The sequence below is a fragment of the Streptomyces sp. NPDC014727 genome (assembly GCF_043083485.1).
In the GTDB taxonomy this organism is placed as follows: Bacteria; Actinomycetota; Actinomycetes; order Streptomycetales; family Streptomycetaceae; genus Streptomyces.
In genome coordinates, this window is record NZ_JBIBYR010000018.1 from 1 (window position 1) to 56,362 (window position 56,362).

49 protein-coding genes, 2 pseudogenes and 1 riboswitch (1 of these 52 cut by a window edge) are annotated in these 56,362 nt (G+C 70.0%); of the genes and pseudogenes, 15 read left to right on the forward strand and 36 right to left on the reverse strand.

Going from position 1 to position 56,362, the window contains the following annotated elements:
• From ACF1B9_RS25520 to ACF1B9_RS25550, 7 genes are all read right to left on the reverse strand, one after another.
• Nucleotides 1-164, reverse strand: a 164-nt coding sequence (locus ACF1B9_RS25520; RefSeq protein WP_362209164.1) for a flavodoxin-dependent (E)-4-hydroxy-3-methylbut-2-enyl-diphosphate synthase, incomplete at its 3' end; no start/stop codon positions are given.
• A gap of 180 nt (nt 165-344) precedes the next feature.
• Complete coding sequence (locus ACF1B9_RS25525) at nt 345-1,655, reverse strand: M50 family metallopeptidase (protein WP_391742935.1); 1,311 nt, start codon at nt 1,653-1,655, stop codon at nt 345-347.
• Nucleotides 1,652-2,905 (reverse strand): 1-deoxy-D-xylulose-5-phosphate reductoisomerase, encoded by a 1,254-nt coding sequence (gene dxr / locus ACF1B9_RS25530; RefSeq protein ID WP_391742934.1) that lies wholly within the window; start codon nt 2,903-2,905, stop codon nt 1,652-1,654. Before dxr ends, ACF1B9_RS25525 begins: the two co-directional genes overlap by 4 nt.
• A gap of 153 nt (nt 2,906-3,058) precedes the next feature.
• Nucleotides 3,059-5,005: an acyl-CoA dehydrogenase family protein gene (locus tag ACF1B9_RS25535; RefSeq protein ID WP_391742933.1), complete on the reverse strand. Its 1,947-nt coding sequence runs from the start codon at nt 5,003-5,005 to the stop codon at nt 3,059-3,061.
• Between the two features lie 472 nt (nt 5,006-5,477).
• A complete protein-coding gene (locus ACF1B9_RS25540; protein ID WP_391742931.1) occupies nt 5,478-5,807 on the reverse strand; it encodes a hypothetical protein in 330 nt (109 codons plus the stop codon).
• Nucleotides 5,808-6,137: 330 nt separating this feature from the next.
• Entirely contained in the window at nt 6,138-7,088 is a 951-nt protein-coding gene (locus ACF1B9_RS25545; protein WP_391742929.1) for an N-acetylmuramoyl-L-alanine amidase, read from the reverse strand.
• Nucleotides 7,089-7,346, reverse strand: a complete 258-nt coding sequence (locus tag ACF1B9_RS25550; protein WP_391742927.1) for a hypothetical protein — start codon at nt 7,344-7,346, stop codon at nt 7,089-7,091.
• A 492-nt stretch (nt 7,347-7,838) separates the two neighbouring features.
• Between ACF1B9_RS25550 and ACF1B9_RS25555 the strand changes: the two genes are divergently transcribed.
• The 3 genes from ACF1B9_RS25555 (at nt 7,839) to ACF1B9_RS25565 (ending at nt 9,982) form a co-directional block, all read left to right on the forward strand.
• The gene (locus ACF1B9_RS25555) at nt 7,839-8,012 is read left to right on the forward strand and encodes a hypothetical protein (protein ID WP_391742925.1); all 174 of its coding nucleotides are present in this window, start codon (nt 7,839-7,841) and stop codon (nt 8,010-8,012) included.
• Nucleotides 8,013-8,499: 487 nt separating this feature from the next.
• Nucleotides 8,500-8,583 carry a cittilin family RiPP precursor gene (locus ACF1B9_RS25560; protein WP_358943971.1) on the forward strand — a complete coding sequence of 28 codons (84 nt, stop codon included), beginning with the start codon at nt 8,500-8,502 and terminating at the stop codon, nt 8,581-8,583.
• Nucleotides 8,584-8,665: 82 nt separating this feature from the next.
• Complete coding sequence (locus ACF1B9_RS25565; protein ID WP_391742924.1) at nt 8,666-9,982, forward strand: cytochrome P450; 1,317 nt, start codon at nt 8,666-8,668, stop codon at nt 9,980-9,982.
• A 329-nt stretch (nt 9,983-10,311) separates the two neighbouring features.
• Here the strand turns inward: ACF1B9_RS25565 and ACF1B9_RS25570 are convergent, their stop codons facing one another.
• The 4 genes from ACF1B9_RS25570 to ACF1B9_RS25585 all read right to left on the reverse strand — a co-directional run bounded on the left by ACF1B9_RS25570 (nt 10,312) and on the right by ACF1B9_RS25585 (nt 16,542).
• Nucleotides 10,312-10,617 (reverse strand): hypothetical protein, encoded by a 306-nt coding sequence (locus tag ACF1B9_RS25570; RefSeq protein ID WP_391742923.1) that lies wholly within the window; start codon nt 10,615-10,617, stop codon nt 10,312-10,314.
• 213 nt (nt 10,618-10,830) lie between these two features.
• Nucleotides 10,831-12,276, reverse strand: coding sequence for an aldehyde dehydrogenase family protein (locus ACF1B9_RS25575; RefSeq protein ID WP_391742922.1), 1,446 nt, complete (start codon nt 12,274-12,276; stop codon nt 10,831-10,833).
• A gap of 159 nt (nt 12,277-12,435) precedes the next feature.
• On the reverse strand, nt 12,436-14,025 hold the full coding sequence (locus tag ACF1B9_RS25580; protein ID WP_391742919.1) for a PucR family transcriptional regulator: 1,590 nt from the start codon (nt 14,023-14,025) through the stop codon (nt 12,436-12,438).
• Nucleotides 14,026-14,148: 123 nt separating this feature from the next.
• Nucleotides 14,149-16,542 (reverse strand): ATP/GTP-binding protein, encoded by a 2,394-nt coding sequence (locus ACF1B9_RS25585; RefSeq protein ID WP_391742917.1) that lies wholly within the window; start codon nt 16,540-16,542, stop codon nt 14,149-14,151.
• Nucleotides 16,543-16,841: 299 nt separating this feature from the next.
• Between ACF1B9_RS25585 and gabT the strand changes: the two genes are divergently transcribed.
• Nucleotides 16,842-18,182 carry a 4-aminobutyrate--2-oxoglutarate transaminase gene (gene gabT / locus ACF1B9_RS25590; protein WP_391742916.1) on the forward strand — a complete coding sequence of 447 codons (1,341 nt, stop codon included), beginning with the start codon at nt 16,842-16,844 and terminating at the stop codon, nt 18,180-18,182.
• Nucleotides 18,183-18,330: 148 nt separating this feature from the next.
• Nucleotides 18,331-19,146 (forward strand): phosphatase PAP2 family protein, encoded by an 816-nt coding sequence (locus ACF1B9_RS25595; protein ID WP_391742915.1) that lies wholly within the window; start codon nt 18,331-18,333, stop codon nt 19,144-19,146.
• Here the strand turns inward: ACF1B9_RS25595 and ACF1B9_RS25600 are convergent.
• The 8 genes from ACF1B9_RS25600 to ACF1B9_RS25635 all read right to left on the reverse strand — a co-directional run bounded on the left by ACF1B9_RS25600 (nt 19,097) and on the right by ACF1B9_RS25635 (nt 28,905).
• Nucleotides 19,097-20,926 carry a chitinase gene (locus ACF1B9_RS25600; protein WP_391742913.1) on the reverse strand — a complete coding sequence of 610 codons (1,830 nt, stop codon included), beginning with the start codon at nt 20,924-20,926 and terminating at the stop codon, nt 19,097-19,099. The genes ACF1B9_RS25595 and ACF1B9_RS25600 overlap by 50 nt on opposite strands.
• Before the next feature lie 207 nt (nt 20,927-21,133).
• Complete coding sequence (locus tag ACF1B9_RS25605) at nt 21,134-21,595, reverse strand: hypothetical protein (RefSeq protein WP_391742911.1); 462 nt, start codon at nt 21,593-21,595, stop codon at nt 21,134-21,136.
• A 137-nt stretch (nt 21,596-21,732) separates the two neighbouring features.
• On the reverse strand, nt 21,733-23,148 hold the full coding sequence (locus tag ACF1B9_RS25610) for an NAD(P)/FAD-dependent oxidoreductase (protein WP_391742910.1): 1,416 nt from the start codon (nt 23,146-23,148) through the stop codon (nt 21,733-21,735).
• 24 nt (nt 23,149-23,172) lie between these two features.
• Nucleotides 23,173-23,973: an ABC transporter permease gene (locus tag ACF1B9_RS25615; RefSeq protein WP_093899058.1), complete on the reverse strand. Its 801-nt coding sequence runs from the start codon at nt 23,971-23,973 to the stop codon at nt 23,173-23,175.
• Nucleotides 23,973-24,899 (reverse strand): ABC transporter permease, encoded by a 927-nt coding sequence (locus ACF1B9_RS25620; protein ID WP_391742909.1) that lies wholly within the window; start codon nt 24,897-24,899, stop codon nt 23,973-23,975. Before ACF1B9_RS25620 ends, ACF1B9_RS25615 begins: the two co-directional genes overlap by 1 nt.
• Entirely contained in the window at nt 24,896-26,044 is a 1,149-nt protein-coding gene (locus tag ACF1B9_RS25625) for an ABC transporter ATP-binding protein (protein WP_391742907.1), read from the reverse strand. The genes ACF1B9_RS25620 and ACF1B9_RS25625 overlap by 4 nt, the downstream gene beginning before the upstream one ends.
• Before the next feature lie 52 nt (nt 26,045-26,096).
• Nucleotides 26,097-27,347, reverse strand: a complete 1,251-nt coding sequence (locus tag ACF1B9_RS25630; RefSeq protein WP_391742906.1) for a spermidine/putrescine ABC transporter substrate-binding protein — start codon at nt 27,345-27,347, stop codon at nt 26,097-26,099.
• Between the two features lie 43 nt (nt 27,348-27,390).
• Nucleotides 27,391-28,905 (reverse strand): gamma-aminobutyraldehyde dehydrogenase, encoded by a 1,515-nt coding sequence (locus ACF1B9_RS25635; protein ID WP_391742904.1) that lies wholly within the window; start codon nt 28,903-28,905, stop codon nt 27,391-27,393.
• A gap of 206 nt (nt 28,906-29,111) precedes the next feature.
• Between ACF1B9_RS25635 and ACF1B9_RS25640 the strand changes: the two genes are divergently transcribed.
• Entirely contained in the window at nt 29,112-29,660 is a 549-nt protein-coding gene (locus ACF1B9_RS25640) for an NADAR family protein (protein WP_391742903.1), read from the forward strand.
• 106 nt (nt 29,661-29,766) lie between these two features.
• On the opposite strand, the gene ACF1B9_RS25645 is transcribed toward ACF1B9_RS25640, so the two are convergent.
• Nucleotides 29,767-30,477 (reverse strand): DUF4190 domain-containing protein, encoded by a 711-nt coding sequence (locus ACF1B9_RS25645; protein WP_391742902.1) that lies wholly within the window; start codon nt 30,475-30,477, stop codon nt 29,767-29,769.
• A 133-nt stretch (nt 30,478-30,610) separates the two neighbouring features.
• On the opposite strand from ACF1B9_RS25645, the gene ACF1B9_RS25650 reads away from it, so the two are divergent.
• The 4 genes and pseudogenes from ACF1B9_RS25650 to ACF1B9_RS25665 all read left to right on the forward strand — a co-directional run bounded on the left by ACF1B9_RS25650 (nt 30,611) and on the right by ACF1B9_RS25665 (nt 34,181).
• The gene (locus ACF1B9_RS25650; RefSeq protein ID WP_391742901.1) at nt 30,611-31,645 is read left to right on the forward strand and encodes an adenosine deaminase; all 1,035 of its coding nucleotides are present in this window, start codon (nt 30,611-30,613) and stop codon (nt 31,643-31,645) included.
• A 22-nt stretch (nt 31,646-31,667) separates the two neighbouring features.
• Complete coding sequence (locus tag ACF1B9_RS25655; protein WP_391742900.1) at nt 31,668-32,372, forward strand: glycerophosphodiester phosphodiesterase; 705 nt, start codon at nt 31,668-31,670, stop codon at nt 32,370-32,372.
• A gap of 37 nt (nt 32,373-32,409) precedes the next feature.
• Nucleotides 32,410-33,243 (forward strand): SAM-dependent methyltransferase, encoded by an 834-nt coding sequence (locus ACF1B9_RS25660; RefSeq protein WP_391742956.1) that lies wholly within the window; start codon nt 32,410-32,412, stop codon nt 33,241-33,243.
• Nucleotides 33,244-33,331: 88 nt separating this feature from the next.
• A pseudogene (locus ACF1B9_RS25665) lies at nt 33,332-34,181 on the forward strand (histidine kinase).
• A gap of 1 nt (nt 34,182) precedes the next feature.
• Here the strand turns inward: ACF1B9_RS25665 and ACF1B9_RS25670 are convergent.
• The 3 genes from ACF1B9_RS25670 to ACF1B9_RS25680 all read right to left on the reverse strand — a co-directional run bounded on the left by ACF1B9_RS25670 (nt 34,183) and on the right by ACF1B9_RS25680 (nt 37,565).
• Nucleotides 34,183-34,728 (reverse strand): hypothetical protein, encoded by a 546-nt coding sequence (locus ACF1B9_RS25670; protein ID WP_391742899.1) that lies wholly within the window; start codon nt 34,726-34,728, stop codon nt 34,183-34,185.
• A gap of 51 nt (nt 34,729-34,779) precedes the next feature.
• Nucleotides 34,780-35,943 carry a PotD/PotF family extracellular solute-binding protein gene (locus ACF1B9_RS25675; RefSeq protein WP_391742955.1) on the reverse strand — a complete coding sequence of 388 codons (1,164 nt, stop codon included), beginning with the start codon at nt 35,941-35,943 and terminating at the stop codon, nt 34,780-34,782.
• Between the two features lie 182 nt (nt 35,944-36,125).
• A complete protein-coding gene (locus tag ACF1B9_RS25680; RefSeq protein ID WP_391742897.1) occupies nt 36,126-37,565 on the reverse strand; it encodes a gamma-aminobutyraldehyde dehydrogenase in 1,440 nt (479 codons plus the stop codon).
• Nucleotides 37,566-37,743: 178 nt separating this feature from the next.
• Here ACF1B9_RS25680 and ACF1B9_RS25685 point away from each other — a divergent pair, with 178 nt between their 5' ends.
• The 4 genes from ACF1B9_RS25685 to ACF1B9_RS25700 all read left to right on the forward strand — a co-directional run bounded on the left by ACF1B9_RS25685 (nt 37,744) and on the right by ACF1B9_RS25700 (nt 41,838).
• Nucleotides 37,744-38,235 carry an Lrp/AsnC family transcriptional regulator gene (locus ACF1B9_RS25685; RefSeq protein ID WP_030928325.1) on the forward strand — a complete coding sequence of 164 codons (492 nt, stop codon included), beginning with the start codon at nt 37,744-37,746 and terminating at the stop codon, nt 38,233-38,235.
• Nucleotides 38,220-39,599, forward strand: coding sequence for an aspartate aminotransferase family protein (locus ACF1B9_RS25690; protein WP_391742896.1), 1,380 nt, complete (start codon nt 38,220-38,222; stop codon nt 39,597-39,599). Before ACF1B9_RS25685 ends, ACF1B9_RS25690 begins: the two co-directional genes overlap by 16 nt.
• Nucleotides 39,600-39,931: 332 nt before the next feature.
• Entirely contained in the window at nt 39,932-40,669 is a 738-nt protein-coding gene (locus tag ACF1B9_RS25695) for an ABC transporter ATP-binding protein (RefSeq protein WP_391742894.1), read from the forward strand.
• Nucleotides 40,651-41,838 (forward strand): hypothetical protein, encoded by a 1,188-nt coding sequence (locus tag ACF1B9_RS25700; protein WP_391742892.1) that lies wholly within the window; start codon nt 40,651-40,653, stop codon nt 41,836-41,838. The genes ACF1B9_RS25695 and ACF1B9_RS25700 overlap by 19 nt, the downstream gene beginning before the upstream one ends.
• A gap of 52 nt (nt 41,839-41,890) precedes the next feature.
• On the opposite strand, the gene ACF1B9_RS25705 is transcribed toward ACF1B9_RS25700, so the two are convergent.
• From ACF1B9_RS25705 to rpsB, 10 genes are all read right to left on the reverse strand, one after another.
• Nucleotides 41,891-42,343: an SRPBCC domain-containing protein gene (locus ACF1B9_RS25705; RefSeq protein ID WP_391742890.1), complete on the reverse strand. Its 453-nt coding sequence runs from the start codon at nt 42,341-42,343 to the stop codon at nt 41,891-41,893.
• Between the two features lie 205 nt (nt 42,344-42,548).
• On the reverse strand, nt 42,549-43,574 hold the full coding sequence (locus tag ACF1B9_RS25710) for an ABC transporter ATP-binding protein (protein WP_391742889.1): 1,026 nt from the start codon (nt 43,572-43,574) through the stop codon (nt 42,549-42,551).
• The gene (locus ACF1B9_RS25715; RefSeq protein WP_391742954.1) at nt 43,568-45,190 is read right to left on the reverse strand and encodes an ABC transporter permease; all 1,623 of its coding nucleotides are present in this window, start codon (nt 45,188-45,190) and stop codon (nt 43,568-43,570) included. The genes ACF1B9_RS25710 and ACF1B9_RS25715 overlap by 7 nt, the downstream gene beginning before the upstream one ends.
• A 155-nt stretch (nt 45,191-45,345) precedes the next feature.
• On the reverse strand, nt 45,346-46,458 hold the full coding sequence (locus tag ACF1B9_RS25720; protein ID WP_391742887.1) for a thiamine ABC transporter substrate binding subunit: 1,113 nt from the start codon (nt 46,456-46,458) through the stop codon (nt 45,346-45,348).
• A gap of 73 nt (nt 46,459-46,531) precedes the next feature.
• Nucleotides 46,532-46,648, reverse strand: a riboswitch (TPP riboswitch).
• 41 nt (nt 46,649-46,689) lie between these two features.
• Nucleotides 46,690-47,796: a 23S rRNA (adenine(2503)-C(2))-methyltransferase RlmN gene (gene rlmN / locus ACF1B9_RS25725; protein ID WP_391742885.1), complete on the reverse strand. Its 1,107-nt coding sequence runs from the start codon at nt 47,794-47,796 to the stop codon at nt 46,690-46,692.
• 101 nt (nt 47,797-47,897) lie between these two features.
• Nucleotides 47,898-48,983 carry a phosphatidate cytidylyltransferase gene (locus ACF1B9_RS25730; RefSeq protein ID WP_391742884.1) on the reverse strand — a complete coding sequence of 362 codons (1,086 nt, stop codon included), beginning with the start codon at nt 48,981-48,983 and terminating at the stop codon, nt 47,898-47,900.
• A complete protein-coding gene (gene frr / locus ACF1B9_RS25735; RefSeq protein WP_391742882.1) occupies nt 48,983-49,540 on the reverse strand; it encodes a ribosome recycling factor in 558 nt (185 codons plus the stop codon). Before frr ends, ACF1B9_RS25730 begins: the two co-directional genes overlap by 1 nt.
• A 178-nt stretch (nt 49,541-49,718) precedes the next feature.
• Nucleotides 49,719-50,495 carry a UMP kinase gene (gene pyrH, locus ACF1B9_RS25740; protein ID WP_351083131.1) on the reverse strand — a complete coding sequence of 259 codons (777 nt, stop codon included), beginning with the start codon at nt 50,493-50,495 and terminating at the stop codon, nt 49,719-49,721.
• A 159-nt stretch (nt 50,496-50,654) separates the two neighbouring features.
• On the reverse strand, nt 50,655-51,491 hold the full coding sequence (gene tsf, locus ACF1B9_RS25745; protein ID WP_351083129.1) for a translation elongation factor Ts: 837 nt from the start codon (nt 51,489-51,491) through the stop codon (nt 50,655-50,657).
• A 99-nt stretch (nt 51,492-51,590) separates the two neighbouring features.
• On the reverse strand, nt 51,591-52,493 hold the full coding sequence (rpsB, locus tag ACF1B9_RS25750; protein ID WP_391742881.1) for a 30S ribosomal protein S2: 903 nt from the start codon (nt 52,491-52,493) through the stop codon (nt 51,591-51,593).
• A 277-nt stretch (nt 52,494-52,770) separates the two neighbouring features.
• On the opposite strand from rpsB, the pseudogene ACF1B9_RS25755 reads away from it, so the two are divergent.
• Nucleotides 52,771-53,421, forward strand: a pseudogene (locus ACF1B9_RS25755) (murein hydrolase activator EnvC family protein); the annotation flags it as partial.
• Nucleotides 53,422-53,504: 83 nt separating this feature from the next.
• On the opposite strand, the gene ACF1B9_RS25760 reads toward ACF1B9_RS25755, so the two are convergent.
• The 3 genes from ACF1B9_RS25760 to dprA all read right to left on the reverse strand — a co-directional run.
• A complete protein-coding gene (locus tag ACF1B9_RS25760; RefSeq protein WP_391742953.1) occupies nt 53,505-54,071 on the reverse strand; it encodes a TetR/AcrR family transcriptional regulator in 567 nt (188 codons plus the stop codon).
• Between the two features lie 117 nt (nt 54,072-54,188).
• Nucleotides 54,189-55,025 (reverse strand): RNA polymerase sigma factor WhiG, encoded by an 837-nt coding sequence (whiG, locus tag ACF1B9_RS25765; protein ID WP_351083127.1) that lies wholly within the window; start codon nt 55,023-55,025, stop codon nt 54,189-54,191.
• Nucleotides 55,026-55,267: 242 nt separating this feature from the next.
• On the reverse strand, nt 55,268-56,362 hold the 3' portion of the coding sequence (gene dprA / locus ACF1B9_RS25770) for a DNA-processing protein DprA (RefSeq protein ID WP_391742952.1). It continues 15 nt past the right edge of the window; 1,095 of the gene's 1,110 nt are visible here — the last part of the coding sequence; its start codon lies beyond the right edge, outside the window; its stop codon occupies nt 55,268-55,270.

The following is a 56,362-nucleotide window of genomic DNA, read 5'->3' on the forward strand; positions in this document are numbered from 1 at the left end:
TGCAACGTCGCACCCACGTCCGACGTACGCGTCGTGGTCATCGACTGCACCGACACCGGCGCATCCCCGCCCACCGCCACCGACCCGACCTGGATCTTTCGACTGACCCTCCGGTCGGCGAGCTTGGTCGGAACGGACGGAATTCCGAGAGAAATCGCAGTCATGCGCTGAGCATCCCCAAGGTGTGGATCGAGGTCCCGAGATCGGCGGGCTCCGGGCTTCGAGGTTACGTCACCGGCGGCGGCCCGGCGCACACCGCGTCCGGGAGCACCGCGCGGAGGGCGGGCCCGGACACACGCTGTGTGCCGGGCCGTCACCCTTGGTTCACCGGACCGGTCGGCAGATCAGGAGATCTTGACCGGATTGACGATGTCGGCGACCAGCACGAGCAGCGTGAAGCAGATGAAGACGCCCGCGACGACATAGGCGACCGGCATCAGCTTGGCCACGTCGAAGGGGCCCGGGTCGGGGCGCTTGAAGACCCGTGCCACATTGCGGCGCAGGGCCTCCCAGAGCGCTCCGGCGATGTGCCCGCCGTCGAGCGGCAGCAGGGGCAGCATGTTGAAGAGGAACAGCGAGAGGTTGAAGCCGGCCAGCAGGAACAGCATCATCGCGATCTGGTTCTGCGCCGGTACGTCCAGCGTCATCACCTCGCCGCCGATCCTGGCCGCGCCGACGACGCCCACCGGGGAGTCGGCCGCTCGCGGGGCGTCGCCGAAAGCGGCGTTCCACAGGTCCGGGATCTTGGACGGGAGGGCGATGATCGAGTCGACGCCGTTCTCGATCATGTCTCCCATGCGGACGACCGAGTCGCCGAAGGAGAGCGGGACGATCTCGGTCTGTGCGGCGAAGCCGAGGTAGCCGGCCGGGACGAACTTCCCGGGGACCACCTCGCCCTTGGAGTCCTTCTTGGCCACCGAGTTCTCCTGGAGCACGGCGTGGAGGGTCTTCTCCTGGCCGTCGCGCAGGACGGTGATGGTGGCGGGGCCGATGGTGTCGCGGATCTTGTCGGAGAGCGTGGCCCAGTCGTCGACCTTCCGGCCGTCGAAGGCGACGATCCTGTCGCCCTTCTTCAGTCCCGCGGCCTGTGCGGGCGAGACCGGGTCGGACTTCTTGCAGGTGTCGCGATTCTCGCTCTGGGCGATCACGCACTTCTGGACCCCCGCCACCTCGGTGGTCTGGGTCTGGAACCCGAAGGTCATCGCCACGCCGAGGAAGATCGCGACGGCGAGGACCAAATTCATGAACGGTCCGGCGAACATCACGATGACGCGCTTCCACGGCTTGCGCGTGTAGAAGAGCCGCTTCTCGTCACCGGGTTCGAGTTCTTCGAAGGCGGCCGATCTGGCGTCCTCGATCATGCCGCGCCACGGGGAAGTGGACCGCGCCTCCAGACGCCCGTCCGGTCCCGGCGGGAACATGCCGATCATGCGGATGTAGCCGCCGGCCGGGATGGCCTTGATCCCGTACTCGGTGTCGCCCTTCTTCCGCGACCAGATCGTCGGCCCGAAGCCGACCATGTACTGGGGAACGCGGATGCCGAAGAGCTTCGCGGTCGACAGGTGTCCGAGCTCGTGCCAGGCGATGGAGAACAGCAGGCCGATGACGAAGACGACGATGCCCAGAATCGTCAACAGGACCGTCGTAATACTCATGCGCGCGCCTCCGCTGTCGCTTTCGCCGAGAGTTCACGGGCCCGGGCGCGTGCCCAGGTCTCCGCTTCGAGGACGTCTGCGACCGTGAGCGAAGTTCCCGTGGCGGGGGTGCCGTGTTCGGCGACCACCGCCGTGACCGTATCCATGATTCCGTTGAACGGCAGCAGTCCTGCCAGGAATGCGTCGACACATTCCTCGTTCGCGGCGTTGAACACGGCCGGGGCGGTGGCGCCGAGCGTGCCCACGTGCCTGGCGAGCCCCACGGACGGAAAGGCCTCGCCGTCCAGGGGGAAGAACTCCCAGCTGGACGCCTCCGACCAGTCGAAGGCGGGTGCGGCGTCCGGGACGCGCTGGGGCCAGCCGAGGCCGATGGCGATCGGGCCCCGCATGTCGGGGGGCGTGGCCTGGGCGAGGGTGGAGCCGTCGGTGAATTCCACCATGGAATGGACGTATGACTGGGGGTGGACCACGACCTCGATCCGGTCGAACGGGATGTCGTAGAGGAGATGCGCCTCGATGACCTCCAGTCCCTTGTTGACCAGGGTGGCCGAGTTGATCGTGATGACCGGTCCCATGGCCCAGGTCGGGTGGGCGAGGGCCTGTTCGCGTGTGACGTCCGCCAGCTCGCTCTTCGTCCGTCCCCGGAAGGGGCCGCCGGAGGCGGTGACGACGAGCTTGCGTACGTCGGCGCGGGTGCCGGCGCCCAGTGCCTGGAAGAGCGCGGCGTGCTCGGAGTCGACCGGGATGATCTGGCCGGGCTTCGCCAGCGCCTTGACCAGCGGACCGCCGACGATCAACGACTCCTTGTTGGCCAGGGCGAGCGTGCGGCCCGCCTCCAGCGCGGCGAGCGTGGGGGCGAGTCCGATCGAGCCGGTGATTCCGTTGAGCACGGTGTGGCAGTGGCTCGCCGCCAGCTGCGCGGCGGCGTCCGGCCCGGCCAGGATCTCGGGGAGCGGCTCGCCCGTCCCGTACTGCTCGCGCAGCGCCTCCCTGAGCGCGGGTACGGCGTCCGGTGCGGCGACGGCCACGGTGCGCACCCGCAGTTGCCGCGCCTGCTCGGCGAGGAGGGCGACCCGTCCGCCCGCGGCGGAGAGTCCGGTGACGCGGAAGCGGTCGGGGTTGCGCAGCACCAGGTCGATCGCCTGGGTGCCGATGGAACCGGTGGAGCCGAGGATGACGAGATCCCGGCGGCCTTCCGCGGCGTCGAAGACGAGGTGCGGGTCGGCGAGGGGGGCAGGGCTGTCGCTCATGCCCCCATTGTTGCCGCATCGGCTGTGGGTGTGGACAGTGCGTCCCCGCGCCGGGCCGACGTGGCCCGCCCGCACGCACGTCGGCCGTGCCCCGCCCGGTGGGGCGGGATACGGCCGACGCGGGGGCGCGTGCCCGCCCGGGTGGACAACGGGTCAGTGAATGGGCCGGTGGACATCGTCCCGGGTGGCCGGCCCCGGGGTGGCGTCGGCGATCCATGGTCCTTCGCCGCTCGGGTCGATGATGCCGTCCTCCAGCCAGGTGTACGCGCCGGACAGCACGCCGTCGACCATGCGCCGGTCCAGGTCGTCGGTGTTGGACCACAGGCGGGTGAAGAGCTCTTCGACCCGGACACGGGACTGGTGGCAGAAGACGTCGGCGAGCCGGTACGCCTCGCGGCCGTGGTCGCCGGAGGAGCGCAGCAGTTCGGCGCGGACACAGGCGGCGCTCATCGCGAAGAGTTCCGCGCCGATGTCGACGATCCTGCCGAGGAAGCCCTGCTTGGTCTCCATCCGGCCCTGCCAGCGCGACATGGCGTAGAAGGTGGAGCGCGCGAGCTTGCGGGCGGAACGTTCGACATAGCGCAGGTGGGTGGACAGGTCCGGGTGCCCGGCCGGGTTGAACTCGCCGTAGGTACGCGGGAGTTGTCCCGGCCCCGCGACGAGCTTGGGCAGCCAGCGGGCGTAGAAGCCGGCCGCGTTGGCGCCCGCTCGCGCCTTGGCCGAGAGGGGCTTGTCGGGGTCGATGATGTCTCCGGCGACCTTCAGATGGGCGTCGACGGCCTCACGCGCGATCAGCAGGTGCATGATCTCGGTGGAGCCCTCGAAGATCCGGTTGATCCGCAGGTCGCGCAGGAGTTGTTCGGCGGGTACGGCCCGTTCGCCGCGGGCGGCGAGGGACGCGGCGGTCTCGAAGCCCCGGCCGCCCCGGATCTGGACCAGTTCATCGGCCATCAGACAGCCCATCTCGGAGCCGTACAGCTTGGCGAGAGCGGCCTCGATACGGATGTCGTTGCGGTTCTCGTCCGCCATCTGGGAGGAGAGGTCGACCACCGCTTCCAGCGCGAAGGTGGTCGCGGCGATGAAGGAGATCTTGGCGCCGACGGCCTCGTGCCGGGCGACCGGCCTGCCCCACTGCTCGCGCACCGCCGACCACTCGCGGGCGATCTTCAGGCACCATTTCCCGGCGCCGACGCACATGGCGGGCAGCGAGAGCCGTCCCGTGTTGAGCGTGGTGAGGGCGATCTTGAGCCCCGCACCCTCGGGGCCGATGCGGTTGGCGGCGGGGACCCGGACACGGTGGAAGCGGGTGACGCCGTTCTCGAGGCCGCGCAGGCCCATGAAGGCGTTGCGGTTCTCGACGGTGATGCCCGGGGAGTCCGCCTCGACGACGAAGGCCGTGATGCCGCCCTTGTGACCGTCCGACTTCGGGACACGGGCCATCACGACGAGCAGGTCGGCGACGACGCCGTTGGTCGTCCACAGCTTCACACCGTCGAGGATGTAGTCCGCCCCCGCCGGAACGGCCGAGGTGGCGAGCCGGGCCGGGTCGGATCCGACGTCCGGTTCGGTGAGCAGGAACGCCGAGATGTCGGTACTGGCCAGCCGGGGCAGGAAGGCGTCCTTCTGTTCCTGGCTGCCGAAGAGCTTCAGCGGCTGCGGCACACCGATGGACTGGTGGGCGGAGAGCAGCGCACCGATGGCGGGGCTGGCGGAGCCGACCAGGGCGAGGGCCTTGTTGTAGTAGACCTGGGTCAGGCCCAGCCCGCCGTACTTCGGCTCGATCTTCATCCCGAGCGCGCCGAGCTCCTTGAGGCCGTTGATCACCTCGTCGGGGATCCTGGCCTCACGCTCGATCAGGGCGCTGTCGATGCTGGTCTCGCAGAAGGCGCGCAGCCGGGCGAGGAAGGCCTCGCCGCGCCGGACGTCGTCCGCGGGCGGCAGCGGATGCGGATGGATCAGGTCGAGCCGGAAGCGGCCGAGGAAGAGTTCCTTGGCGAAACTCGGCTTGCGCCAGTCCTGTTCGCGCGCGGCCTCGGCCACTTGGCGCGCTTCACGCTCGGTGACCTTGGGCGTGTTCTTCGGGGCGGATGGTGCGGACATGAGGAGCTCACCTCGCCGCGTCGTGGGATGGGCGGACACGGCCGGAACGCGCGGAGGCATGCGCGCCTGCCGAGCCGTACCAACCGGTGCTACTTGTCCTGATGTACCCGATTCCCGGCACGCCCACCATCCCCGGAACGCCGATCGGGTCGACAGCCACTCCACTGGCCAGCCCCGCGGTGACACGACGGCCGGGCCGTGGTCGGGGCGGAGAAGCGGGAACGACCGGAGCCCCGCACGGTGGGCCCCTCACACCGCCCTGACCTGCAGGTCTCCTCTGGCCTGCACGAAAGCCCGCGTCCTGCGCGATCGCCTCGCCGTGATGTCGGAGAGCAGGGAGCTTCCGGCACGCGCGCGCCGGGAGCCAAAGAGCATCCGGTACGCACTCCGCCTCGCCCAGGCGTGGGAGGAGTCCGGGGTGGCAGACGGCCTGTCCGCGGTGGCGAGATTCCTGTACGAAGGCGCCACGGGCTCAGGGCGTGCCGTTGCCCTGTCGGTTACCGCCCGTGCGCCGGCTCAGCGTCATCAGGACGAGACCGGTCAGCAGAAGCGCGCTGCCCGGCAGGCTCCCCCACCCCCGGATGTCGGGGCCGAGGATGTCGGGGTCGTTGAGCACCAGCAGAAAGACCAGCTGCCAGCACAGAGCGAAGGCAGCCACCAACTGGGCCCAGCCGTAGACGCGCGGGCGGCGGACCAGTCGCCGGTTCACCGGGAGCACCCAGCCACGGGTGACCGCCGCAACGCCGGAGGCGGCAATGAGCAACGCCGACAGAGCAAGAAATATGGCGATGCAGAGCTTCATGGTCCCTCCCTGCGCGCCGGACCCGCGCCGGACGCCCGCATGATCATGGCACCCGCCGTGACGCGCGTCCACGCGCTTCCGGGCGACCTCGTGACCGGTCGGCCGAGCCCTGGTGACCCGGGTCAGAAGTCCCGCGCCGGATCAGGGATCGCCGGAGATCCCCCCTGCGGCTCCCCGACCATCGGACCCGAGGTGGCCCAGGCCCGATGGCCGGGGTCCGGCACACCGGTGGTGCCGGGGGGGCCGGGCCTCGCGTCCAGGGTCTGCGTGGCGTCCGTACAGGGCGCTCCGCCGTAGCAGCCCCGAACGCGGCCGCGAACATCGAGGCCGTCAGGCCTCCTTGGTGTTGATGTTGACGTCGATGACCGCGTTCTTGATGGCCGTCTCGACCGCGGCGACGATGGTCTCGGTGTCGGCGCCGGTGCCGACCTGCCCCGCGAGTGCGGTGATCGCGGCGGACTGGGCGGCCAGGGTCTTGTCCATGCGGCGGATGCGGGCCTGAACGTCCTTCAAGATGGACTGTGCCTGCCAGGTCGGATTCGTGCTGTGGTCCGCGGCGTCCGCCGGGCCGCCGATCGCATCGGTCTTCCACACGGCGTCGAAGATGTCCTTCTTGGTGATTCCTGCCATGGGGTCCTCCTCGTGGTCGGAGCCGGGGTTCCAGCTCGCGGGGTGCTTCAGCCGCTCGGCCACATCGGCGCGGAGCCCGGCCATGGTGAAGCCGCGGGGGTCGATCTTGTCGCTGGACCATTCCAGGTGGCCGATCACGGACTTCGCGGACCAGCCGTGCTTCCGGCAGAGCGCGGCCTGGACACGGACGATCGCGTCGTACTGGGCCTTGGGCCAGGGGTCCTTGCCGTCGCCGAGGTTCTCGCACTCCCACCCGTAGAACCTGCTGTTGCCGTCGACACCGTTGCTGTTGCCGCGGGTCGGTGGGGTCGGGCGGGTGCCGTAGGACTCGGATACGACCTGCTCCAGCACGCGAGGGTCGCCACCGCCCGCGTGATTGGCGCGGCCCCAGCCGACCATGTGCACACGGCCGTCCTTCGCGATCATCCCGTGGCACAGCGGTCCCGGCAGGGCTGCGTAGCCGTCCCGGACCATGGCCACGGTGGACGCGGTGCCCTTGGTGACCGTGTGGTGCACGATCGACCCGTTGACCGGTCCCCATGCCCCCTTCGAATTGCGGTTGTGCGTACGCCAGTTGCCGACCTCCACCACACGAACGCCCTCGGCGCGGAGGGCGGTGAGGACGGCAGCGGCTGTCAACGGAGTGGCCATTTATGCCTCCTGGTCACTGAGGGGAGGCAGGACGGCCCGGAAAGCCGTCCTGCCGGTGCTGATCAGCGCGAGTGCGGCGCAGGAGATGAGACAGGGATGCGTGTGAGCGATCTCGTCCTTCATCGGCTCGCACTTCCCTCCGCCCGCCGTCTTGAAGTCACGCCAGGCGTCGTGCAGTTGCTCGGCAGTCGCGCCTCGCCCCACGGCGGAGACGGACAGGATCTCCTGTGACGGTCTGCCAGGCGCGTTTCGCCTCATGGGCGACACGGGCGATCCCTTCGTTTCTGGCCATGACATTCCCCTCCAGCCTGCGTTGTACACAATGTTACGGAACCTCCCCTCGAAGCCGCTCGGCCCCCGTCGGTCTCCTCCACCAGACATCCTCAGCCCGGTACCAGGAACCGCCGAGCTGCACGTCGGCCTCGGCATGCACGCAACCGCCGGCCGTTCGCGGGCAGAACTGCCCGGTCGGGTCGAGGACGGCGAGCCGACGCGGACGGCGTCGTCGGCATCGACCTCGGTCACGGCGGCGCTCGTGACCCGTTCTCGATGGCCGCGGGCCTGGCCGTCGGCGAAGCCGCTGGTCCAGCAGAGGGTGTCGCAAAGTTCCCCCGACCGGCTCTCCGGACTCGCCGGTCAGGCGATCACAGGGTGGTCTGGGATGGCGCACCGCGACTGGAGCGGGCGCTGGACAAGTGCGGCCCGCGCCAAAAAGCCGGGCCCGGTTCACATCGAGAAGTGGAGAGCTCAATGCCTCACAGCGAGGGTCAGCGCGTCGAGTACCGGAACAACAACAACCAGACGTGCCAGGGCACGGTCCGGAACGTCCAGGGCCGCGGACAGAAAGCGATGTACACCATCGAGAACGAGCAGAACCGCCAGAAGGAAGAAGTCCCGGAAAGCCGGATCGAGCGGGATCTGTAGCAGCGACTCCGTCCCGACCCTACCCGGCCATGGGGCTGAGGCAGGGCACTGATATCGGGACGACGAGGGCTCCCGCGACTGAAGCACGGTCCGGTTGCGGGAGCCCTCGCAGCATTCGGCGACGGGGCCTGCACGGTGACTCCCGAAGCAGTTGACAAACGACTCCCCTCCTCATGCACAAAGCCGACATGGCCTGTGCACAAAGCCGACATGGCCTGATGCGAACGGTTGCCCCTCCGTCCCCCGCATGGGGTCAGAGACGTGGCAGAGCCGGGCGCCCCGCCCGCGCCCCGGCCGCCACCGGCCTTGGGTGGGTGGGTGTTCATTCTCTGTCCCTTCAGATCGAGCGGTGCACGATAGGGCCCAATAAGATTCTTTGTCCCCATATGAGAAAATGCCCTCTTGACGTGCATAAGTCAACGCCCATACCGTTTCGGCCGTTGGTGTCAACAGCGAACTGAGTGTATTCATCGGGAGGTATATCTCTATGCGTAAGCTCGTGCTCACCGGAGCCCTGTTCATGCGACTCACCCGCAAGGACCGACTGACCGCCCCGTATTCGTATTACTGATCGGCGCGGAAATTTGCTGCCGGGGTGTACGAGCGCTGCTCGCACACCCCGGTAATCCCGGAAAGGCGAAAGGCGGGGCGGGGTGGCAGGGAAAACGCTGGTGGACATACCGGGACCGACGGGCGACCGCGTGCTCGGAAATCTTCAAGAATTCAGCACCGATCCGCTCCGGTTTCTCACCGCATGCGCGAGGGAGTACGGGGACATCGTCCGCATCAGTCCGCGGAACGTCCTGCTCGCGAGCCCTGAGCACGTGGAACGCATGCTCGTCGACCGCAACGCCGATTTCGTCAAGCAAGGCCCCGAGACCCGGCGTGCGGGACGCAGGCAGAGCCTGCCGCTGTCCACCATGAGCGCTGACGGGGAGGACTGGAAGGCCAAGCGTCGGCGCATCCAGCCGGCCTTCGGCCGGGAACTGTCCGCGACGGCCGCCGCCGCCATGCGCGGGCAGGGTGAGCGGATGCTGGAGCAGTGGCGTCCGGGCCAGGTGCGGGACCTGCAGCAGGACGTGTCAGTGGTGACCCTGCGTCTGGTCACGGCTCTGATGTTCGGCGAGGAGTACACCGACTCGGAGGTCGCCGAAGTCGCCGGGATGGTAGTTCCGATCATGGAACTCTCCGCCTCACCGGTGGTGCTCCCCGAGTGGCTTCCCACCCGTCGCAAGCTGCAGATCCGCCGCAATCTCCGTCGGGTCGAACGGACTCTCGCCCGAGTCGCCGCCTCGGGCCGCGCAGCGGACCCGAAAGCCGCGCCCGTGCTGCACGCACTGCTCCACGGCACGCCGACGCCCACGTCGGCCGAGGTGAACGACGAACTGGCAACCCTGCTCATGGCCGGATACGAGACCACGAATGACGCCGTGGTGTGGGCCAGTGTCCTGCTCGCCCGAAATCCGGATGCGGCGGAGCGCGTGTACCGCGAAACGGAGAAAGCGCTCGCCGGGAATGCCACCGGGATGGCGCTCCTGGGCGAACTGCCGTACACCGACGCTGTTCTGCGGGAAAGCCTCCGGTTGTACTCACCGGTCTGGATGACCAGCCGGGACGCCCGTATCGATGTGAAGTTCTCGGACTACGTTGTTCCGGCCGGCACCACGGTTACGGTGAGTCAGTGGGTGAACCACCGCGACCCGCGGTACTGGAAGCAAGCCGGAGAATTCCGCCCGGAACGCTGGCTGGGGAAGGAGCCGACGGAAGTTCCACGCGGCTCCTACTTCCCCTTCGGACTCGGCCCGCGCACATGCTTCGGCGCCTCCCTCGCAGCAGTCGAGGCCGTCAGCCTGCTGGCCACTGTCTGGTCGCGCTTCCGCCTCCGCCTCGCGACCCCGGAGTCCGTCCGCCCTCGTCCAGCCCTCGCCCTGCAACCGCTGGACGCACGCTTCACGGTAGAGGCATGGTGATCGACGGGGATCTACAAGGCGAAGCGGGCCGCTCCCACACCAGTCGAATGGTGATCAGTTGATCGGTCGAGGCGGTGAGCCAGCCCGGGACCCGCTTGGCTGCATCAATAGTCATGCCCCACATGCGGTTTGCACCTGATGTGACTGGCCGCCAGGCAAGGGTCGGCCGCGCGGGACCGGCAGCTGATGGAGAACCGGGTCAGCCCCAGGGAGGAACGACGGGTGCGGCCGCGGACGCTGGGTAAGGCAGGCGCCATTGCGTCAGGCACTTCGGCGGCAACAGAAAGGCATCGAGTTTCCCCAGGTCCCCAGTGAGTAGGCGCCGTTGCCTACCTGGGCGATTCTTGAAGGAGGCCGTAGTTGCCGAGCCGCCACTTCGGGACCGCAACCCGTGTGACCTGACCCGGCTCCCGAGCAATGACGATCGGGGCGTCAGCGACGACGAGCCGAGCGACGACATGGAGTTCATGACTCCTGAAGAGGTCGCTGGTCTCGTCGAGTAAGACCTTGGCCGAGTCCTCGTCGTCGAAGCGCTCGGTCTGCCACCTATCGGACCGTGCGCCGCCGTCCTTCCACTTCACTTGGTAGCTGTGGATCTCCCCGGCCTGGTTCTTACGCGGAACGATGCTCGCCATGGCGGGAGACCAGCTCCGTTTTCCCACCGCTTTCCCAACCACCCTTTGAACCAGCCAAGATCCGGCAGTCTTCGCAGGTCGGAGTGCGAATACGCAGGAACGGCCGGTGCCCCCGCACAGTGGGCACCGGCCGTCTCTCTGCCGCCTGCTGTCGTGCTGTCCAAGGCGGATCACAGGCGACGCTGGTGGATCGGTTCGATCCGGTTCGCGGTCCTACAGGGCGAGGCCGGTGAGGACCAGCACGCGCTCGTAGGTGTAGTCGTCCATGGCGTAGCGGACGCCCTCGCGGCCGACGCCGGACTGCTTGGCGCCGCCGTACGGCATCTGGTCCGCGCGGTAGGAGGGGACGTCGCCGATGATCACGCCGCCGACCTCAAGGGCGCGGTGGGCGCGGAAGGCGGTCTGCAGGTCGTGCGTGAACACGCCTGCCTGCAGGCCGTACTTGGAGGAGTTGACCGCCGCGAACGCCTCGGCCTCGCCGTCCACCTTCTGCACGGAGAGCACCGGTCCGAAGACCTCCTCGCAGGAGAGGGTGACGCCGTCCGGGAGCTCGGCGAGCACGGTCGGGGCGTACGTGGCACCGTCCCGCTTGCCGCCGGTGAGGAGCTGGGCGCCGGCCTGCACGGCCTCGTCGACCCAGGACTCGACGCGCTTGGCGGCGTCCTCGCTGACCAGCGGGCCGACATCGGTGGCCGCGTCGGACGGGTCGCCGGTGACCTGGGCCTCGACGGCCGCGACGATCTTCGGGACGAGCCGGTCGTAGACCGAGGCGTCCGCGATGACGCGCTGCACGGAGATGCAGGACTGGCCGCCCTGGTAGTTGGAGAAGGTCGCGATGCGGTTCGCGGCCCAGTCCAGGTCCTGGTCGGAGGCGTAGTCGCCGAGGACGACCGCGGCGCCGTTGCCTCCGAGTTCCAGGGTGCAGTGCTTGCGCGGCACCGACTCCATGATCGAGTAGCCGACCGGGCCGGAACCGGTGAAGGAGATGACCGGCAGGCGCTCGTCCTGGACCAGGGCGGGCATCCGGTCGTTCGGGACCGTCAGCACGGACCACGAACCGGCCGGCAGGTCGGTCTCGGCCAGCAGCTCACCCAGGATCAGCGACGAGATCGGGGTGGCCGGGGCCGGCTTCAGGATGATCGGGGCACCGACGGCGATGGCCGGGGCCACCTTGTGGGCGCTCAGGTTCAGCGGGAAGTTGAACGGCGCGATGCCGAGGACCGTGCCGCGCGGGAAGCGTCGGGTCAGACCGAGACGGCCGGTGCCGCCCGCGTCGGTGTCGAGGCGCTGGGCGTCGCCGCCGTTGAAGCGACGGGCCTCCTCGGAGGCGAACCGGAACACGGAGACGGCACGGCCGACCTCACCACGGGCCCACTTGATGGGCTTGCCGTTCTCCGCGGAGATCAGCTGGGCGATCTCCTCGGTGCGCTCCACCAGACGCCGTACGACGTGGTCGAGTGCGGCGGCCCGGACGTGCGCCGGGGTCGCGGCGAACTCCTCGCGCACGGCGTGCGCGGCCGCGACGGCCTCCTCGATCTGCGCGTCGGTCGGCACGCTGACGGTGCCGACGAGACGGCCGTCCCAGGGGTTGGTGACGTCGAAGCTGTCCTCGCCGGTGGCCTGGCGGCCGGCGAGCCAGAAGGCGTGGGTGGAAGTCATGGCGGTCCGGCCCTTCGAAGTCGTGGGGTGTGCTGCCCCCACCGTAGGGCCGCACGGCCGACCTGGCGTTTGTCCGAGGTGGAGCAGAGCACGACGGGGACACGCCGCTTTGTCGGATGCGCCGACGGGATCGCGGGGGCGGGGCCGTGCGAGCAGCGGTTACGGCTCCGGCGTCGCGGGGGAGCCCGTGGCCTTCAGGGCCAGCCACAGCTCCATCCGGACGTCCGGATCGTCCAGTGAGCGGCCCAGGATCTCCTCCACGCGACGCATCCGGTAGCGCAGGGTGTGGCGGTGGACGCCCAGGTCCGCCGCGGCCGCGTCCCACTGGCCGTGGTGGGCGAGCCAGGCCCGCAGCGAGGCCACCAGGTCGCCGCGGCCCTTGGCGTCGTGCTCGTGCAGGGCGCGGAGCATTCCGTCGGCGAAGGCCCGCACGGCGTCGTCCGCGAGCAGCGGGAGCACCGAACCTGCCGCCAGCTCCTCGTGCTCGACCAGTGCCCTGCCCCGGCGGCGGGCCACCGACAAGGCCTGTTCGGCCTGCTTGTACGCGGCGGAGACGGCGATGGGGCCCACCGGTGCCGACAGGCCCACGACCACCTGTGCCTCCTCCTCCGCCGTCGCCGGTTCGCGCGCGGGCCGTGCCTCCCGGGCCTCCTGCGCCTGCGCGTATGCCACGCAGGCGGCAACCGCCGCTCCGCCGTCCGCGGCCAGGACGACGAGCCGCTCGCCCTCGTCCACGCTCAGCAGGGCCTCTCCGGTCCGGAAGGCCGCCGCTTCCATCGCCTCGCCCAGCGACGCGGTCGCCGAGGGGGCCGACGCCTCCGCGATGAGCAGCCGGAACGGGGCGTCGAGCAGCCCCCCGTACAGATCCCCGGCGACGGCCCGCGCGTGGTCGGGCTGGCCGGCGAGCAGCATGCGCAGCACCGCCGCGCCCAGCCGCTGCTCCGCGCCCTGCAGGGACCGGGAGCGGGCGGTGGTCAGGGTCAACAGGGCGACCGCCGAGTGCACGGCGTACCGCTCGGCGGTACCCAGTGCCGCGCCGGTGCCGACGGCCAGCGCGCCCCGGACGCGGCGGCCGGTGCCCAGGGACTGGAGCTCGACCCGGTCGTCGCTGTCGCCGACGACCACGCTGGCCGGGGCGGGACGTTCCCGCAGCCGCTCCACGTCGGGGGTGAGCCGGGCGGCCCGGCGCGCGGCCCACTCAGGGGCCACGGCGACGACCGCGCCGGAGGCGTCGTACAGCGCGGCCCAGCCGTCGACGTGCGTGGCGAGCCGGCAGAGGAGTTCGCCGGGGCCGTCGCCCGCGAGCGCGGCCTTCGTCAGCTCCCGCTGGGCCTCGAACCCCGCTGTCACCGCCCGGTACTGATCGGCGGCGATCGCCGACGACACGGCCTTGGCGATGGCGAGGAACGGCGTGCGACGCGGCACTTCGAGGAGCGGCAGTCCCTCTTCCTCGGCGGCGTCGATCAGCGCCTGCGGCACGTCCTCGTAGTTGACGCCGACGGCGAACCCCAGCCCGACGACTCCGGCCCCGGCCAGCCGCCGCACGTACCGGCGCATCGCCTCGGGATTCTCGGCGTCGAGGTTGGTGGCGGTGACCAGCAGGAGCTCACCGCCCTCCATGTACGGGACGGGGTCGGTCAGCTCGCTGGCGTGGGCCCAGCGCACGGGCGCGTCGAGCCGGTCCGCCCCCGCACGCACCGTGAGTTTGAGCGCCGAATGCTGGACGAGCGAGGCGAGAGTAGGGGGCATGGGGACCGTGGGACCTCAGAAGTCGATTTTCGCCGTCCCGTATGAACGACTCCTCTCGATTCTGCCAGGGCGGCAGGGTCCGGGGTAACCGCTCGCACGCCGCGGGCCCCGCCCCCGCACCGCTCAGCCGTTCAGGTCCACCAGCAGGGGCGGCGCGTGCTCCCCCCGTACGGTCGTCAGGGACAGCACCGCGTGTCCGGCCGGTACCCGGTGGGCCAGCTCGGAGGCCGACCAGCGTTCCCGTTCGACCTGCCGCACGGTCACCGCGTCGGTGGTGACCGCCTTGCCGGTGACCAGTTTGCGGAAGGCGTGGATGGCCCGCGTCATGGGCTGGTCGGCGAAGACCGTGCGCTGGGTGACATCGCGGGTCTCGACCCACTCCGTCCCCCAGGCCTCGGCGAACTTCTTCCCGTCCCACGTCGTGATCCCGGAGAACGCCATCCGGCAGCCGACCGCGCCGAGCAGCGCCGTGTGCAACTGCTCCGGCACGTCGTCGAGGGTGCGCAGGGTGAGTACGGCCCCGGCGTGGGCGGAGCGCAGCCGCTGGATTCCGCGGACGGTGTCGGGCGTCAGGGTGTGGGTCGCGTCGTCGAGGACCAGACAGGCGAACAGGGAACGGTCGGTACGGACCGCGGCGCTCGCCGTGAACTGGGCGAGGACGAGGCGCGCCAGCACCCGGGACGCCTCGGTGTGGCCGCGTTCGGGCAGATCGATACGGACCCGGAGCGGGTGTTCCAGGGCCCGCGGCGAGAAGGGACGGGTCTTGCCCGTGGTGTCGAAGAACTCCGCGAAGGCCGGCCGGTCGAGCAGTGCCACCCGGTCGGCCAGAGCGGGGCCCGGGTCGCCGGGCGCACCGGACTGGCGTGCGCGGGCATCCAGCTCGCGCAGCATGCCGGGGTGTCCGCTCACGTCGAGCGCCTCCCGCAGAGCGGTGAGGGCCTCGGGCACCCCGTCCAGGAGTTCCCGCAGTTCCGGTACGGAGGGGAAGCGTCCGTGGGCTGCCCGGAACGGGCCGAGGAGCTGGGCGAGGGCCGTGGCGGCGCGCCTGCTGTCCACCTCGGGAAGGTCGCCGACCAGGCCCTCGGCGAGGACGGTCGCGGCCTCGTCGGGGTCGCTGGTGCCGCCGTACAGGTCGAGGTCGTGGACGGAGGACGCGTCGCCGATCTTGATGACGACGTCGAAGCCCTGGTCGCCGCCGAGCCGGGTACCGGCCGCACACACGGCGACGACGGCGGCCTGTCCGGCGAGCGCCTGCAGTGCGAGGGCCTCGACGACGGGCCGGATCAGTGCCCGGCTCTTGCCCGCTCCGGGCGGCCCGACGGCGAGCAGGGAGGTGCCCAGCAGTCCGGGGTCGAGGGCGACGCCGCTGCCGCGGCGGGCGTACGGATTGCGTTCGCCGTCCTCGACGGCGCCGAGCCTGACCTGCTGGACCAGCAGATCGTGCCGGGCGGCGCGGACCGGGAGGTCGCGTGCGCCGGAGGGGTGGGCGCAGGCGGCGGAGCCGTTGCGCAGCACGGTGTCGGCGAAGGCGGAGAGCCGGGAGTGGTCGGCGCGCACGGAGGTCCAGGCGCGGCGGATACGGACGTAGTCGACGTCGTTCATCCGCCCGGACCGGGTCTCCTTGGCGAGCTCGGCGGCGACCCGCTGTTGTCCGGCGGCGCGCAGATCGGGCCATTCGGCCGGGTCGTCCTCGCCGCCCACCTCGACGGCGTCCGTTCCGCCGGGCGCGGTCGGCTTCGACGGGTCATGCTGTTCCCGGCCCGGTGCCGGCCGCGCGGGCCTGCGGGAGCGCCATGCCTCGGCCCAGCGTCCGAGCCTGGCGAACGGCCACACGATCACCAGGGTGAGCAGGACGTACAGTCCGTAGCTGATCACCGGGGACAGCGGCCGGTCGGGTCCCAGCCACGAGCCGGGAACCAGGCCGAAGGCCAGTCCCATCCCGGGCACCGTCCCGTTCCAGACGAGGATCCAGACCAGCAGCGCGCCGATCGCCGCGCCGCCCGCCCGCGCCGCGGCTCCCCTGGCCGCGACGCACCGTTCGAAGGCGGTCGGCCAGTTGCCCAGGCGGCCGAATCCGTAGACGAGGCCCCCGATGATCAGCAGGCGGTAGATGTCGAGCGCGCGGACAGCTCCACGCGTCTGCGGCCGGTCGTCGAACGGCCCCCACCAGTCGCCGGGGGTGAAGAGCTTCAGCGGAACCCGCCAGTACGGGATGTAGTTGTTGCGCAGGAGCGACCAGACGAGGACGCAGGCCAGCAGCGAGATCACCGCGCCGCTCACCAGCGCGCGGTCCGGGGGGCGCTCCTTCTCCTCGGCGGGCCGGGGGGTGTGGCCGAGCCGCCAGACACCGGGTTCCGCGGCGGGCCTCGGGGTGCGGAGCCAGTCCCCCAGGGAGGGGCCGGACGCCGGGGCGTATCCCGGCCTCGGGGGCAGTTCGGGCGGTGGCGGGCCGGCCGGGCGCGGCACCGGTGGACCGGAGCGGGTGCCGCGCGAGTCGTACGTGCCCTCGGTGTCCATGTGCTGTCCCTCGTCCCCTGACCAGCGCCGACCGGTAACTCCGGGCGCCTGCGCCCGAAGTCATCAATCTAGTGCCCCGTGCCACCCCGTCGGACGCGGTCCGGCGGGATGTCTTCGGCGCGCCCGGGGAGCCGTCGTCCCGTCCGCGCACCGCCGCGGCCCGGCCCCGAACCCCCTCGCTATGTCCGTGACGGACAACCGCGTCCGGCCACCACTCCCGAACGGAACATGCCGGACCCCGGGCCCCGCCCATAGCCTGCAGACAGAGAAGCGTCCGAAACACCCCACAGGAGCCCCTCATGACCGCAATTCCGCAGGAGCGCCGCGTCGTCACTGCCATTCCCGGCCCGAAGTCGGTGGAGCTGCAGGCCCGCCGCCTCTCGACGGTGGCCGCAGGTGTGGGCTCCACCCTGCCGGTGTTCACCGCCCGCGCCGGTGGCGGGATCATCGAGGACGTGGACGGCAACCGCCTGATCGACCTCGGTTCCGGCATCGCCGTGACCTCGGTCGGCGCCTCCGCCGAGGCCGTCGTACGCCGTGCGTCCGCGCAGCTCGCCGACTTCACCCACACCTGCTTCATGGTCACGCCGTACGAGGGGTACGTCGAGGTCTGTGAGCAGCTCGCCGAGCTGACGCCGGGCGACCACGCCAAGAAGTCCGCGCTGTTCAACTCGGGCGCCGAGGCCGTCGAGAACGCGGTGAAGATCGCCCGCATCTACACCAAGCGCTCCGCGGTCGTCGTCTTCGACCACGGCTACCACGGCCGCACCAACCTCACGATGGCGCTGACCGCCAAGAACATGCCGTACAAGCAGGGCTTCGGGCCGTTCGCGCCCGAGGTCTACCGGGTGCCGGTGGCGTACGGCTACCGCTGGCCGACCGGTGCCGAGAACGCCGGTGCGGAGGCGTCCGCCCAGGCCATCGACCAGATCACCAAGCAGATCGGCGCGGACAACGTCGCCGCGATCATCATCGAGCCGGTGCTCGGCGAGGGCGGCTTCATCGAGCCGGCCAAGGGCTTCCTCCCGGCGATCGCCCAGTTCGCCAAGGACAACGGCATCGTCTTCGTCGCCGACGAGATCCAGTCCGGCTTCTGCCGTACCGGCCAGTGGTTCGCCTGCGAGGACGAGGGCATCGTCCCGGACCTGATCACCACCGCCAAGGGCATCGCGGGCGGTCTCCCGCTCTCCGCCGTGACGGGCCGCGCCGAGATCATGGACGCCGCGCACTCCGGTGGCCTCGGTGGCACCTACGGCGGGAACCCGGTGGCCTGCGCGGGCGCGCTCGGCGCCATCGAGACGATGCGCGAGCGGAACCTGAACGCGAAGGCGAAGCGCATCGAGGAGGTCATGAAGGGCCGCCTCGCCGAGATGCAGGCGAAGCTGCCGAACGGCGATGTCATCGGTGACATCCGCGGCCGCGGCGCGATGATCGCGATCGAGCTGGTGAAGTCCGGCACGAAGGACCCGAACCCGGAGGCCACCGCCAAGCTCGCCAAGGCCTGCCACGCGGAGGGCGTGCTGGTCCTCACCTGCGGCACGTACGGCAACGTCCTGCGCTTCCTCCCGCCGCTGGTGATCGGCGAGGACCTGCTGAACGAGGCCCTCGACGTCATCGAGCAGGCTTTCGGCCAGATCTGATCTGTACGAACCCCCGGCGGTGGCGAAAGCCGCTCCGTCGGGGTTGCAGGGGGGTCGCGTGAGGGCCTGTGAAGAGTGTGTGGGGGGCCGATGGCGGGATCCGTTTCCGTCTGTCGGTCCCCCATCGGCTGACGTACGGTTTCTGCAGATGAGAGAAACACCCCGCCCGCAGGGGACTGCCGGCGACGCCGGGTCGGAGCTTTCCCAGCACCTTCCTGGCCGTGCCTTCGCGCACACCACTGGGGCCTTCGGCTCCGGAACTCCTCACCGATCGGATGGCCGCTCGCCCCAAACCCCCCGGGGCGCGCGGCAAACCGATCCGACCGGCCGCCCCGGAACCACCCCCCCTGTTCCCGGGCGGCCGGCTCTTCTCGTTTCTCTGGTGACGTCCTTCCTCGCTCTCTTCGCGCTCACCACCTGGCAGGTCGCGTCCGCCGGTCCACTGCGCGGCCTGGACGAGCGGATCGCACGTGCCGTCGTCGGACACGGCCCCGGCCGGCCGGCCGAACTCCTCGCCGATCTCGGCAATATGCAACTCGCGCTCCCGGTGCTGGGCTGCGCGATCGTCTGGGCCCTGGTGCGCGGAGCACGCCGTGAGCCGGTGCACGCGGCGCTCACCATGGCGACGGTGCCCCTGCTGGTCGTCCCGCTGAAGGACTGGATCGCCCGCCCGGGGCCGCTGACCGACGCCACCGGCTACTACCCGTCCGGCCACGCGGCGACGGCCGCGGTGGCGTACGGGACGGCGGCGCTGCTGGTCGCGCCGTATGTGCGCCGGTCGTGGATGATGCCCGTCGCCGCTGTCTCGCTGACGGCGGCGACGGGCATCGGTCTGGTGCTGCGCGGCTACCACTGGCCGCTGGACGTGCTGGGCAGTTGGTTCCTGTGCGGCCCGCTGCTCCTGCCGTGGGCCCTCAGCTGCCGAAGTAGGCGTCGAAGTTCCGCGCGAACTCCCCGTTGTTGAAGCGGTCCCAGTTGATCGACCACGTCATGAGTCCGCGCAGCCCGGGCCATGTCCCGTGGGTGGCGTACGAACCGCAGTCGGTCTTCTTCGTCAGGCAGTTCAGCGCCTTGGTCACCTCGGCGGGGGTGGTGTAGCCGTTGCCCGCCTGGGTGGAGGCCGGCAGGCCGATGGAGACCTGGTCGGGACGGAGCCCGGGGAAGATCCTGGTCTGGTCCCCGGCCACCGGGAATCCGGCGAGCAGCATGTCGGTCATGGCGATGTGGAAGTCCGCGCCGCCCATCGAGTGGTACTGGTTGTCCAGACCCATGATGGAGCCCGAGTTGTAGTCCTGGACGTGCAGCAGGGTCAGGTCGTCGCGCAGTGCGTGGATGACCGGGAGGTAGGCGCCGGCGCGGGGGTCCTGGCCGCCCCAGGGGCCCGAGCCGTAGTACTGGTGGCCGAGCTGCACGAAGAAGGTCTCGGGGGCCATGGTGAGGACGAACGTGTCGCCGTACTTGGCCTTGAGGGTCTTCACCGCGGAGATCAGGTTGACGATGACCGCAGTGGTGGGGTTCCGGAAGTCGGTGTCGCCGGTGTTCAGCGAGAGCGAGTGGCCCTCGAAGTCGATGTCGAGGCCGTCGAGACCGTACTCGTCGATGATCTTGCTGACCGAGGAGACGAAGGTGTCACGGGCGGTGGTGGAGGAGAGCTGCACCTGGCCGTTCTGGCCGCCGATGGAGATCAGCACCTTCTTGCCCGCGGCCTGCTTGGCCTTGATGGCCGCCTTGAACTCGGCCACGGACTCGACGTTCGGGCACTCCGTGACCGGGCAGAGCGAGAAGCGGATGTCGCCCGAGGTGACCGAGGTCGGTTCGCCGAAGGCGAGGTCGATGACGTCCCAGGAGTCGGGCACGTCCGCCATGCGCGTGTAGCCGGACCCGTTGGCGAAGCTGGAGTGCAGGTAGCCGACGAGTGCGTGCGCGGGCAGGCCGCCGCCGGTGCCGCCGCCCCCGCCCGCGGTGGTGGTGACCAGGACCGGGGCGGACTTGGCGGACTCACCGGCGGCGTTGGTCGCGGCGACCTGGAAGCTGTACGCGGTCGAGGCGGCCAGCCCCGTGACGGTCGCGGAGGTGCCGGTGAGCGAGAGGACCTTCGTGCCGCCCCGGTAGACGTTGTAGCCGGTGGCCCCCGAGGAACCGGTCCACGAGAGGTCGACCGAGGAGGCGGTGGCCGTGCCGGCCTTCAGCCCGGTGGGGACGGCGGGGAGCGCGACCGGGTCGCCGCCCGGTCCGACCAGGGTGACGTCGTCGGCGTAGTAGGCGGGGGTGCCGTACCAGCCGTGGGTGTGGACGGTGACGGAGGTGGTGGCAGGGCCGGTCCTGAACGTGGTGGTCAGCTGCTTCCAGTCGGCCGCCGACTGCGTCCAGGTGGACACGTCGGTCGTGCCGGTGCCGTCGGCGCCGAGGTAGACGTAACTGCCCTGCACCCAGGCGCTCAGCGTGTACGTGGAGTCCGGCTCGACCGTCACGGACTGGGCGCACTTGGCGTTGTCGCCGCCGGCCGGGGTCGCTTTCAGCGCCGAAGTTCCGCTGTGGGCGGGCGTACTGACGACGGCTCCGCTGCCGCTGCTGCAGCTCCAGCCGTCCAGGCCCGCCTCGAAGCCGCCGTTGCGCGCCAGATCGGAGTCCGCGGCGGCGGCGGCGGACGGTGCGGTGGCGGCGAGGCCGCCTGCGGCGAGCAGGGCGGCCGAGAAGGCGGCCAGAAATCCGGTAAATCGGGCGGGGGGTCCCGTGCGTTCCACAACGGCCTCCGTGCGTGGGGGAATTGAGCGCGGCGGCCACAACATGGTCCAGACCAATCAGGTTGTCAAGACCTCTGTCAGTGGCCCGGCCGCTCCCGGGTCCCGGTCCGCGTCGCCGCTCCCTGGCCGCGGTGCATCCGGCCGCGACGTCCGCCCACCGCCGGACCCGGCCGCCCTCGCTCTCGGCGTCCCCCGTTCCCGGCCCCGTCAGTCCCCGCGGATCTCGGCCCGTGCGGCCGCCGCCTCATGCATCGCGAGCTCCAGGAGCATGGCGTCGTTGAGCGTGCCGGAGCCGTCGGGCGGAATCAGCCAGCGCACCGCACCGGCGGCCTCCCGCCCGGGGTACGGCACCACGATCCAGGTCCCCTGTCCCGCTCCCCGTACGCCCGTGCCGACCCAGCGGGCGGCGGTGCCCGGGGGCACGAAGAAGCCCATGCGGGCTTCGGCCAGATCGGAGAGGACCGGTCCGGGCCGGTCGACGAGCCGGGTGAGCACATCGAGCGTGGAATGGCCCAGCTCCCCCGGGAGAATCAGTACGTCCCAGCGCCTGCCGGCGGGAAGGAGCGCGATCCCCCGGGGATCGCGCTCCCACTCCCCCCGGCAGGCGTCAGGGTCCGGTGCCACCGATGCGAGCCACTCGACTGCTGCTTTGGCCCCCGTGCCAGCCATGACCGGCCTCCTATCCCGTGTGAACCGGCCATGCGTTGCCGGTGCGTTCACACGGGAGAGCGGGGTGGCGGTGATCTATTACGCGACTTCGGGCCACCCGTCTGCGGTGACCCTGGTCACGTCGCGCCGGTCCGCGCTCAGCTGTCGAAGCCGAGCCCCAGCCGGTCCATCGTCCGCAGCCACAGGTTGCGGTGCCCGCCGTTGTCGTCCGCCCTGGCGAGGGACCTCTTGGTGAGTTCGATCCCGGCCCAGGCGAAGGGCTCCGGCGGGAAGGGCATCGGCTTGCTGCGGACCATTTCCAGAGTGGTTCGCTCATTCTTTTCGCCCGCCAGCAGATCGAGCATCACATCGGCCCCGAAACGGGTGGCTCCGACACCGAGCCCGGTGTATCCGGCGGCATAGGCGACCCGGCCCTGATGGGCCGTACCGAAGAATGCGGAAAAGCGGGAACAGGTGTCGATCGCCCCGCCCCAGGCATGGCTGAAACGGACCCCGGCAAGCTGCGGGAAGCAATCGAAGAACTGGCCCGCGAGCTTGAGGAAGGTCTCCGGACGCTGATCGAGATCGGCGCTCAGCCGGCCCCCGTACGGATAGATCGCGTCATAGCCGCCCCAGAGAATCCGGTTGTCGGCCGACATCCGGAAGTAGTGGAACTGATTGGCGCTGTCGCCCAGCCCCTGCCGGTTCTTCCAGCCGATCGAGGCGAGCTGGTCGGCGGTGAGCGGTTCGGTCATCAGCGCGTAGTCGTAGACCGGCACGGTGTACGGGCGTACCCGCTTGACCAGCGACGGAAAGATGTTCGTGCCGAGCGCGACACGGCGCGCGAAGACCCTCCCGTACGGCGTGCGGACCGCCATCGAGGTGGTGGACCTGGCCAGTTCGAGGCCCCGGGTGTGCTCGTACATCCGCACCCCGAGGTCGAGACAGGCCCGCTTCAGACCCCAGGCCAGCTTGGCGGGATGCAGCATGGCGACCCCGCGCCGGTCCCAGAGACCGCCCAGGAATGTGGGCGAGTCGACCTCGGCGCGCAGCGCGTCCCGGTCCAGGAATTCCAGCCCGGTGAAGCCGAGCTTTTCGGCCTCCTGGTGCCATTCCTGAAGCTCTTCGAGCTGATGCGGTTGGGTGGCGACATCGATTTCGCCGGTCCGCTCGAATTCGCAGTCGATGGAATAGCGGGCGACGGCGGCCTCGATGGCGTCGAGGTTCCGTTCGCCCAGCTCCTCCAGCTTCGCGATCTCGTCCGGCCAGCGCTCCAGACCGTTGGGCAGACCATGGGTGAGGGAAGCGGCACAGAATCCGCCGTTGCGGCCCGAGGCGGCCCAGCCCACCTCGTGCCCCTCGATCAGTACGACGTCCCGCTCCGGGTCGCGTTCCTTGGCGATCAGCGCGGTCCACAGCCCGCTGTAGCCGCCGCCGATGACGAGGAGATCGCAGTGCTCGTCGCCGGTGAGCGCGGGGAGCGCGTCGGGCTTGCCGGGGTCGTCCAGCCAGAACGAGACCGGCCTGGCGTCGGAGAGTGATCGTGCAGCAGTACGCATGGCAGCTGGGGCCATGGTTTCCAACTCCTTCAGGGCTTTCTAACGTGCGGTGTTCTTCCGCCGGTTCGCGATGAGCTGGCCGACGACAACCACCAGTACCGCAATGATGAACATCGCCGTACCGATGACGTTGATCTGCACGGGCGTGCCGCGCTGTGCCGATCCCCAGACGAACATGGGGAAGGTCACGGTGGAGCCCGCGTTGAAATTGGTGATGATGAAATCGTCGAAGGAGAGCGCGAAGGCCAACAGCGCTCCCGCCGCGATTCCGGGGGCGGCGATCGGCAGCGTCACCCGCAGGAAGGTCTGCACGGGGCCCGCGTACAGATCGCGGGCCGCCTCCTCCAGTCGCGGGTCCATCGACATCACCCGTGCCTTGACGGCCGTCACGACGAAGCTCAGGCAGAACATGATGTGCGCGATGAGGATCGTCCAGAAGCCCAGCTGTGCGCCCATGTTGAGGAAGAGCGTGAGCAGCGAGGCCGCCATGACGACCTCGGGCATCGCCATCGGCAGGAAGATCAGCGAGTTGATCGCGCCGCGCGCCCGGAAGCGGTAGCGGACCAGCGCGAAGGAGATCATCGTGCCGAGGACGGTCGCGCCGACGGTGGCCCAGGTGGCGATCTGCAGGGACAGGGAGAGCGAGCCGCACATGTCGGCGACGCCGCAGGGGTCCTTCCAGGCGTCCAGCGAGAAGTGCTGCCAGGCGTAGTTGAAACGCCCCTTCGGCTTGTTGAACGAGAACACCATCACGACGATGTTCGGAAGGATCATGTAGGCGAGGGTCAGCAGACCCGCGATGACGATCAGATTCCGGCGGATCCAGCGCAGTACGGGCATCAGACCAGGTCCTCCGTCCCGGAGCGGCGGATGTAGACGGTGACCATGATCAGGACGACCGCCATGAGGATGAAGGAGAGCGCGGCCGCCGTCGGATAGTCGAGGACGCGCAGGAACTGGGTCTGGATGACGCTGCCGACCATCTTGGTGTCGGTGGAGCCCAGCAGTTCCGCGTTGACGTAGTCGCCGCTGGCCGGGATGAACGTCAGCAGCGTTCCGGAGACGACGCCCGGCATCGAGAGCGGGAAGGTCACCTTGCGGAAGGTGGTGGCGGGTGTGGCGTACAGATCGCCGGCCGCCTCGTGCAGTCTGCCGTCGATACGCTCCAGCGAGGTGTAGAGCGGCAGGATCATGAACGGCAGGAAGTTGTACGTGAGACCGCAGACCACTGCCATCGGCGTGGCCAGGACCCGGTTCGACTCGGTCCAGCCCAGCCAGCTGGTGACGTCCAGGATGTGCAGGGTGTTCAGTACGTCGACGACCGCGCCGCCGTCCGCGAGGATCGTCTTCCAGGCGAGCGTACGGATCAGGAAGCTGGTGAAGAACGGCGCGATGACCAGCACGAGGACGACATTGCGCCAGCGCCCGGCCTTGAAGGCGATGAGGTACGCGAGCGGGTAGCCCAGCAGCAGGCACAGGATCGTGGCGGTGCCCGCGTACAGCAGGGACCGGATGAACTGCGGGTAGTAGTCCTTCAGCGCGTCCCAGTAGGTCTGGAAGTGCCAGGTGACCTCGAATCCCTTCTCCAGGGATCCGGTCTGTACGGAGGTCGACGCCTGGTAGACCAGCGGCAGCGCGAAGAAGACGACGAGCCACAGAATGCCGGGGAGCAGCAGCCAGTACGGGACGAGGCGCTTACGGGTGGAGGCCTTGCGGACCTTCAGCTCCGTGATGGGCGCGGGTGGCGCCTCCTTGGTGACGGTCACGCCGCGTCCTCCACCGTCTCCACACCGGCGTCGATGTCCTGGGCGGCGTCCAGGCCGAAGGTGTGTGCCGGGTTCCAGTGCAGGACGACCTCGGCACCGGCCGTGAATCCCGCGCGCCTCTCGACGTTCTGCTCGTACACCTGCAGCGCCTTGCCCGCCGGGCTCTCCACCACGTACTGCGTGGACACGCCGATGAAGCTGGAGTCGACGATCCGGCCGGTGACCCGGTTGCGGCCGTCGGCTATCGCGTCCGCCTCGTCGGCGTGCGCGAGCGAGATCTTCTCGGGGCGTACGCCGAGCAGCAGCTTGCCGCCGTTCGCGGTGGGGGCCGTACATCGCCCGGCGGGCAGCCGCAGCTTTCCGCCGCCGACCGTCACGACGACGTCCGTGTCCGCGGAGACGATCTCGCCCTCGATCAGGTTCGACGTGCCGAGGAAGTTGGCGACGAAGGTCGTCTTCGGGTTCTCGTACAGATCGGCGGGGGCGCCCAGCTGCTCGACCCGGCCCCCGTTCATCACCGCGACGGTGTCGGCCATGGTCATGGCCTCCTCCTGGTCGTGGGTGACATGGATGAACGTGATGCCGACCTCGGTCTGGATGCGCTTGAGCTCCAACTGCATCTGTCGGCGCAGCTTGAGGTCGAGGGCGCCGAGCGGCTCGTCGAGCAGGAGCACCTGCGGGTGGTTGATCAGGGCGCGGGCGACGGCGACGCGCTGCTGCTGGCCGCCGGAGAGCTGGTGCGGTTTGCGCTTGGCGAAGTCACCGAGCTGGACGAGCTCCAGCATCTCGTCGACCTGCTTCTTCACCGACTTGATCCCGCGTCGGCGCAGGCCGAAGGCGACGTTCTCGGTGATGTCGAGGTGCGGGAAGAGCGCATAGCTCTGGAAGACCGTGTTGACGGGCCGCTTGTACGGGGGCAGGTCGGTGATGTCCTGGCCGCCGAGCGAGACGGTGCCGGTGGTCGCCTCCTCCAGGCCCGCGATCATCCGCAGGGTGGTGGTCTTGCCGCAGCCCGACGCGCCGAGCAGCGCGAAGAAGGAGCCCTGCGGAACGGTGAGATCGAGCGGCTGGACGGCGGTGAAGGAGCCGTACGTCTTGCTGATCCCGGTGAGGCGGACGTCGCCGCCTGTCTGCTGCTGTGTCATGGGTCGCAGTCCCAGTGGTGTCAGGGGAGGTCGTGGAGGAAGGGCGAGGTGGTCAGGCGCCGATGAGCTTGGCGAACTTCTCTTCGTACGCCGTCTCCTCCTCGGCGGTCAGGGACCGGAAGGCTCGCGACTTGGCCGCCATCTGCTTGTCCGGAAGGATCAGGACGTTGTCGGCCATCGCCTGGTCGATCCTTGCCAGTTCGTCGCGGACGCCGTCGACCGGACAGACGAAGTTGATGTACGCGGCGAGCTTGGCGGCGACCGGCGGTTCGTAGTAGTAGTCGATGAGCTTCTCGGCGTTGCTCTTGTGCCGGGCCTTCACCGGGACGAGCAGGTTGTCGCTGGATATGACGTAACCGGCGGCCGGGATGGCGTACTTGATGTCCGGGTTGCCGGCCTGGAGCTGGATGATGTCGCCCGCCCAGGCGACGCAGGCGGCGATGTCGCCCTTGTCGAGGTCGGCCGTGTAGTCGTTGCCGGTGAAGCGCCGGATCTGGTTCTTGTCGACACCCTTCTGGAGCCGGCCGATCGCGGCGTCGTAGTCGGCATCGGTGAAGGAGCCCGGGTCCTTGCCCATGTCGAGCAGGGCCATCCCGATGGAGTCGCGCATCTCCGAGAGAAAGCTGACCCGCCCCTTGAGCTTCGGGTCGTCGAGCAGCTGGCTGACGGAATCGACCTTGCGGCCCCCGGTCGCCTTGGAGTTGTAGGCGATGACGGTGGGGATGCCCGCCCAGGGGTACGAGTGGGCACGGCCGGGGTCCCAGTCCGGGGAGCGGAACTGACCCGAGAGGTTGGCGTAGGCGTGCGGCAGGTTCGAGGAGTCGAGCTTCTGCGCCCAGCCGAGGCGGACGATGCGGGCGGCCAGCCAGTCGGTGACGCAGATGAGGTCGCGGCCGGTGTCCTGGCCGGCCGCGAGCTGCGGCTTGATCTTGCCGAAGAACTCGACGTTGTCGTTGATGTCCTCGGTGTACTTGACCTGGATCCCGGTGCGCTCGGTGAACGCCTCCAGGGTGGGCCGGTGCTTGCCGTCGTCGGTGACGTCCATGTACTCGGTCCAGTTGGAGAAGTTGATCTGCTTCTCCCGGGCCGAGTGGTCGTCCGAGGCCGCCGCGGCATCTCCCTCCCGCTTGGCGGGCGGGATGCCGCAGGCGCTCAGCGTGCCCAGCCCGCCGATCGCGAGCGCCCCCAGGCCGGAGGCGCGAAGCAGCGATCGACGGGTCAGGGCGCCCCGGCCACTGGTCAGGCTGCGCCGCATCGCGGCCAGCTGGGCCGCGGAGAGGCGCTCGGGCTCGTACTGCTCCATGCGCGTTGCCCTTTCGGGTGGGTGTGGCCGGGGGTCGGCCGGGTTATCGGTCCCCGAAGATCGTGCGGTGCCAGTCCTTGCGGGCGACCGCGGTGTTGTCGTACATGACGTGCTTGATCTGCGTGTACTCCTCGAAGGAGTACGACGACATGTCCTTGCCGAAGCCGCTGGCCTTGTATCCGCCGTGCGGCATCTCGCTGATGATCGGAATGTGGTCGTTGACCCAGACGCAGCCGGCCTTGATCTCCCGCGTGGCGCGGTTCGCCCGGTACAGATCGCGGCTCCAGGCGGAGGCGGCGAGTCCGTACGGGGTGTCGTTGGCGAGGCGGATGCCCTCGTCGTCGGTGTCGAAGGGCAGCACGACCAGGACCGGGCCGAAGATCTCCGACTGGACGATCTCACTGTCCTGGGCGGCTCCCGCGACCAGGGTCGGCCGGTAGTAGGCGCCGTTCGCCAGTTCGCCGCCGGGGGCCTCGCCGCCGGTCACGACGGTGGCGTAGGCGCGGGCCCGCTCGACGAATCCGGCGACCCGGTCCCGCTGGGCGTGGCTGATCAGCGGGCCGAGGTCGGTCGACGGGTCGAAGGGGTCGCCGAGCCGGACGGTCTCCATGAGCTCGGCGACGCCCTGCACGAAGGCGTCGTACAGCGGGCGCTGGACGTAGGCGCGGGTGGCGGCGGTGCAGTCCTGGCCGGTGTTGATGAGCGCTCCGGCGACCGCGCCGTGGACGGCGGCTTCGAGGTCGGCGTCGTCGAAGACCACGAAGGGGGCCTTGCCGCCGAGTTCGAGGTGGAGGCGCTTGACGGTGGAGGTGGCGATCTCCGCGACGCGCTTGCCGACGGCGGTGGAGCCGGTGAACGAGGTCATGACGACGTCCGGGTGGCCGACGAGGTGCTCGCCGGCGTCCTTGCCCGCACCGGTGACGATGTTGATCACACCGTCCGGGATGCCCGCCGCGGTGGCCGCCTGGGCGAACATCAGGGAGGTGAGCGGGGTGATCTCGGCGGGCTTCAGCACGATCGTGTTGCCGGCGGCGATGGCCGGGAGGACCTTCCAGGCGGCCATTTGGAGCGGGTAGTTCCAGGGCGCGATGGAGCCGATGACGCCGATCGCCTCACGGCGTACGTACGAGGTGTGGTCGCCGTCGTACTCGGCGGCCGACTTGCCCTCCAGATGACGGGCGGCGCCCGCGAAGAAGGAGGTGTTGTCGACGGTGCCGGGCACGTCGAACTCGGTGGAGAGCTTGATCGGCTTGCCGCACTGGAGGGACTCGACGTACGCGAAGTCGTCGACCTGCTCGGCGAGGACGGCGGCGAAGCGGTGCATCGCCTCGGCCCGCTCGGCGGGAGTCGCGCCCGACCAGCCGGGGAACGCCTCCCGTGCGGCGGCGACGGCCGCGTCGACGTCGGCGGTGCCCGCCAGCTCGTAGGTGTAGACGGTCTCGCCCGTGGCCGGGTCCACCACGTCGTGGTGACGTCCCGATGTACCGGACCGCAGCTTTCCGCCGATGTACTGTGCGCCGTCCGCGAAGCGGTCCCGCACCTGGATGCCGTTGCCCATGACGTTCTCCTCCGCCGCGTTCCCCGCAGTGCGGGGCGGCGTAGTCTCTGCTCGATTTGAGTGCCGATCCTGACAGAGGGGATCGACCCCAACAAGTGATTCCGTTGTTGCCTTTTGGTTACGCGACGGAATCCTTCGACCATGTGTCGCGTCGGCGCGGAATTCCCCGTACGGAGTGTCCGTGGCGGATGCCAGACTCGCGTGTCATGGAACACATGGACGATCTCCTGGCACGGACCGGGCGCGGCGAGAAGGTGAAGTACCTGCGCTTCTGGGGGCACCGCCCGCGGCCCGACGGCCGCATCGGTGCGAGTTGTCTCAGTCAGTGGTGGCCGGCTCCCTTCACGGTCGACGGCGTGACGTACGCATCGGCCGAGCACTGGATGATGGCCGCCAAGGCACGGCTCTTCGGCGACGCGGAGTCACAGGAGCGGGCGGTGTCGGCGAAGAGCCCGGCGCAGGCGAAGAAGGTGGGGCGGCTGGTCCGGGGTTTCGACGAGGCGGTGTGGGCGCGCGAGCGGTACGCCCTGGTGGTGGCCGGCAGCGTCCACAAGTTCGGCCACCACCCGGAGCTGCGGGAGTTCCTGCTGAACACCGGGGACCGGGTCCTGGTCGAGGCGAGCCCCATGGACCGGATCTGGGGCATAGGACTGGCGGCGGACGACCCGCGTGCGGAGAATCCGGCGACCTGGCGGGGGCTGAATCTGCTGGGCTTCGCGTTGATGGACGCGCGGGCGCAGCTGCGCGCCGCATGAGGCGGCCGGATGCCCGAGGGCCGGGTGGTCCGGACTCCGGACCACCCGGCCCTCGGGTGGGGACTGCTGTCGTCACCACAGCGTTCGATGCGGGACACCGAACGGTCTACGACGCGTAGGGCTCCTCGTAGACGGTCTGGTCGCCGGTCGTGCCGCCCTCCTCGAAGTTGCCGCTCGCCACGCCCCAGATCATGAGTGCGAGGAACGCCCCGCTGATGACGATGCCGATCGATCCGAGAATGATTCCGGCGAGCGCCATGCCGCCGTTGGTCGCCTCGTTCCGGCGGACCCGGCCGCGGCCGATGATGCCGAAGATCAGCGCGAGGACACCGAGAACGACCCCCAGGCCCCACATGCAGAACCCCGCGACGGCGATGATGCCGAGCACCATCGCGGCGATGCCGAGACCGTTCGCGGGCGCCGGCCCGCCCCATGACGTCTGGCCGTAGCCCGGGTATCCCGGGTAACCGCCGTACTGCGCGGCCGGTGCGGCCGGGTAGCCGTACTGCCCCGCGGCCGGCGGGACCGGCTGGCCCGGTCCGTTCGGTGCGACGGGCGGTGGCGGCACTTCTCCGGGGCCGAACGCGGGGCCCGGGCCGGGCACCGGCCCGGTCTGCTCCGGTGCGCCGAATCCCGGTGTCGCGGCCGGTGCGGGGCCGTCCCCGACGCCCGGCATCGACGTCACTGTCTGCTGATCGTGCACAGCGGGCGGCCGGGGATCGCCGGCCGGCTTCTCCAGTGGCACCCTGCTGTCCGGCGGAGCCCACGGATCGCGCGGCGCGGCCCCGCCCGCGGGCTGCTCTGTGTTGTCTGACATGGGCCTCCCCCATCGTGGTCCCGTCATGCTACGGCCCGTCCCCCCGCCGTCGGACCCGGCCTACGATGATCCCCGTCCGCTGCCCGGCCGACCGTGCCGGCACCCGCACCGCCCACGCCCAACGGAGAATCCGATGCCCGATCTGCACCCGTTCATCGCGGGGCTGCCCAAGGCCGAACTGCACGTCCACCATGTCGGCTCGGCCTCGCCGCGCATCGTCGCCGAGCTGGCCGCGCACCACCCCGACTCCAAGGTGCCCACCGACCCCGAGGCGCTGGCCGACTACTTCACCTTCACCGACTTCGGTCACTTCGTCGACGTGTACCTCTCCGTCGTGGACCTGATCCGCGCCCCGGAGGACGTCCGGCTGCTGACCTTCGAGGTCGCCCGTGACATGGCCCGGCAGAACATCCGTTACGCGGAGCTGACCGTCACCCCGTTCAGCTCGACCCGGCGCGGCATTCCGGAGCAGGGGTTCATGGAGGCGATAGAGGACGCCCGCAAGGCCGCCGAGGCCGAGCTCGGGGTCGTCCTGCGCTGGTGCTTCGACATACCCGGCGAGGCCGGACTCGAAGCGGCCGAGGAGACCACCCGGCTCGCCGTGAACCTGCGGCCCGAGGGGCTCGTCTCGTTCGGGCTCGGCGGTCCGGAGGTCGGCGTGGAGCGCCCGCAGTTCAAGCCCTACTTCGACCGGGCCATCGCCGAGGGCCTGCACTCCGTGCCGCACGCCGGGGAGACGACCGGGCCGCAGACCGTCTGGGACGCGCTGACCCATCTGCGCGCCGAGCGCATCGGCCACGGCACCAACTCCGTCCAGGACCCGAAGCTGTTGGCCCACCTCGCCGAGCACCGCATCCCGCTGGAGGTCTGCCCGACCTCGAACATCGCGACCCGCGCGGTGACCGACATCGAGCGGCACCCCGTCAAGGAGATGGTGGAAGCCGGGGTCCTGGTCACCATCAACAGCGACGATCCGCCGATGTTCGGCACGGACCTCAACAACGAGTACGGCGTGGCCGCCCGCCTCCTCGGTCTGGACGAGCGGGGTCTCGCGGCGCTGGCGAAGAACGCGGTCGAGGCGTCGTACCTCGACGCGGCCGGCAAGCGGACGCTGGCCGCCGAGATCGACACGTACACGACGAACTGGCTGGAACGCGCGGGCCGCTGACCCCGGTGGTGACAATGGCCCCATGGCCACCACTGTCACCGCCGTAGCCCACCGCGGGGATCCCTACCGTGTCCGCGAGAACACGCTCCCCTCGATCCGCTCCGCCCTCGAGCGGGGGGCGGACGCGGTCGAGGTCGATGTCCGGGTCACCCGCGACGGCGTGCCGGTGCTGTTGCACGACGCCACGCTGAAGCGGCTGTGGGGTCACGACCTGCGGCTCGACGGGCTGACCCACAAGGAGCTCGACGAGCTGACCGGGGGCGGTGTGCCCACACTGCGCGAGGCGTTGCTCGCCGCCGGGGCGCACCGCGTCATGGTCGATCTGCCCGAGTCCACCGACGACTCCGTGCGCAAGGCCGTCGGTGTGGTGCGCGAGTGCGGGGCCGGCGAGCGGGCGTACTACTGCGCGGGCGCCGATGCCATGCTGCGAGTGCGCGCCGTCGATCCTTCCGCCGAGATCGCGCTGACCTGGACGACGCTCGCGCCGCCGCGCGCCGTGCTGCTCGACGCGGTGAGGCCCCGGTGGCTGAACTACCGGTTCGGCCTGGTGGACCGGGAGCTGACGGACCGTCTCCACGCGGACGGGCTGCTGGTCTCGGTCTGGACCGTCGACACCAGGCGCACCATGCGCCGCCTCGTCCGCCGGGGCGTCGACTCGATCACCACCAACCGGGTCGACGCCCTGCGCGCGCTCCTCGGCAACTCCGGGGCCACCGGCCCCGCTTGATCGGTCCGGCATCATGGACCACGCCGCATCCTGCGTGATGCCGGACGCCCGGAGCCAGAGGAGCAAAGACGTGACCGAAGAGAGCACCACCCCCGTCCCCGACCGGATCCGTTCCGACATCGCCCACAACGCGCGGGTCTGGAACCACTGGCTCGGCGGCAAGGACAACTACCCCGTGGACCGTGCGGTCGGCGACCAGGTCACCGGCATGTATCCGAGCATCGGCGAAGTGGCGCGCGCCGACCGGGCGTTCCTGGGGCGGGCCGTCAGGTATCTGGCCGGGGAGGCCGGGATCGGCCAGTTCCTGGACATCGGCACCGGCCTGCCGACCGCCGACAACACGCACGAGGTCGCCCAGCACACCGCGCCCGACTCCCGCGTCGTGTACGTCGACAACGACCCGATCGTGCTGGCACACGCCCGCGCGCTGCTCACGAGCTCGCCCGAGGGCGCGACGGAGTACATCGACGCGGACGCCCGCCGCCCGCAGGAGATCCTGCGGGCCGTCGAGCCGACACTGGACCTGAGCAAGCCGGTCGCGGTCATGCTGCTCGGCATCCTCAACTTCGTCCTCGACACCGGCGAGGCACGGGACATCGTGCGGAAGCTGATGGACGCGATGCCGTCCGGCAGCTATCTGGTGCTGACCCATCCCACGCGGGAACTGGGCGGCGAGGGCAACGAGGCGGCGATGCGTTTCTGGAACGAGAACGCCACCCCTGCGATCACCGCGCGCAGCCGGTCCGAGTTCGCCTCGTTCCTGACCGGGCTCGAACTCGTGGAGCCGGGCATCGTGTCCTGCGCGCGCTGGCGCGCGGAGCCCGGCGCGGCGGAGGTCGCCCAGTTCGGCGCGGTGGCGCGGAAGCCGTAGTGGGCATACGGGGGATGTGGGGCCGCGCAGCATCGGTCCCCGGGCCGTCGACCTCACCGTCGCGCTGCTGGTGCAGGCCGCGGTGACCATGCCGTTCGTCGTCCCACGCGCACCGGAGCTGCCGGAAGCGACGTGGGCGGCGTACGGACTGACCACGCTGACCGTCCTGCCGCTGGTGGCCCGGCGGCGGGCGCCGGTCGCGGTCCTGCTCGCCGTGCTCGCAGCCGGTGGCCTGTACGAGTTCGCGCTGCCCGGGCCAGCCGCTTCCGTACTCCGGCCTCGTGGCCTTCTCCACGGTGGCCGAACTCTCCTCGCCGCTGAAGCGGCTCGCGATCGTGGTGCTCACGACCGTGTCGGTGGTGTTCTCGGTCGGACTCGAAAGCAGTGAGGCCCGGGAGCTGCTCTTCTCCCTCTTCGTGTTCGCCGCCGCCTACGCGTTCGGCCGGTTCACCGTGACGCGCGAGGCCTGTCTCAACGCGGTGGAGGACCGGGCCCGGCAACTGGAGCTGACGCACCGGATCGAGGCCGAGCAGGCGGCGGCCCGCGAACGGGCCAGGATCGCCCGGGAGATGCACGCCATCCTGTCGCACGCGGTGAGCCTGGTGATCGTGCAGGCGGAGGCGGGGCCGGTGGCGGTCCGTACCGCGCCGGAACGCGCCGAGGCGGCGTTCACGCTGCCCGGGGCATCGGTGCGCGAGTACGGCACGGGCGGCCCGGCCGCGTACAGCGCGGGTCTGTCGGTGATGAGGCTGGGCGGGCGCGAGGTGTGGGGCAAGACGGGTGGCCGGTGGGGCTACAACACGGCTGTCGCGGCCACCCGTGATCTCTCCCGGACCCTCGTCCACAGCGTCAACGCGACGAACGCGAAGGGCGAGGGCATGAACGCCACGGCGATGAACATCGTGGTGGCCGCCTTCGGCGCCCCGTCGGCCGGGTGACTCAGACCCCTGCCGCGGCCGCGGGTCCGACCACCGGGTCCGGCGTCCGCGGCAGTGCCTCCAGCCGCTTGATCATGCGTCGCACGAGGAACAGCGGGATCACCCCGAAGACCCCGAACGACATGTCGATGACGGACCACCAGAAGGGGATGCCGCGAATCGGCCCGCAGATCAGGGCGAGCGGGATGATCCCCGCGCAGGCGATCATGCCGAACTCGATGACCCAGATGTTGCGGACCGGGTCGCGGTAGGGGCCGTAGAAGGCGACCGCGATGACAAGGTGCGCGAAGGCCAGCCAGTCGGTGCCGTACAGCACGAAGGGATACTTCGCGTCGGCCTCGTCGAGACCGGCGCGGACCCGGGTGATCCACTCCATCAGCGCCGGGAAGTGCTCGGGAACCGGAGAGGCCGAGGACCTCAACAGGTCCTCGGCCCAGTGGAGTTCATGGACGAGCGGGAAGGCGGTCAGCCCGCTCAGCGCCAGACACACGACAAAGACGGCCAACCACACGCGTATGCGCCTCAGCAGGGCTCTTCGCTCGCTCATGTCCGCAGCGTACGCCCGTGTTCACCGGCGATGTGCGCCGCCTCGGTCGGCTCACAGACCGACGACGGCGTTCCACTTCTTCGCGAACTCGGTGCGCTCGTCGGACGTGATGTCGCGGGCGATCGCCAGGCGTCGCCGCATCGCGTCGTCGGGGAAGATCAACGGGTCCTCGGCGAGCGCGGCGGTCTCCTCGTCCTTGGAGGAGGCCAGCACCTCGCGGGCGGCCGGGACGGGGCAGACGTAGTTGACCCAGGTCGCCAGCTCCGCCGCCACCTCCGGCTCGTAGTAGTAGTCGACGAGCTTCTCGGCATTGCGCTTGTGGCGGGCGAGGTTGGGAATCATGAGCGATTCCGCCCAGAGCTCGGCGCCCTCCTCGGGCACCACGAACTCGATCTCCGGATTGTCGGCCTGGAGCTGGATGACGTCGCCGGAGTAGGCCTGGCAGGCGAGCACATCACCGGTCGACAGGTCCTTGATGTAGTCGTTGCCGGTGAAGCGGCGGATGTGCTTCGTCCTCACCAGCTTCTCCACCTGGTCGCACACGTGGTAGAAGTCGTCCCGCTTCCAGCGGGTGATGTCGACGCCGTTGCCCTGCATCAGAAGGGCGAAGGACTCGTCGAGCCCGGACAGCAGCGTCACCTTGCCGCGCAGGTCGTTCGCCCACAGGTCGCTCAGGTGCTTGATCTCGCGGCCGAGCTTCTTGCGGTTGTACGCGATGCCGGTGATCCCGGACTGCCAGGGCACGCTGTGCGTCCGGCCCTTGTCGAATGCGGGCGAACGCAGCTGCGGATCCAGGTACTTGGCGACGTTGGGCTGCTTGGCCCGGTCCATCTCCTGCACCCAGCCGAGCCGTACGAACCGGGCGGCCATCCAGTCGCTGATGACGATCAGGTCCCGGCCGGTCTCCTGGTGGTTCATCAGCGCCGGGCTGATCTTCCCGAAGAACTCGTCGTTGTCGTTGATCTCCTCGGTATAGGTGACGGAGATCCCGGTGCGCTTGCTGAACGCGTCGAGGGTGGGCCGCTTCGACGCGTTCTTGTCATCGGTGTCGATGTAGAGGGGCCAGTTCGCGAAGTGCAGGGAGTGGTCGCTCGCGGAGGTGTCGCGTCCGGCGCGGTCACCGGGCGCCACGTAGGCGGCGGGCACTCCGCAGCCGGCCAGCGTGACACCGGCTGCCGTGCCCCCGAAGGCGCGCAGCAGGGACCGGCGGGACATGGGGTTCTTCGGGGTTGCTCGCACGTGCGCAGGATGCCGGTCGGGCGACGTTGCGGGCAATGGACCAACCGTCCAGCGCCAGCCGCTCCGTCCGCACACCCTGTCGATGCCGCCGCGGGTTCCGGGACACGGGAACGGCCCCGGGAGCGAGCCCGGGGCCGTACGCGACAGCGGACCGAGGGTCAGTCCTCGATCGAGGTCATGACGTGCTTGACGCGGGTGTAGTCCTCGAAGCCGTACGCGGAGAGGTCCTTGCCGTAGCCGGACTTCTTGAATCCGCCGTGCGGCATCTCGGCGACGAGCGGGATGTGGGTGTTGATCCACACGCAGCCGAAGTCGAGGTTCTTGGACATCCGCATCGCCCGTGCGTGGTCCTTGGTCCACACCGAGGAGGCCAGGGCGTACTCGACGCCGTTGGCGTACTCCAGGGCCTGGGCCTCGTCCGTGAACTTCTGGACGGTGATGACCGGGCCGAAGACCTCGTTCTGGATGATCTCGTCGTCCTGCTTGAGACCGGAGACGACGGTCGGGGCGTAGAAGTAGCCCTTCTCGCCGACCCGGTGGCCGCCCGCCTCGACCTTGGCGTGGGCGGGGAGCCGCTCGATGAAGCCGCTGACCTGCTTCAGCTGGTTGGCGTTGTTGAGGGGGCCGTACAGGACGTCCTCATCGTCCGGCTGCCCCGTCTTCGTGTCGGCGGCGGCCTTGGCGAGGGCGGTGACGAACTCGTCGTGGATGGACTCGTGGACCAGGACCCGGGTCGCGGCCGTGCAGTCCTGGCCCGCGTTGAAGTAGCCCGCGACGGAGATGCCCTCGACGGCCTTGGCGATGTCGGTGTCCTCGAACACGACGACCGGGGCCTTGCCGCCGAGCTCCAGGTGGACCCGCTTGACGTCCTTGGCGGCGGACTCGGCGACCTGCATGCCGGCCCGTACCGAACCGGTGATGGAGGCCATCGCCGGGGTCGCGTGCTCGACCATCGCACGGCCGGTGTCGCGGTCGCCGCAGATGACGTTGAAGACGCCCTTGGGGAGGATCTGGCCGATGATCTCGGCGATCAGCACGGTCGACGCCGGGGTGGTGTCGGACGGCTTGATGACGACGGTGTTGCCCGCGGCGAGCGCCGGGGCGAACTTCCAGACGGCCATCATCATGGGGTAGTTCCACGGCGCGACCTGCGCGCAGACGCCGACCGGCTCGCGGCGGATGATGGAGGTGAGACCCTCCATGTACTCACCGGCCGAGCGGCCTTCGAGCATGCGCGCGGCGCCCGCGAAGAAGCGGATCTGGTCCACCATCGGCGGGATCTCTTCGGTGCGGGTCAGCTCGATCGGCTTGCCCGTGTTCTCCGACTCGGCGGCGATGAGGTCCTCGGCGCGCTCCTCGAAGGCGTCCGCGATCTTCAGCAGGGCCTTCTGGCGCTCGGCGGGCGTGGCGTCCCGCCAGGCGGGGAATGCGGCCGCGGCGGCGTCCATCGCGGCATCGACATCGGTCTGGCCGGAGAGCGGCGAGGTCGCGTAGACCTCTTCCGTCACCGGGTTGACCACGTCGATGGTCCGCCCGTCAGCGGCGTCCCGGAATTCTCCGTTGATGTAGTTGCGCAGACGGCGCACCTCGGTGGTCACAACCACCCCTCCTGTCGACACGTCCAGTGGATGAGATGACCAGCGTAGTCGCTCGGGTGTCGCTTTCGACATGCCTACCCGCCGTGAACTTCGGATTCAGTGAGATAAAGACCCTCAGACAACGAATTTCATCGATCTGGGGTTGCCAGACAGACGAGTCCCGGTGCAAAGTGGATGCGTGGCCAGTCGCAGCGCAGACTCCAGGACAGGGAACGGATCGTCCCCAGCGGTCGATGCCGTGTCCCTCGCAATCATCGAGCAGCTCCAGGAGGACGGGCGTCGTCCGTACGCCGCGATCGGCAAGGCCGTCGGCCTCTCCGAGGCGGCCGTGCGACAGCGCGTTCAGAAGCTGCTCGACCAGGGCGTGATGCAGATCGTCGCCGTCACGGACCCGCTCACCGTGGGATTCCGGCGTCAGGCGATGGTGGGCATCAATGTCGAGGGCGACCTCGATCCCGTCGCCGAGGCGCTGTCGGCCATGGCCGAATGCGAGTACGTGGTGATGACCGCGGGCTCCTTCGACCTGATGGTGGAGATCGTCTGCGAGGACGACGACCACCTGCTGGAAACGATCAACAAACGCATCCGGGCCATCCCCGGTGTGCGCTCCACCGAGAGCTTTGTGTACCTGAAGCTCAAGAAGCAGACCTATATGTGGGGAACCCGATAGCCGTGAGCAAGGACCTCAGCCGAACCGCGTACGACCACCTGTGGATGCATTTCACCCGCATGTCGGACTACGAGACCGCGCCCGTTCCCACCATCGTGCGTGGCGAGGGCACCTACATCTACGACGACGCAGGCAAGCGCTACCTCGACGGCCTGTCGGGCCTGTTCGTGGTCAACGCCGGTCACGGCCGTCACGAGCTCGCCGAGGCGGCGTACAAGCAGGGTCAGGAGCTGGGCTTCTTCCCGGTCTGGTCCTACGCCCACCCGAAGGCCGTGGAGCTGGCGGAGCGCCTCGCCGACTACGCGCCGGGCGACCTCAACAAGGTCTTCTTCACCACCGGTGGCGGCGAGGCCGTCGAGACCGCCTGGAAGCTGGCCAAGCAGTACTTCAAGCTCCAGGGCAAGCCGACCAAGTACAAGGTCATCTCGCGGGCGGTCGCCTACCACGGCACCCCGCAGGGCGCCCTGTCGATCACCGGCCTGCCGGCCCTGAAGGCCCCCTTCGAGCCGCTGGTCCCCGGCGCGCACAAGGTGCCGAACACCAACATCTACCGCGCCCCGATCCACGGCGACGACCCGGAGGCCTTCGGCCGCTGGGCCGCCGACCAGATCGAGCAGGAGATCCTCTTCGAGGGCCCGGAGACCGTCGCCGCGGTCTTCCTGGAGCCGGTGCAGAACGCCGGTGGCTGCTTCCCGCCGCCGCCCGGATACTTCCAGCGCGTGCGCGAGATCTGCGACAAGTACGACGTGCTGCTCGTCTCCGACGAGGTCATCTGCGCCTTCGGCCGTCTGGGCACGATGTTCGCCTGCGACAAGTTCGGCTACGTGCCGGACATGATCACCTGCGCCAAGGGCATGACCTCGGGCTACTCCCCGATCGGTGCCTGCATCGTCTCGGACCGCATCGCCGCGCCGTTCTACGAGGGTGACAACACCTTCCTGCACGGCTACACCTTCGGTGGACACCCGGTCTCCGCGGCGGTGGGTCTCGCCAACCTCGACATCTTCGAGCGCGAGGGCCTCAACCAGCACGTCCTGGACAACGAGAACGCCTTCTTCACGACGCTCCAGAAGCTGCTCGACCTGCCCATCGTCGGCGACGTCCGCGGCAACGGCTTCTTCTACGGCATCGAGCTGGTGAAGGACAAGGCCACCAAGGAGACCTTCACCGACGAGGAGACCGAGCGCGTCCTGTACGGCTTCCTCTCCAAGGCGCTCTACGACAACGGCCTGTACTGCCGGGCCGACGACCGCGGCGACCCGGTCGTCCAGCTCGCGCCGCCGCTGGTCTCGGACCAGTCGACGTTCGACGAGATCGAGGGCATTCTGCGGACCGTCCTCACCGAGGCGTGGACCAAGCTCTGACCGACGCTTCGACCGGCTGTCCGACCACGGATCGGGCATCCGGTCGACGGCCCGGCCGCCTGTCGGCGGACCGGGGGCCGTCCGGCCGCGGTCGGCCGGACGGCCCCCGGGGCCTGACCCTCGCTTGACCACCACATGACCGGCCTCCGCCGGTCGTTTCATACGGTCCACACGGCCCGGATGAGCCCATTCGAGTGGGAAGGGGCGCATCCGGGCCGTGTGCTGTGCCCACACCGCGGTTCGAATCCCTACGGTGCCGAGTGACCGATCGGCCCCCTCTTCGTTCCCCCGTACGGGGGACGGGAATTACGATCTGAACCGAGGTGTACGCCATGGTGGCCCCGCCGGACAACGACGTGATCTGGGCACGTTCCCTGCAGCACTCCCACAACGGCTCACCCGCGCTCGGCGGAGTCTCCGTGGGTGTCCGGGACGGCGAGATCCTCGCCGTGACCGGCCCCCGGGGCAGCGGCAAGACGACCCTGCTCCACTGCCTCTCGGGTCAACTGGTGCCCCAGCAGGGCGAGGTGTGGTTCAACAGCGTCCCCGTCCACACCATGGGCCCCCGGCTGCGCGAGCGGCTGCGCCGCGACAGGTTCGCCTGGATCGCCCCCGAGCCCCAGCTGGTGCCGGAGCTGAACACCTGGGAGAACGTCGCTCTTCCGCTGCTGCTGCGGGGCGCCTCGCACCGGGAGGCCAAGCGGACGGGCCTGGAGTGGCTGGAGCGGCTGGACATCGGCGGGTGCGCCAAACAGCGACCGCACACCCTGCCCCAGGGGCAGCGCCAGCGGATCGCCGTGGCCCGCGCGCTGGCCGCCTCACCGGCGGTGATCTTCGCCGACGAGCCGACCGCGACCCTGCACCGCACCGACCGGACCCATGTGCTGCGCACCCTCACCAGCGCGGCCCGTTCGCACGGCATCACCATCGTGCTGGCCACCCATGACGCGGAGGTCGCCGCCCTCGCCGACCGCACCGTCCCGCTGCTGGACGGCCGCCGCGTCGCCACCGTCGCCCTGCCCGCCGTATCCGATGCGGAGGGCCGTGCGGCGTGCTCGCTCTCCGTCTAGCCCGGGGCTCCCACCCACTGGTCCTGATGCGGCGGCTGCTGGTCGCGGCCGCCTCCGCCGGAGTCGGCTTCCTGCTGCTGTGCGCCCTGGGCTACGCGTCGGGGCACCCCGCACACTCCACCGGGGCCGTGCTGCGGCTGCTGTGGTGCTTCGTCCCGCTGGCCGCCACCGTGCAGTTCGCGGTCGCGGTGGCCCGTACGGACCCGAGTACCCGGCCGCGCACCGGACTGTCCGCCGTGGGCCTCGGACCGGTGAGACTCACCGTGCTCGCCGCGGTCTCCACCGCCGTCTCCTGCACCCTCGGGTCCATGGTGGCGCTGCTGCTCTTCCTGCATCTGCGCGGTGATCTGTCCGGGCTGCCGTTCGACGGCGCGGCGGCCGGGATGCTCGACGCGGACGCCCCGCTGCCGCTCGCGGCCGTGCTCGTGCTGCTGGCCCTGGTCCCGGTGGCCGCGGCGACGGCGAGCGGGCTGGCGCTGCGCGGCAGGCCGTTCGCAACGGCGGCCGGGGACGACGACGCCTTTGCGGAGACCCCACCGGAGGCCGAGCCGCCCGCTCCGGCCGCTCCCCCGACCGGGCTGCCCTGGGGGGTGGCGCTGACCGCGGCCGGTCTCGCCGTCGAGGCGTACATGAGCGGCGGCGAGGGGCGAAGCCTGCTCCCGCTCCCCGGCAGGCTGGACGCCACCCCGGCCGGAGTGCTGGCGGGGTGGACACTGACGGCGATCGGTCTGGCCATGGCCGGCCCCGGCCTGGCGTATCACTGCGGGCGGTTGCTGCAGGCGGTGCGCCCCGGTGCCGTGCGCCTGCTGGCGGGACGGGTGCTGATGGACGAGGCGCGCCGGATCGGCGGGCCGCTCGGGGTGGTCTGTGCGGTGCTCTCCGCGGTGATCGCCGCCTACGCGCTGTACGGAACGGGGCCGCGCCCCTTCGGTCCGCTCACGGCGCTCGGCGCGGTGCTCGTCCTCGGCTGTACGACGGCGACGCTGCTGACCTCGGCTCTGGAGGCGAGGCAGGACCGCACCCGGACGACGCGGGCGGTGCTGCGGCTCGGCGCCCCGGTCTCGGCCCTGCGGTTCGCGACGGCGCTGCGCGCCGCCGCCCTGCTGGTCGTCTTCGCCCCGCTGACCTGGCTGATCGCCGAGCTGGCGGCACTGCCGCTGACGGCCTGAGTCCACCGTCTCCCGGCACGTCGGCCGGGAGACAGTGGGACATCCGCACTGTTCAGAGCGAGGCCAACCGGGTCACGAGCGCGTCGAAGAAGGCGTCCCAGCCGTCCTCGGCCGCCGCGTACTGCTCGGCCGTGAGGTTGCCGCCGCGCTGCGTGAAGACCATTTCGGTGGACTTTCCGCCGCGGTCGGTGAAGGTGACGGTGACGGTCTCGCCCTCGACGTCGGCGGGCGCGGTGGCGTCCTTCAGCGTGAAAACCAGCCGCTCCGGGGCCACCACCTCTCGGTAGACCCCGTGGAAGGGCATCTCGGTACCCGGCACCACGATGACCAGGCTCCAGGCGCCGCCCGGCCGGACGTCCATCGACACCCGGTCGAGCGGGACCTCGGCGTCCCCGCCGTACCAGGCGGCGAAGTGCTCGGGTGTCGTCCAGGCCTCGAAGACCCGTTCCCGCGGGGCGTCGAGGACGCGGGTGATGTCGATGCCCTCGCGTGCTGACTCGGTCATTGTTCCCGTCCTTCCCGGAGTCCTTCCGGACCTTGCGCCTCTCCTCCCCCAGCTTGCACGCAGACCACTGCGCCGACCCGGCGCGCGCCGTCACCCCGGCGCGCTCCGGCAGTTCCGGACGCCGGGAAAGAGCGGGCCGGAGCGCCGGATGCGCCTCGGCCGGTCCAGTGAACGCAGCCACGGCCCGCGCCGGCCGCACGACCGGTCAGAGAACAGCGGGCAGGACGACGGTCTCCGCCGCGTCGAAGCCGACCCCCACCGTCGCGCCCTCCTCGGGCGCGTCCCGCAGCGCGCACTCCGCCTCCAGGACCGGACCGCCCGGCGGCGTCAGCCGTACGGCGACGTGGTTGCCTCGGAACGTACGCGTCCCGACCGTGCAGCGCAGCCCCTCGTCCGGGGCACCGATCCGGACCCCGGCGGGGCGCACCAGCAGGTCGCACGCCCCCTGCGGCGAGCCCTCGGCCACCGGGACCCGGCCCCACACCGTGTCGGCGGCCGTACCGGACACCGTCGCCTCCACCACGTTGTCGAAACCGAGGAACCGGGCGACGAAGGCGGACGCCGGCCGCTGCCAGACCTCCAGCGGGGTGCCCACCTGCGCGATCCGCCCATCGCGCATCACCACCACCCGGTCGGCCAGGGCGAACGCCTCGCCCTGGTCATGGGTGACGGCGAGCACCGTCGTGCCCAACCGCCCGAAGAGCGTCCGCAGTTCGACGACGAGCCGCTCGCGCAGGCCGCGGTCGAGCTGGCCGAGCGGCTCGTCCAGCATCAGCAGTTTCGGTCGCGGGGCGAGGGCCCGCGCGAGGGCCACTCGCTGCTGCTCACCGCCGGACAGCGCGGCGACGGCCCGGCGTTCCGCGCCGGGCAGGCCCACCAGGCCGAGGAGTTCCGCGACCCTGAGCTCCCGGTCCCGCCGCGACACCCCGCGCATCCGCAGCCCGAAGGCGACATTCGCACCGACGTCCCGGTGCGGGAACAGCTGGTGGTCCTGGAACATCAGGCCGAGACCACGCCGGTGCACCGGCACCCCGGCCTGGTCCGCGCCGTCCAGCAGCACCCGGCCGCCGTCCGGCGGACGCAGCCCGGCGACCACCCGCAGCAGGGTCGACTTGCCGCTGCCGCTCGGCCCCAGCACACAGACGATCTCGTGCTCGGCGACGTCGAGGTCCACCCTGTCGAGTGCCGCCCGCTCACCGAAGCGAACCGTGGCCGATTCCAGTGTCAGCATCCCTGGAACTCCCCGGATCGGTTGGTACGGATACGTTCGAGCAGCAGCAGCGAGACGGCGCAGACCACCATCAGAATGGTGCTCAGCGCCATCGCCTGGCCGTAGTTGAGCTCTCCGGCCCGCCCCAGCAGGCGGGCCACGGCGACCGGCAGCGTCGGGCGGTCGGGCCGCGCGATGAACACCGTCGCGCCGAACTCACCGAGCGACACGGCGAACGCGAAGCCGGCCGCGACCAGCAACGCCCGCCGCACCAAGGGCAGATCGACCTCCCGCCAGGCCCGCAGCGGGGACGCCCCGAGCACCGCCGCCGCCTCCCGCAGCCGGCCGTCCACCGCCCGCAGGACCGGCAGCATCGTCCGTACGACGAAGGGCACACCGACCAGCGCCTGGGCCAGTGGCACCAGGATCCATGAAGTCCGCAGGTCCAGCGGCGGCTTGTCCAGCGTGATCAGAAAGCCGAAGCCCACAGTGACCGCGGAGACCCCGAGCGGCAGCATCAGCAACGCGTCGAAGCCGCGGACGAGCCGCCCGGCGCGCCGGGTCAGCGCCGCGGCGGCGAGCCCGCCGATGAGCAGCGCGATGACCGTCGCGACCAGTGCGTACTGAGTCGAGTTCCAGATCGCTTCGAGCGGTGCGACCAGGAACGTACCGCCGCCCGCGTCCACGGACTGCAGGGCACGGTAGAAGTCCAGGCCATGGCCCCCGGGAGTATCGAGCGAGCGTTCCACCAGTACCCCGAGCGGCAGCAGTATCAGCAGCAGCACGGTCAGCAGCACCCCGCCGAGGAGCGACCACTGCCCGGCGCCGCGCGGCCTGCGGGCGGTCTGTGCCGGGTCGACCAGCTTCAGCGCGGTCTCCCTGCGCCGTACGGTCCACGCGTGCACGGCCAGGATCGCTCCGACGGCGGCGAACTGCACCAGTGTCAGTACGGCGGCCGTCGGCAGGGCGAGCAGTTGGGCGGTCTGCCGGTAGATCTCCACCTCCAGCGTGGCGTACCCCGGACCGCCGAGGATCTGCACGACCCCGAAGGAGGTGAAGGTGAAGAGGAAGACCATCAGCGCGGCGGCGGCCACGGCGGGTGCCAGGGCGGGCAGGGTGACCCGCCGCCAGGCGGCGAACCGTCCGGCGCCCAGCACCCGGGCGGCCTCCTCCTGCCGCGGGTCGAGCTGTGACCACAGCCCGCCCACGGTCCGTACGACCACGGCGTAGTTGAAGAAGACATGGGCGAGCAGAATCGCCCAGACCGTGGTGTCGAGCCGTACGCCCCAGAGCTGGTCGAGGAGCCCGCCGCGTCCCAGCAGCGCCAGGAAGGCCGTCCCGACGACGACGGTGGGCAGGACGAACGGAACGGTGACGACCGCCCGCAGCAGTTGTTTGCCGGGGAAGTCGAGACGGGCAAAGACATAGGCGCCGGGCAGTGCGATCAGCAGGGTCAGCGCGGTCGAGGCGAGCGCCTGCCAGGTGGTGAACCAGAGGACGTCACGAATGTCCGGCCGGGTCAGCACCTCGCCGATCCGGCCGAACTGCCAGACGCCGTCGACCTTCAGCCCGCGGCCGACGATGGCGGTGACGGGGTAGGCGAAGAACAGCGCGAAGAACGCGACGGGCACGGCCATCAGGCCGAGCCGCACCGCGCTCCCGCGCCACGCCTTCGCGCGCACCGGGTCCACGCGCCCGAAGCGGCCGCGCGGCTGCTCGCCACGCGTCCGCTGCTCGTCCTCCTCGGGCGCGCCCTTCCCGCCCGCGTCCGATCCGCGTACGGGAGTCTTCGCTACTTCACTACGAGCGAGGACCACGACTGGACCCACTGCTCACGGTTCTTGGAGATCCGATCAGGGGCGACAGTCGTCGGCCTGTCGACCGTCGCGCCGAACTTCGTGAAGAGCTCAGGCAGTTTCGCACCCTCGGTGACCGGGTTCACGAACATGTTGAGCGGCATGTCCTCCTGGAACCGCTTGCTGATCAGGAAGTCCAGCAGGGCCTTGCCGCCCGCCTCGTTCTTCGCACCGTTCAGCAGACCGGCGAACTCGATCTGACGGAAGCAGGTCCCGGTGGCGACGCCTGTGGGGGCCTCGGCCGGCTGCGGCTTCGCGTAGAGCACCTCGACGGGCGGGCTGGAGGCGTACGAGACGACCAGCGGCCGGTCGGCCTTGGCCTTCCGGCCGCCCGCGGAGCCGGAGAACTCCTCGTTGTAGGCCTGCTCCCAGCCGTCGACGACCTTGACGCCGTTGCTCTTCAGCTTCTTCCAGTAGTCCTGGTAGCCCTTGTCGCCGTAAGTGGCGACGGTGCCGAGGAGGAAGCCGAGGCCGGGCGAGGAGGTCGCGGCGTTCTCGGTGACGAGGAGGTTCTTGTAGGCAGGCTTCGCCAGGTCGTCGAAGGACCGCGGCGGTGCCAGCTTCTTGTCGGCGAAGTACTTCTTGTCGTAGTTGACGCAGATGTCGCCGGTGTCGATCGGGGTGACCCGGTGCTCGGCGCCGTCCAGCCGCGTGTCGGCCGCCACCCGGTCGATGCCCTTCGCCTCGTACGGCGTGAAGAGCCCGCTGTCCAGGGCACGCGAGAGCAGGGTGTTGTCGACGCCGAAGAACACATCGCCGCGCGGGGAACCCTTGGTCAGGATCTCCTGGTTGAGCGCGACACCGGCGTCGCCGCTCTTCAGCACCTTGACGGTGTAGCCGGTCTCCTTGGTGAACTCCTTCAGCACGTCCGGGGAGGCATTGAAGGAGTCATGGCTGACGAGCGTCACGGTCTTCGAGCCGGAGCCCTTCGTGCCCCCGGAACCGGAGGCGGACTTGTCGGAACTCCCGCATCCGGCCAGCGCCGTGACGCCGAGCGCGGCAGCGGCAGCGGTCGCCGCGAGCTGCTTGGTTCTGCGTGTCGTGCTCATTGTGGATTCCTCCTGGGTTTTGGCCAGGAAGAGACGCGGCCCCGCCCGCGCAATGCGGGCAGGGCGCAACAGCATGAGTTGATGACCGAACTTCCTACCCGGAATGACCCGGGCGAGGTTCAGAGGGTCTGCGGACGACCTGTCCTCGGTGCCGCACTCTCAGCGCTGTGGCGCTCCCCTGTCGGAATATGAAGTTGATTTCAGGCCCAGGTTACACGGGCCGTCCAGGCCTCAGCGCTCGGCCGCCGCCAGCTGTCCACAGGCTCCGTCGATCTCCTGGCCGCGGGTGTCCCGCACCGTCACCGGCACCCCGTGGGCCGCGATCGCCTCGACGAAGGCCTTCTCGTCCTCGGGCCGCGAGGCGGTCCACTTGGAGCCCGGCGTCGGGTTCAGCGGGATCAGATTGACGTGCACCCGCTTGCCCTTGAGAAGCCGGCCGAGCAGATCACCGCGCCACGCCTGGTCGTTGATGTCCCGGATCAACGCATACTCGATGGAAACGCGGCGGCCGGACTTCTCCGCGTACTCCCACGCCGCGTCCAGCACCTCGCGCACCTTCCACCGCGTGTTCACGGGGACGAGCGTGTCGCGCAGTTCGTCGTCCGGCGCGTGCAGGGACACGGCGAGACGGCACTTGAAACCCTCGTCGGCGAAGCGCAGCATCGCAGGCACCAGACCCACGGTGGAGACGGTGATCCCGCGCTGCGAGAGCCCCAGGCCGTCCGGCTCCGGGTCGGTCAGCCGACGGATCGCGCCGACCACCCGGTTGTAGTTGGCGAGCGGCTCGCCCATGCCCATGAAGACGATGTTGGAGAGCCGTGCCGCGCCTCCGGGGACCTCCCCGTCGCGCAGGGCCCGCATGCCGTCCACGATCTGGTGAACGATCTCGGCGGTCGACAGATTGCGGTCGAGACCGGCCTGTCCCGTCGCGCAGAACGGGCAGTTCATCCCGCATCCCGCCTGGGACGAGATGCACATCGTCACCCGCTCCGGGTAGCGCATCAGGACGGACTCGACGAGCGTCCCGTCGTGCAGCTTCCACAGCGTCTTACGGGTGGTGTCGTCGTCACAGCTGATGTGGCGGACCACGGACATCAGGTCGGGGAACATCGCCTCGGCGAGCTTGTCCCGCGAACCGGCCGGGATGTTGGTCCACTCGGCCGGGTCGTGCGCGTACCGCGCGAAGTAGTGCTGCGAGAGCTGCTGGGCGCGGAACGGCTTCTCGCCGATCGCGGCGACCGCTTCCTTGCGCTCGGCGGGCGTGAGGTCGGCGAGGTGCCGCGGCGGCTTCTTGGCTCCGCGGGGCGCGACGAAAGTGAGTTCTCCGGGCTTAGGCATGGTCCATCCAGTGTCGCAGACGCGACGATGAGGGCCCGCCGCCCTGTGGACGACGGACCCTCACGTGTGAATGCCCAGGTCAGGACGGTGGATCTCGCAGATCAGCCGGAACCCACGAACAGCACCAGCAGCAGCCAGACCACCGGGGCGGTCGGCAGCAGCGAGTCCAGCCGGTCCATGATGCCGCCGTGCCCCGGCAGCAGCGTGCCCATGTCCTTGATGCCGAGGTCCCGCTTGATCATCGACTCGCCCAGGTCACCGAGGGTGGCGCTGACCGCGACCGCGAGCCCCAGCAGCAGTCCCTGCCACCAGGAACCGCCGTCGATCAGGAACTGCATGCACAGCGCCCCGGCGACCATCGCGAAGGCGATGGCCCCGAACAGCCCCTCGCGGGTCTTTCCGGGGCTGATGCGCGGCGCGAGCTTGTGCTTCCCGAAGCGCCAGCCGACGGCGTACGCGCCCGTGTCGCTGACCACGGTCAGCAGCAGGAAGGTGAGCACCCGCTGCGGCCCGTCGTCCGCGGTCAGGAGCATCGCGACGAAGGTCGCCAGGAACGGCACGTAGAACGCGGCGAACACACCGGCCGTGACGTCCTTGAGGTAGCCCTCCGGCGGCTCGGTCATCCGCCAGACGAGCACCGCGAGCGCGGTCAGCGCCATCGCCACCCAGGCACCCTCGGCGCCCCGGCCGTATCCGGCCACCACCATCGCCGCGCCACCGACCGCAAGCGGAACGAGCGGCGCCTTGATGCCCTTGCGCTCCTCCAGCCGTGAGGTGAGCTCCCAGAGCCCCACGACGACGGCGACGGCGATCACACCGACGAAGACGGCCTTCACGATGAACAGCGAGGCGACGATGATGGCACCGAGCCCCACACCGACGCCTATGGCGGCTCGCAGATCACGGCCCGCACGTTTCTTCTGCGGGGGCGGTGGCGCGGTGGGCATGGGCTCCTGCGGCTTCTCGTCACGGAACAGGGGGCCACCGCTCCGGCGTGCGGCCCCCTGGCCCCGGTCATCAGGGTCGTCAGCGTCTCTACCTGCGTCGGGGACGTCCGGCACGATGGGCATGGGCCGAGTCTGCTGGGCGTCATGCACATCGTATGCAGGACCCGCCGGGGCGGCCTGCATCTCGGGCGCACCCCAGCGGCCGGCTCCCTGTGGGGCGCCCCGGGAAGAGTCGTTCATCAGACTTCGAGCAGCTCGGCTTCCTTGTGCTTGAGCAGCTCGTCGACCTGTGCGACGTACTTCGCGGTGGTGTCGTCGAGCTCCTTCTCCGCGCGACGCACCTCGTCCTCGCCGGACTCCTTGTCCTTGACCAGCTTGTCGAGGGTCTCCTTGGCCTTGCGGCGCACGGCCCGGATGGAGATCTTCGAGTCCTCGGCCTTCGACTTCGCGACCTTGATGTAGTCGCGACGACGCTCCTCGGTAAGGTCCGGGAAGGTGACCCGGATGATATTGCCGTCGTTGCTCGGGTTGACGCCCAGGTCCGAGTCACGGATGGCCTGCTCGATGTTGCGCAGCGCGCTCTTGTCGAACGGCGTCACGACGGCCATGCGCGGCTCGGGCACCGAGAACGAGGCGAGCTGGTTGATCGGGGTCAGCGCGCCGTAGTAGTCGGCGACGATCTTGTTGAACATCGCCGGGTGCGCACGGCCGGTACGGATCGCGGCGAAGTCCTCCTTCGCGACGACGACGGCCTTCTCCATCTTCTCCTCGGCCTCAAGGAGGGTTTCTTCGATCACCACGTGCTCCTGCGTGTCTGAGTGGGCCCGGCTGCTCGGGCCCGGCGGGTCCTGCGTCGCGTCCTCACCTGCACGGTGTCCGACCGGCAGGCCGTTGTCCATCCTTCGGGACCTGTACCGGGGTGTTCCCGGCAGGCCCCGGACCCTCCCGTCGCTTCCCGAGAAGGTCCCCCGGTTCTCAGGTCCGGGTGCCCTGGTCACTCACGAGCGTGCCGATCTTCTCACCCTTGACCGCACGGGCGATATTGCCCGTCGCGGTCAGCTCGAAGACGAGGATCGGCAGCTGGTTGTCGCGGCAGAGCGTGATGGCGGTGGCGTCGGCGATCTTGAGATCGCGGGCGAGCACCTCGCTGTACTCGAGCGCGTCGAACTTCACCGCGTCGGGGTTGGTCTTCGGGTCGGAGTCGTAGACCCCGTCCACCCCGTTCTTGCCCATCAGCAGCCCCTGGGCGTCGATCTCCAGGGCTCGCTGGGCGGCAGTGGTGTCGGTGGAGAAGTACGGCATCCCCATACCGGCGCCGAAGATGACGACGCGGCCCTTCTCCAGGTGGCGCACGGCGCGCAGCGGGATGTACGGCTCCGCGACCTGCCCCATGGTGATGGCGGTCTGGACGCGTGAGTCGATGCCTTCCTTCTCCAGGAAGTCCTGGAGAGCCAGGCAGTTCATGACCGTGCCGAGCATGCCCATGTAGTCGGACCGGGCCCGGTCCATGCCGCGCTGCTGGAGCTCGGCACCGCGGAAGAAGTTGCCGCCGCCGATGACGACCGCGATTTCCGCACCGTCGCGGACGACTGCCGCGATTTCCCGGGCGATGGCGTGCACGACGTCGGGGTCGACACCGAGACCCCCGCCGCCGGCGAACGCCTCTCCGGACAGCTTCAGCATGAAGCGTCCGGGCACCTTGCCGTCGTCGCGCTTGTGGTCACCTTTTGCGGCGTCCGCGCCCTTGTTCATGGAGATTCTCCTCGTACACATACGAAGAAGGCCATTGCCGATGGGTCTGGTGTTCCCCTGCGGCAATGGCCTCCTCGTCAGATCTGCGGTCGTACGGCATGTGTGCGGCCGACGACTGCACTAGACCCTATCGGGGTCCACCGTTGTTCGCGGACAGACTCAGATGCCGACCTTGATGCGCGAGAAGCGCTTCAGGGTGACACCGGCCTCGTCCAGAACCTTCTGGACAGACTTCTTGTTGTCCTTGGCGAACGCCTGCTCCAGGACGACGACCTCCTTGAAGAAGCCGTTGACGCGACCCTCGACGATCTTCGGAAGGGCGGCCTCGGGCTTGCCCTCCTCGCGAGAGGTGGCCTCGGCGACACGACGCTCGTTCTCGACCGTCTCGGCCGGGACCTCGTCGCGGTTGAGGTACTTCGGGGCGAAGGCGGCGATGTGCTGCGCGACGTCCTTGGCGACCTCGGCGTTCTCCTTGTCGAGCTCGACCAGAACACCGACCTGCGGCGGGAGGTCGGGCATCGTGCGGTGCATGTACGCAGCCACGTAACCACCGGTGAACTGCGCGAAGCGGTCCAGAACGATCTTCTCACCGAGGTTGGCGTTGGCCTCGTCGACGTACGCCTGGACGGTCTTGCCGGCCTCGATCTCGGAGGCGAGCAGCGCGGCCAGGTCGGCCGGCGAGGTCGCGGCGACGTGGGCGGCGAGCGTGTTGGCGACGGTCTGGAACTTCTCGCCCTTGGCGACGAAGTCCGTCTCGCACTTCAGCTCGAGCAGAACGCCGGAGGTCTTGTCCTCGGAGATGAGGGAGACGACGGCACCGTTCTCGGCAGAACGGCCCTCGCGCTTGGCGACGCCCTTCTGACCCTTGATACGGAGCTCCTCGACGGCCTTGTCGACGTTGCCGTCGGCCTCGTCGAGCGCCTTCTTGCAGTCCATCATGCCGGCGCCGGTCAGCTCGCGGAGCTTCTTGACGTCAGCGGCGGTGTAGTTCGCCATGAGTCTGTGTTTCTCTCTCGAAGTCTGAAAGATCTACGGGTGAACGGCGGGGGCGGTGCTTGTGGCACCGGCCCCCGCCGTCATCAGCCGTGACGGATGTCAGGCCTGCTCGGCGTCCGCAGCCGGGGCCTCGGCAACGGCCTCGGCAGCGGCCTCGGCCGGCTTCTCGGCGTCCGCGGCCTTCTCGGTCTCGGCGGAGGACTGCACCTCGGCGTCGGCCTTCTTGTCGCCCTCGAGCAGGTCGCGCTCCCACTCGGCGAGCGGCTCACCGGCGGCCTTCTCGCCCGGCTTCGAGTCACCGGTGGCGGCACCGGAACGGGCGATGAGGCCCTCGGCGACGGCGTCGGCGATCACGCGGGTGAGCAGGGTGACGGAGCGGATCGCGTCGTCGTTGCCCGGAATCTTGTAGTCGACCTCGTCGGGGTCACAGTTGGTGTCGAGGATCGCGACGACCGGGATGTGGAGCTTGCGCGCCTCACCGACGGCGATGTGCTCCTTCTTGGTGTCGACGATCCAGACGGCGCTCGGCACCTTCTGCATCTCGCGGATACCACCGAGGGTCTTCTCCAGCTTGGCCTTCTCGCGGGAGAGGACCAGGAGCTCCTTCTTGGTGAGGCCGGAGGCGGCCACGTCCTCGAAGTCGATGAGCTCGAGCTCCTTCAGACGCTGAAGGCGCTTGTAGACGGTGGAGAAGTTGGTGAGCATGCCACCGAGCCAACGCTGGTTGACGTACGGCATGCCGACGCGCGTCGCCTGCTCGGCGATGGCCTCCTGGGCCTGCTTCTTGGTACCGACGAACATGATGGAGCCGCCGTGGGCGACGGTCTCCTTGACGAACTCGTAGGCGCGGTCGATGTACGACAGCGACTGGAGCAGGTCGATGATGTAGATGCCGTTGCGCTCGGTGAAGATGAAGCGCTTCATCTTCGGGTTCCAGCGACGGGTCTGGTGACCGAAGTGGACGCCGCTTTCCAGCAGCTCCCGCATCGTGACGACGGCCATGGCCGTACTCCTTGAGGTGCTCGGTTGTCGCGACCGCAGGATTGCTGTCGCGCCTGACGCCCCGACGCGCCGTGCCACGAGGGACCGAGGAGCGCGGCCACCGTCCGCAGAGAGGGAGGTGGCGGGGCGTGCGAAGTCGACCCGGTGACCCGGATCGCCATAGGAAGTGTACGGGACGGGTCGGGTGCAGGGTGACGGCGCTGTCCACAACCGGTCGGTAGTCCACAGATCCGGTTCATGATCCCCGCGATTGCGTGCGGCGCGGGACGGTTCTGGCATGCGATGCACAACCGATCCGACCGTGCCCCGCCTCGGGCACGGACTGCGCCTTCGTGCAGCCGAGGCCGCCGCGCTCGTGGTGGTCGCCCTTCTCGCGGTGCTGTGCGGCACGCGGGTCGTGGCAGCCGAGGCGCCTCCACCGACGCCGGCTCCCTCACCCGTGCCCGTGCCCGCACCCGTACCGGTGCCGGTGCCCCGGCCGGACGGTGCGCGGTCGTGGCCGCTCGCCGGGCGACCCGCGGTCGTACGGGGGTGGGAGCCGCCCGCCGACACCTATGGGCGGGGCCACCGCGGGGTCGATCTCGCCGCGAGGCCGGGCACGCAGGTGCTCGCCGCGGCCTCGGGGCGGGTCTCTTTCGCAGGACGTGTGGCGGGGCGCGGAGTGGTCGCGGTCGAAGTCGCCGGGACCGGCGATCCGCCGCTGCGGACCACGTACGAGCCGGTACGCGCACTGGTCGCGAAGGACGAGCGGGTGACGGCGGGACAGGTCGTGGCGATCGTGGAGGCGGGCCCCTTCCACTGCACGTCGGGCTGTCTGCACTGGGGGCTGCGGCGCGGCGACACGTATCTGGATCCGCTCTCGTTGCTGCCGCCCGCGCTGCTGCGGCGGGGTCCGTCCCGGCTACTGCCGGTGTTCGGCGTACCGGAGACCCGGCCCTCCACCGACGGGGCCGGGAACGGACTCGCCGTCTCCGGCGCTCTGCCCGTCGTCGCCGCGGCAGGGCGCCGACGTCAGTCCCGCGCGCCTCGCACGCCTCGCAGGACCATGGCCACGGCGGTGTCCGCGATCACGGCCGGCCCCTCCGCCACGCCGAGTTCGATACGCCGGACCGCGGCGTCCACCGAGCCCTGCAGCAGCATCGCCGCCAGCCTCGGCTGTTCATGGCCGAGATCGCCGAGCGCCTCGACGATCATGGCGATCAACCCGCCGTGTGCGGCCCTGATCTTCTCGCGTGCGCCCGCGTCCAGTTCGCTCGCCGAGATCGCGACGACCGCTCGATGGCGGCGGTCCCCGACGAGGTCCAGCTGCCGGCGCACATAGGCCTCGATCTTGCCCTCGGGCGTGGTGGCCTGCTCCATCGCGTTCTCGACCTCGGCCGCCCAGACGGGGAAGTCGACGGCGCAGAGCTCTTCGACGACGGCCGCCCGGGAGCGGAAGTACTCGTAGACGGAGGACCGGGCGAGGCCCGTGCGTTCGGCAAGGGCGGGGAAGGTCAACGCCTCCGTACCGCCCTCGGACAGCAGGGAGCGGGCGGCGTCCAGGAGGGCGCCGCGCTGCATGGTCCGGTGCTCGGCCACCGAGGCCGCTCGAATCCTGGGCACGCGTCCACTCTACGGCGACCCGTGTTCGAGAGGAGGCGTACGGCTCCGATCGATGGCCGAAGCGGACCGCGCCCGCGTCGGGCGCCCGTGGTCTCAGCGCCCCGCGTCGGCCAGTTTCGCGCGCAGTTGCAGCACCGATTTGGTGTGGATCTGGCTCACGCGGCTCTCGGTGACCCCGAGGACATTGCCGATCTCGGCGAGAGTGAGGCCCTCGTAGTAGTAGAGCGTGACGACCGTCTTCTCGCGTTCCGGAAGCGTGTTGATCGCACGGGCGAGCAGCCGTCTGAGCTCACGGTCCTCGGCGACCTCCACCGGATCGTCGGCGGCGGTGTCCTCCAGCGTGTCCATCAGGCTCAGCCGGTCGCCGCCCTCGCCGCCGACGTGCAGCAGTTCCTCCAGCGCCACCACGTTCGCCAGCGACAACTGGCTGAAAACCGCGTGCAGTTCCTCCAACGCGATGCCCATCTCCGCAGCCACCTCCGGCTCGGAAGGGGTGCGCCGCAGCTGGGCCTCCAGCGTGGCGTAGGCACGCTCCACCGCCCGCGCCTTCTGGCGCACCGAGCGCGGGATCCAGTCCAGCGCACGGAGTTCGTCGATCATCGCGCCCCGGATACGGGTGATCGCGTACGTCTCGAACTTGATCGCGCGCTCGATGTCGAACTTCTCGATCGCGTCGATCAGTCCGAACACCCCCGAGGAGACGAAGTCCGCCTGCTCGACGTTGGAGGGCAGGCCCACGCTCACCCGGCCCGCGACGTACTTCACCAACGGCGAGTAGTGCAGGATCAACTGCTCCCGCAGCCGCTCGTCGCCGGTGGACTTGTATGAACGCCACAACTCGTCGAGCGAGGAGGGGGCGGCGGGACGCACAGTGCCACGCGCAGCCGGTGGTACTGCCGCGCGGTCAGACCCGGAGGTGTGCTGGGGCATGTGGTGCCTTGAGCCGTTCTGCCGTGAAGTGCTGGAGGACTTGTGTGTGAGTCGGATTCCTTGTGAGCGTAGCGTGACTGAGGCGTCGCGGTCCGCGCAGGACGGCGGATCGGCGCTGTGCGATCCCGGCCGGTCGGACACGACTGGGGTCCGGGACCGCCGCCTCGCGCGTCGGCCCCGGAGGCGTCACCGAAGGATCCGCCGAGGTCATCGGCATCACCTTTTCACCCGAATGCTCCAGGTCAAGTACCGCCTCGCCGCGCGTCGCCATTGCATGTCGGTCGCGGCGTCAACCGCCATCCGTCGCCATCGCGTTCGACGAACCCCAGTGAGTGCAGTTCGTACAGCCTGCCGAGCGCTTCGTCGGCGCCGGTTCCCGCGGCGCGGGCCACGTCCCGCCCGCTGGCGGCGCCGCGGGACGGCAACGCGTCGAGGACCCTGGCGGAGACCGCGTCCAGCAGGTCCCTGGGGTGGACGGGGCCGTGTCTGGGCGGAGCCAACTCACCGATGTCCCCCACCAGCTCGGCGACTTCCGCGGCATCCGTCACCAGGACGCCCTCCCCCCGGAGGAGCTCATGGACCCCTGCCGACAGTCCGCTGGTGGCAGGGCCCGGCACCCCCATGGTGAACCGGCCGAGCTGCTGCGCGCAGCGCGCGGTGACCAGAGAACCGCTGCGGTACTGGGCCTCGACCACGACCGTCCCGCGCGTCAACGCGGCGATGACCCGGTTCCGAAGAACGAATCTGCTGCGGGTCGGATGATCGGATGGTGGCAATTCACCGATGACGAGCCCCTGTTCCGCCATCCGCCCGATCAGCTCGGCGTGTCCCCGCGGATAGGCGACGTCCACCCCGCAGGCGAGGACCGCCATCGTCGCCCCTCCGACCGCGAGCGCCCCACGATGGGCGGCCCCGTCCACCCCGAACGCCGCCCCCGACACGACGACCCACCCCAGCTCGGCGAGCCCGGAGCCGAGACTCGCCGCCATATGGGAGCCGTACGGTGTGCAGGCGCGGGCGCCGACCACGGCGACCGAGCGCAGCGCCCAGAGCCGCAGATCGCGCGGCCCCCGCACCCAGAGGCCGATCGGCCTGCTGTCCCCCAGGTCGTCGAGCTGACTGGGCCACTCCAGCTCGCCGGGACAGACGAACCGACCGCCGAGCGCGGCGACCGTCGCCAGGTCCCGTTCGGGATCGACGTTCTCGGCCCGCAACCGGTATCCGTCGAGACGTTTCGGCGTCATCCGGCTCAGTTGCTCCGCGGTCCCGTCCCTGGTGGTGATCCGCCGTATCAGTTCGACGGCGCCGCACTCGCGCAGCCAGCGTCCGCCCCGCTC

Coding starts and splice junctions, on each gene's coding strand:
- ACF1B9_RS25525 (WP_391742935.1), bottom strand. CDS start 1,655: ATGAGTATTACGACGGTCCTGTTGACGATTCTGGGCATCGTCGTCTTC.
- dxr (WP_391742934.1), bottom strand. CDS start 2,905: ATGAGCGACAGCCCTGCCCCCCTCGCCGACCCGCACCTCGTCTTCGAC.
- ACF1B9_RS25535 (WP_391742933.1), bottom strand. CDS start 5,005: ATGTCCGCACCATCCGCCCCGAAGAACACGCCCAAGGTCACCGAGCGT.
- ACF1B9_RS25540 (WP_391742931.1), bottom strand. CDS start 5,807: ATGAAGCTCTGCATCGCCATATTTCTTGCTCTGTCGGCGTTGCTCATT.
- ACF1B9_RS25545 (WP_391742929.1), bottom strand. CDS start 7,088: ATGGCCACTCCGTTGACAGCCGCTGCCGTCCTCACCGCCCTCCGCGCC.
- ACF1B9_RS25550 (WP_391742927.1), bottom strand. CDS start 7,346: ATGAGGCGAAACGCGCCTGGCAGACCGTCACAGGAGATCCTGTCCGTC.
- ACF1B9_RS25555 (WP_391742925.1), top strand. CDS start 7,839: ATGCCTCACAGCGAGGGTCAGCGCGTCGAGTACCGGAACAACAACAAC.
- ACF1B9_RS25560 (WP_358943971.1), top strand. CDS start 8,500: ATGCGTAAGCTCGTGCTCACCGGAGCCCTGTTCATGCGACTCACCCGC.
- ACF1B9_RS25570 (WP_391742923.1), bottom strand. CDS start 10,617: ATGGCGAGCATCGTTCCGCGTAAGAACCAGGCCGGGGAGATCCACAGC.
- ACF1B9_RS25575 (WP_391742922.1), bottom strand. CDS start 12,276: ATGACTTCCACCCACGCCTTCTGGCTCGCCGGCCGCCAGGCCACCGGC.
- ACF1B9_RS25580 (WP_391742919.1), bottom strand. CDS start 14,025: ATGCCCCCTACTCTCGCCTCGCTCGTCCAGCATTCGGCGCTCAAACTC.
- ACF1B9_RS25585 (WP_391742917.1), bottom strand. CDS start 16,542: ATGGACACCGAGGGCACGTACGACTCGCGCGGCACCCGCTCCGGTCCA.
- gabT (WP_391742916.1), top strand. CDS start 16,842: ATGACCGCAATTCCGCAGGAGCGCCGCGTCGTCACTGCCATTCCCGGC.
- ACF1B9_RS25595 (WP_391742915.1), top strand. CDS start 18,331: ATGAGAGAAACACCCCGCCCGCAGGGGACTGCCGGCGACGCCGGGTCG.
- ACF1B9_RS25605 (WP_391742911.1), bottom strand. CDS start 21,595: ATGGCTGGCACGGGGGCCAAAGCAGCAGTCGAGTGGCTCGCATCGGTG.
- ACF1B9_RS25610 (WP_391742910.1), bottom strand. CDS start 23,148: ATGGCCCCAGCTGCCATGCGTACTGCTGCACGATCACTCTCCGACGCC.
- ACF1B9_RS25615 (WP_093899058.1), bottom strand. CDS start 23,973: ATGCCCGTACTGCGCTGGATCCGCCGGAATCTGATCGTCATCGCGGGT.
- ACF1B9_RS25625 (WP_391742907.1), bottom strand. CDS start 26,044: ATGACACAGCAGCAGACAGGCGGCGACGTCCGCCTCACCGGGATCAGC.
- ACF1B9_RS25630 (WP_391742906.1), bottom strand. CDS start 27,347: ATGGAGCAGTACGAGCCCGAGCGCCTCTCCGCGGCCCAGCTGGCCGCG.
- ACF1B9_RS25635 (WP_391742904.1), bottom strand. CDS start 28,905: ATGGGCAACGGCATCCAGGTGCGGGACCGCTTCGCGGACGGCGCACAG.
- ACF1B9_RS25640 (WP_391742903.1), top strand. CDS start 29,112: ATGGAACACATGGACGATCTCCTGGCACGGACCGGGCGCGGCGAGAAG.
- ACF1B9_RS25645 (WP_391742902.1), bottom strand. CDS start 30,477: ATGTCAGACAACACAGAGCAGCCCGCGGGCGGGGCCGCGCCGCGCGAT.
- ACF1B9_RS25650 (WP_391742901.1), top strand. CDS start 30,611: ATGCCCGATCTGCACCCGTTCATCGCGGGGCTGCCCAAGGCCGAACTG.
- ACF1B9_RS25655 (WP_391742900.1), top strand. CDS start 31,668: ATGGCCACCACTGTCACCGCCGTAGCCCACCGCGGGGATCCCTACCGT.
- ACF1B9_RS25660 (WP_391742956.1), top strand. CDS start 32,410: ATGCCGGACGCCCGGAGCCAGAGGAGCAAAGACGTGACCGAAGAGAGC.
- ACF1B9_RS25670 (WP_391742899.1), bottom strand. CDS start 34,728: ATGAGCGAGCGAAGAGCCCTGCTGAGGCGCATACGCGTGTGGTTGGCC.
- ACF1B9_RS25675 (WP_391742955.1), bottom strand. CDS start 35,943: ATGTCCCGCCGGTCCCTGCTGCGCGCCTTCGGGGGCACGGCAGCCGGT.
- ACF1B9_RS25695 (WP_391742894.1), top strand. CDS start 39,932: ATGGTGGCCCCGCCGGACAACGACGTGATCTGGGCACGTTCCCTGCAG.
- ACF1B9_RS25705 (WP_391742890.1), bottom strand. CDS start 42,343: ATGACCGAGTCAGCACGCGAGGGCATCGACATCACCCGCGTCCTCGAC.
- ACF1B9_RS25710 (WP_391742889.1), bottom strand. CDS start 43,574: ATGCTGACACTGGAATCGGCCACGGTTCGCTTCGGTGAGCGGGCGGCA.
- ACF1B9_RS25715 (WP_391742954.1), bottom strand. CDS start 45,190: ATGGCCGTGCCCGTCGCGTTCTTCGCGCTGTTCTTCGCCTACCCCGTC.
- ACF1B9_RS25720 (WP_391742887.1), bottom strand. CDS start 46,458: ATGAGCACGACACGCAGAACCAAGCAGCTCGCGGCGACCGCTGCCGCT.
- rlmN (WP_391742885.1), bottom strand. CDS start 47,796: ATGCCTAAGCCCGGAGAACTCACTTTCGTCGCGCCCCGCGGAGCCAAG.
- ACF1B9_RS25730 (WP_391742884.1), bottom strand. CDS start 48,983: ATGAACGACTCTTCCCGGGGCGCCCCACAGGGAGCCGGCCGCTGGGGT.
- pyrH (WP_351083131.1), bottom strand. CDS start 50,495: ATGAACAAGGGCGCGGACGCCGCAAAAGGTGACCACAAGCGCGACGAC.
- tsf (WP_351083129.1), bottom strand. CDS start 51,491: ATGGCGAACTACACCGCCGCTGACGTCAAGAAGCTCCGCGAGCTGACC.
- rpsB (WP_391742881.1), bottom strand. CDS start 52,493: ATGGCCGTCGTCACGATGCGGGAGCTGCTGGAAAGCGGCGTCCACTTC.
- whiG (WP_351083127.1), bottom strand. CDS start 55,025: ATGCCCCAGCACACCTCCGGGTCTGACCGCGCGGCAGTACCACCGGCT.